Below are 57,671 nucleotides of genomic sequence, written 5' to 3'. Positions count from 1 at the left end.
GTATGATGCAAGCCGTGGATAAAACATAAATCCGCGGCTTGTTTTTGTGCTCGCTCCGAGCTTGGCGGCTACATCCGCTCAGGCGCCGATACTCCTACGAGCCGAAGCACGTTGGCAATCGTGAGGCGTACGGCCGCCAGCAGGGCCAGACGGGCCTGCGACTGCTCCGTATCCTCCGTTATGACACGCTCGGCCCGGTAGTAGCTGTGGAATTGAGCCGCGAGCTCGTAGACGTAGCGGATGAGGCGGTGCGGCGCGTAGCCGGAAGCAGCCTCGGAAACCTCCTGCGGAAGCTCGCCGATCTTGCGAAGCAGATCGAATTCGTGCTCGCTTGTCAGCTTGCTCAGATCGAGCTCATCCGAGGATTTCAGCGTCAGCCCCTGCTCCTCCGCCTGTCTGAAAACGCTGCAAATCCGGGCATGCGCGTACTGTACATAGAAAACCGGATTCTCGTTCGAAGTAGAAATCGCAAGGTCCATATCAAAGTCCAGATGCGAGTCCATGCTGCGCATCGAGAAGAAATAACGGATGGCGTCCACGCCAACCTCGTCCATCAAATCCTCCATCGTGACCGCTTTGCCGGTCCGCTTGGACATCTTCATCTTTTCGCCGTTCTGGAACAGGCTGACCATCTGTGCGATCAATACCGTCAGCTTCTTCGGATCGTTGCCCAGCGCCTCCATGGCCGCCTTTACCCGGGGAATGTAGCCGTGGTGGTCGGCGCCCCAAATATTGATCATTTGATCGAAGCCGCGGTTGTACTTGTCGCGGTGATAGGCGATATCCGGCGTCAAATAGGTGTACGAGCCGTCGTTTTTCACAAGCACGCGGTTTTTGTCGTCGCCGAACGGCATCGTCGAAAGCCAGGTAGCTCCTTCTTCCTCATAAACGTGACCCGACTGCTTCAGCGCCGCAAGCCCTTCCTCTACCTGGCCGCTTTCGTAGAGAGACGTTTCACTGTACCAGACGTCAAAGCCGACGCGGAACCGGGCAAGGTCGCGCTTGATCTTGTCCAGCTCGCGCTCCAGGCCGTACTGGCGGAAAAACGCGAACCGTTCCTTATCGGGAAGCTCCAGCAGCTTATCGCCTTCCTGCTCGACCAGAAGCTTGGCGAATCCGACGATATCCTCACCGTAGTAGCCATCCTCCGGCATTTCCGCATTCTGGCCGAGCTGCTGGCGGTACCGGGCTTCGATCGATACGGCAAGGTTCTCGACCTGCTTGCCGGCATCGTTGATATAATATTCGCGCGTAACGTTATAGCCTGCAAAATCCAGCACATTGCACAGCGCGTCGCCGACGGCGGCGCCGCGCGCGTGTCCCAGGTGAAGGCTGCCCGTCGGGTTCGCGCTCACGAATTCCACCTGCACCCGCTTGCCGCCGCCTTCAGCCGTGCGGCCGTAGTCGCTGCCAAGCTTCAGCGCTTCGCCAATGACAGGGTATAAGAAGCTTTTATCCATCCGGAAGTTAATAAATCCGGGTCCGGCGATTTCGGCCGACTGGATGGAAGCCTGCTTCGTATCCAGATGAGCGACGATCGCCTCTGCGATCTGGCGCGGATTCCGCTTCGCCAGCTTCGTCAGCTGCATGGCGGCATTCGTCGCCAAGTCGCCGTGCGACTTGTCCTTCGGCACTTCAAGCACGAAAGCCGGAAGCTCCTCGCGCGCCGCGAGGCCCGCCGCATCGGCCGCATCGGCGATGGCCGCCTTGACCTGTTCGTACATCTTCTCTAATACATTTGCGTTCATGACAATTGTTCCTCCTGTAGATGGAGCCGTATATGGAAGCGGCCCGACATTTGATCGCTTACATGCATCTCGTATTCCCACTCTAATGTAAAAGGCAGCTGAGACGACAGGCCATCGTCCGCAAAATCTGCGTGCAGCTCAAGCCGTATCGTGTCCGTTTCCAACGTAAATTCCGTCATCGGCGTGCGGTAAAAGCCTGTCCGCCGTAACCCCGGCGTGAAAAGCTGCTCCGATTCAATGACGCCGCGCCGCACGATCGACAGCTCTCCGGGCCTGTACCTCAGCAGCGTGCGAACGTCGCCCGATTTCGGATGTTCCGCGTCCGCAGGCTCGTTGTACCGGATAAACACCGATTTCGCCTTGCGGAACCATTCGCCTTCATAGGTATGCGAGTAAGAGCTTCCGTCCTGGACGCTCTCCAGCGTAATTCTCACTTTGTTGCTTTCACCCATTGCGGTTCTCCTGTCAATCAGTCTAATCTCATTTAACTACTATATACAGGAAGCCTTTTAATTTCAACGCCGGAATGCCGTTAATTCTCCGTATAAGGCACAATGGCGCTCCAAGCCTCCACACGGTCCTCAAGCGTTCGCATATGCTTCGTCGGAATGGGACTGGAAGAGGGCAGCTTCAGCAGCGCCAAATGGCGAAAGCTTTCGTAGTCCCCGTAAAACTTCCGGAACGTGTCGAACGACTTGCTTCCATTAAAGGCAAAGCAGCGGAGCCCGGGATAATCGGCAATCAGCTTCGGGAGATTTTGCGGGATCACGTCCCGGATGTTCACATCAAGGCTGCCTTCCCGCTCGCAGGATTCAATAACATCCCATAACGCCAGCCGGTTCTCCTTCAAAAACGCGAGCCTGGCCTTATAGGACGGGTCCGGATCGGAGGAGGCGAACAGACGGTAGACGATCCGCCACATATAATTTTGGGGATTCCCGTAAAATTGCCCCTGCTCCAAAGATTTGACGCTCGGCGCAGTCCCCAGAATGAGCACGCGCGATCTTTCGTCGATCACCGGCGGGAAGGAATGAATTCTGGTCATGTCGTTCTCCTTTGCCTGCGGCCCGCGGGACGCAAAGCTTTTCCTATCATTAGTATCCATTATAACTGAAATGGTGGGATTCTTAACCAAAAAGGCGCTATCCGCAGCGGCTGCCCGGATAACGCCTTTTTATATAGGCCTACTTAGCGGGGATTTTAATCTTTTGCCCCGGGTAAATCCGATGCGGATTGCTCAGCTTGTTGTAGCTCGCGAGCTTCTGCCAGGTCGTACCGTGCTTCCGTGCGATGCCGTACAGCGTATCGCCGGCTTTGACCGTGTATACGGTATCCTTCGGCGCCTGCGGCGAAGCAGATGCAGGCTTCTCAGGCTGCTGCGGAGTGTCCGCCTCCGGGCTCAGATCCAGCCTGAACTCTGCATAACCGTCCGCCGTTTTGCCCGTAAAAGAAACCAAGTCATTCTCATCATCGGCCGAGACGGCGTCAGGCGACGTCTTAAACGCTATATTCACGGTGCTGTTAACAGCCGCCAGAGACCAATTTCCGTCGGCGGCCGGGTCGATCGTCCGGAAAGACCGGATATAATCGATCACAACCTGCCGGTTCTCGTCGGGAGCAGCCAGTACAATCCGTTTGCCGTCGGGATTGGCGAATTTGCTGGAGGATGCCCGGTAGTTGTTGGTAGCGACGACGAATTTCTGGTCGGCCTTAACCGGCTTGCCGCCGAACCTCAGATTGACGATCCGCTTGGCGTTTTGATTCATGAGCGTCCCGTCCGGCTTGTATTTCGGAGGCTGCGTCACGTCGATCTGATACGTTACGCCGTCAATGACGTCAAAATTGTACGTAGGAAAATCATAGTTGACCAGCTCCTGCTTCGATTGGCCCGCCGGATCGATTCGATTGAACTGGCCCGCCGACCATTCGAGCCACTCCGCCAGCTCAGCGCCCGTAACAAGCACCGCATTGACGGTGTTGGAGTATAAATACAAATCGGCAACGTTTTTGATCGCGATATCGCCGGCCTTGATATTCGTGTAATAACCCGCTCCCTGCCGGCCTCCCGCCTTGAACGGCGCTCCCGCCGACAGCACGGGAACCCCCTCGTATTCGGTTCCCTTCAGATTTTTCTCGACGTACCATTTTTGCGCGTTAGTCACGATTTGAATCGAAGAATCGTCCTGGATCAGGGCGAACCAGCTGTTAATCGGAGCCGTCGTCAGGCCGACCGGCCCCCGAACGTACTCAAGCGTACGCTCATGATCCTCCTTCACCGCATCGATGACCGATTGATCGGCCTCCGCCAGCGGCACCTTGTTCACTGTGTCATAGATCGGCTTGACCGTAGCCGCCGAGTCGGTAACCTTCCATTCTCCGTCCTGCTTCTGAAGCGTCAAGTCGATAATTCCGAGCTGATTGCCCCAAAAGCCGGGCTCAACGGATGGAACCCCGTTAATCGTACCTTTCTCCAGATCGACTCCCGTTTTCCCCTCGAAGGAAGGATCCGGAAACGTTTTATGGGCATGTCCGAACATAATCGCGTCGATTCCTTCTACTTTGCTCAAGTAGAGGACGGAGTTTTCCATAAGCGGAGTTTGCGGAATATCCTCAAAGCCCGAATGCGGGATCGCAACGATCAAGTCCGCTCCCTGCTCCTTCATTTCAGGAATGAATTTGCGGGCCGTCTCCACCATGTCCTTCACCGTGACCTTCCCTTCCAGATGAGCCTTGTCCCACTGCATGATCTGCGGCGGCACGAAGCCGATCACGCCCACCTTAAGAGAATGCTTGGCGCCCGATTCGTCTGTCATTTCCTTGTCCAGGATAAGATACGGGGTGAACAAGTTCTCGTCGTTCGTCTCGTCCGCGTCGCCGTCTGCTTTGTAGATATTTGCATTCACATAAGGAAAATCGGAGCCCTCCAGCGCAGTCTCGAGAAACGGCAGTCCGTAATTAAATTCATGATTGCCGAGATTGCCCGCGTCATAACCGAGCAAATTCATCGCCTTATAGACAGGATGGGTTTCGCCCTGCTTCAGCGGATCGACCGTTGCGACGTAATCGCCGAGCGGATTGCCCTGGATCAGATCGCCGTTATCGAACAGCAGGCTGTTGGCCGCTTCGTCCCGCGCTTTTTTGATCAAAGTGGCCGTCTTAGCGAATCCATACTCGTCAGTGGGTTTGTCCGCAAAATAATCGTAATTGACCATATTGACGTGCAAGTCGGACGTTCCATTATGCGCAGCTGTACGATACCGCTTCCTTCCGTTTCACCCGTTCCGGCCGCCGCCGCAAGCGGCACAACGGACAGGCTGACAGTCAAAGACAAAGCTGCGGCTCCCATCCGCATCCATCTGTTCGTTCTCACCTACCATCACTCCTCCATCCAGACTCTCTAATAGTAATGATGCTCATTTGACGGCACTTGATGAATCTCGCATTTCTCCCCCATATTAGTCAAAATTTTCCGAATTGTCATGCAATGATTTTGTCATTTCCCGGGTCATAATGTCGAATTAAGCAGCGATTTGTGTAAAAAACCCGCTAAACTACCGCCTTCGGTTTTTATCTGCTCTCAGAGATGATAAGCAATAAGAACTACCCCATCGCAAAAAAAAAAAAGGGAGCCGCCCCCTTCGGGACAGCCCCTCAACTATTACACCCGTTCGATGACAAACTCAAATGACATCTCCTGATCGGCTCTGATCGTATACTCCTCATGGACCGGAGCGCCCCAGCTGTCGTCACCGCCGACACCCATCTGACGCCCCGCTACCGTAATGACGGTGTAGTGCACTTCAGGGAGCTCGTAAACATGCTGCGCGTTCTCGAGCTCAAACGCCGTGTACGGGGAAATGCCGCATTCCACCGGCTCCTCCGCAGCGCTAACCCGAATGCCCCGTCCTTCGCCGTCCAGCACGCTTACGCGTCTTACGCCGGTACGATTGCCCGATTCCTGCGGCATAACGTAGCCGGATACGTTGCCGGCTGCTGTCCCGCTGAACAAACCGAGCCTTGCGCCGTTTGCGCGGTCCGCATAGTTCTCCTCCGGCCCCATCGCGTACCACTCCAGCCGATCGTAATCCGCCGGAACCTTGAAGGACACGGCGAAGATCGGCATGCGCGGCAGCCCTTCGGCGCCGTTATACTCCGCCTTCACATGCACGCTGCCGTCCTTGCGAACCGTATAGGCGATGCCCGATTCCAGCTTGTCGCTGATCGAATAGCGATATCGGTACGCAACGGTCACGCCGCTCCCGTCTTCCGCCTCGGTCACTTCGATGCCGCTGCATTTGCGGGTAAGGCTAGCCGCGAACCAGGCGCCGGCATCGAAGCCTTGGTGATAGCCCCGGTCATTGTCGGTTGTCGCCCGCCAGAAAAGCGGTGCAGGAGGAGCCGCGATCATTTCTCTGCCTGCGTAATTAAGCGATATGAGGCTCATCGCCTGCTTGGAGAACAGGATGCTGAAATCCGGTCCCTTCACGCCGATGTTGACGTCGCCGTGCACGACCTTCAACTTGCGTCCGTCCTCAGCTTTTGCTTCCCCAGGAGTCGCCGCAACCCGGAACACGTGCTGACCAAACGCAACTTCATGACCTGACTCCGCCCAAAGCGTGCTCTCCTTCAACTTAAAAGCGGCATGAAGCGCATATTCACCCGGTGCCTGAATCGTCTCCTCCGCAAGCTCGACCGGTACGACTCCCTCGCTTTGCGGAGCGACGGATACGTCTGCCGTTCCGCGTGCAACTTCAATGCCTTCACGGAAGAGGACATATTCCAGAGCTAGGCCGGACGTATCCGCGAACAAATTTTCGTTGCGCACCGTAATGCCGCTAAGGTCCGGGAGCAGCTTGATGTTCTGGTAAAGGAACTTCACTTCCTGCATCTTCGGCGACAGCGTGCGGTCGGCGTAAACGATACCGTTCGTGCAGAAGCCATAATCGGTAGGCCGGTCGCCAAAATCGCCGCCGTAGGCGAGAAACTCCTTGCCGTAGCGGTCCTTTTTCACGATTGCCTGATCGATGTAATCCCAAATAAAGCCGCCCTGATACATCGGATATTTGCGTTCCAGGTCGGTATATTTGCTCATGCCGCCAAGCGAGTTGCCCATCGCATGCATATATTCGCAGCTAATATAAGGCTTGTCCGGATTGTTGTCCAAATACTGCTCGATATCCGCAGGCTTAGCGTACATGCGGCTTTCCATGTCGCTCGCCTCGGTATAGTCGCGGTCGTAGAAGACGCCTTCGTAATGAACCAGTCTTCCGCTGTCCACGCTCCGGAAATATCGCGCTACGTTCACAAGCACATCGCCGACATAAGATTCGTTCCCGAGCGACCAGATGAGGATGGACGGATGGTTTTTGTCACGCTCGTACATCGACACGGCACGATCCATGACGATCGACTGCCACTCCGGCTTGCTGCGCGGGATGTTCCAGGACGGCTCGACTGCGCCCATCTTTTGCCATGAGCCGTGCGTTTCCAGATTCATTTCGTCGATGACATAGACGCCGTATTCGTCGCACAGCTCGTACCAGTAGCTTTGGTTCGGATAATGGGACGTGCGGACGGCATTCAAATTGTTTTGCTTCAAGGTTTTAATATCCCAAAGCATATCTTCCTTCGTAATGGCGCGGCCTTTGCGGCAGTTGAATTCATGGCGGTTAACGCCCTTGAAGACGATGCGCTCGCCGTTGATAAGCATCATTTTATCTTTCATTTCAAAGCGCCTGAAGCCCGCCCGGTGCGGAATCGCCTCCACGAGACGTCCGGCGCCGTCGAGCAGCTCGATCGTCAGCCGGTACAAGTAAGGCTTCTCGGCGCTCCACAGTTTCGGCCCTTCTACTTCAGCCTGAAGCTTAACCGTCCCGCTTCCGCCAATATCCGCCGTTGCAGCGGCCACCTTGCTGCCTTCGGTGTCATACAGCGTCATGACCGCCTTCGCGCCTGCCTCGGGAGCCTCGCGGAATGTCAGACCCGCTTGCAGCGTCCCTTGCGTAAACGAATCGTCCAATTCCGCACGCACATCCAGGTCATAGACATGGATAGACGGCACCGTGTACAAATAAACCTCGCGGAAAATGCCCGAAAACCGCCAGAAATCCTGATCCTCCAGCCAGCTTCCCGTGCTGCGCTGGAACACCTCGACCGCCAGCCGGTTCTCTCCTTCACGCAAATACGGCGTCAGCTCAAATTCGGACGGGGTAAAGCTATCCTCCCCATAACCGACAAATTCGCCGTTCAGCCATACGTAAAAGGCCGACTCGACTCCCTGAAAGGAGATGAACACCGGTTCGTTCTTCATCGTCTCCGGCACATAAAAGCTTTTCACATAGCTCCCGACCGGATTATGGTCCTGCGAAACTTCCGGCGGCCGCAGCTCCTCGTGCCCGTCCCAAGGATACATCGTATTGACGTATTGAGGCTGACCGTATCCCTGCAGCTGAATATGACCGGGCACCATAATGTCGTTCCACCCTGCGCAGCTGTAATCTTCTTTGTAAAAATCAGCCAGACGGCTGGCCGGGTTGACCGCGTAATTAAATTTCCATGCACCGTTCAGCGTATGACGCATAGCCATCGGGGCCCGGCGCTCCGCCTCCTCCAACGTGCCGTAATAGGCATGGTCGGAATGGGCCTTCAGCCGGTTCACCTCGAATACGCCGACGTCGCTAAGCCAGTCCAGGCTGGGCTTTGTCGCTTTCATTGCTTTCTCTCCCAACATCTAGTAGTCCACCGTCAAAGAAAATGTGGCGGCTTATATCACCCGCTGAAGTTCCTGTCTCGCAGGCGCAGTCTTGAAGTACCTGGATTTACTCCATGTATTTTGTCAGAGGGGATATCCTTTAATTCATTAACGGGATTTGATGTATCTATTTCGACACTTTTTTCGGACAAAGCCCGTTTTCCGTAGATTAGACGTAAAAATTCCATTTATTTTGCTACAAATCACATCTATGCCGGAATTAGATACAACAAATCCAGTTATTCTCACAAACTCTGTAAGCTACTTCACCGATCCCGTCATTCCCGCTACGAAATGCTTCTGCATCAGGAAGAAAACGATCGCCGTCGGCAAAGTCGCGATCAGGATCACCGTCATAATGACGCCGTAATCGGGCGAGTAGCTGGAGCCAAGATTCGAAATCAGGAGCGGAATCGTCCGCTTCTCCGGCGACTGCAGCACGACGAGCGGCCACAGATAGTTGTTCCAGCTGGACATGAACGTAATGATCGCCGCAGCCGCATAGGTCGTTTTCATCGTCGGCACGTAGATCCGGAAGAAGACGCCAAGCTCGCTCAGCCCGTCCATCCGGCCCGCCTCGAGCATATCCTTCGGAAACATCTTCGTGCTTTGGCGGAAGAAGAAAATCAAGAACGCCGTCGTCACCGTCGGCAAAATAACCGATGAAATCGTGTCGATACCGATAAAAGGCATCGTCTGCGAGATGCTGCCGAACATCCGGTAGAGCGGCACCATCAGCGCAGCAAAAGGTATCATCATCGACAGCAGCAGAATGCTGAAGATTCTATCCTTGACCCTGCTTCTGAAAATTTCAAAGCCGTAGCCGGCGAGCGACGCGATCAGCATCGCGAGCAGCGTTGTCGTGATCGATATTTTCGCGGAATTCAGCAAAGCCGGAATCAGATCGACCGTATCGAGCACCTTGCTCAAATTTTCCCCGAGATAAGGGCCGGGAAGCAGCTTGCCCTGCGTAACGTCTACCGAGCGGTTCGTCGAGCTGACGATCATCCACAGAAACGGAAATATCGAGATGACTGCCGCCGCACTAAGAAACACATAAATGAACACCCGTTTGAGGCTAGCCATTTTTATCACCTGCCAATTTGAACTGTAGGATCGAGAAGATGACGATCAGGATCACGATGGCGTACGACACGGTCGCAGCATAACCGAAGTCCGGCGTATATTTAAACGACAAGTTATAAATATATTGGGACAAAGTCATCGTCGAGTTGCCCGGGCCGCCTTTCGTAATGTTCATGACCTCGTCGAACAGCTGCAGGGTGCCGATCGTCGATGTGATGGACGTGAACAAAATGATCGGCTTCAGCAAAGGCACCGTAATTTTGAAAAATTGAGTAAAGGAATTGGCGCCGTCGATGCGGGCCGCTTCGTAAATCGAGTCATCGATGTTCTGCAATGCAGACAAATAGAAAATCATGTTATATCCGGTCCAACGCCAGGTAATGGCGATAATGATCGTAATTTTAGCCCAGAACGGATCCGTGATCCATTGGATCGGAGCCGCAATAAGGGAAAGCTTCATGAGCATCGTGTTAATCAGCCCGTCCGTGCCGAACAGGTATTTGAAGATAACCGAGTAAGCGACAAGCGACGTAACGGCGGGAAGGAAAATCGCCGTACGGAAAAAGCCTTTCAGCTTTAAATTTTTATCGTTCAGCAGTACCGAAATAAATAAGGCAAGCACGATCATCAGAGGAACTTGTATGACCAAGTAAAGAAAGGTATTCGACAAAGTCGTTTTAAACGTGGTGTCCGTAAACAAGCGGGTATAATTGTCGATACCGACAAAGGAGAGGTTCGTCCCCGTACCCGATTGGAATGACATAATAAGCGCCTGAATCATCGGATAGAAATAGAAGGCGCAAATCATAATGACTGCGATGGCAATAAAAGACCAGCTTATCGCGTTCGTTCTTGCTTTCATGTTCATCTCTGTCAGCTCCTTCCATTCCTACTCAAGCGTAAACGGCTATGGCCGTCCTTTGGCGGTAATAGCTCGTTTCGCGATGAAATGTAAGTCATGTATATCAATCTTATACATTCTTATATTTTCAAAAATAAACCTTGGGACAAGCCGCCTGTCGCCGGATTGCGATGCAGGCAGGCGGCCCGTCCAAGGTCCGTCTCTGTCTATTTAAGCTTATTTAATTTGCGCATCAGCTTGCTTCTGAGCATCGGCCAGCACTTGGTCGATGGATTTGCCGTTCAAGAAATTTTGCATTTCAACAACGATAATATCCTCGATAGCGTAAGTGTGCATGCCATAGTTCACGTTAGGAATTTCAGCCGTCCATTTCGCAAAGTCTTCTACAATTTTTTGTCCGCCGAAAAATTCGTTCGCAGCTTTGTAGGCTTCTCCTGCCGCAGCAGGCTTATACGTTCCGATCGCGCCGACTTCGGTAACCAGCTTCTGGTACAGATCAACGTCGGAGCCAAACGTAGCGCCAAGGAATTCAGCCGCTTTTTCTTTGCCCGGCACGTTCAGCACATACCAGGAGCTTCCGCCAAGGTTCGAAGCGTGTACGGATTTCTCGTTATTGGTCAGCTTTGGCAGCGGAGCAACCGCCCATTTGCCCGATTGGTCGGCCGCAGCCGTAATGGAAGGAGTGAACCAGTTTCCTGTAGGAACCGATGCAACATCACCGCTGTTGTAATTCGCTACATATTGGCTCCAGTCGGCATGGATTCTGACGATGTTGGCGTCCATCATTTTTTTGTATGTTTCAAAAGCTTCCTTCAGAGCAACATTTCCTTCCAGGTCGGCCGATTTGCCGTCAGGCTTCAAATACCACGAGCCTGCCGATTGAGCCATGACGCGGAGAATGCCCATATCGTTCGGATCAAGGGAAATCCAGTCCTTGCCCGTTTTTTCTTTTACCGCTTTGCCGATCTCAATGTATTGGTCCCAAGTAATGTCCTGCATATCTTCAATGCTGTAACCCGCTTGCTCCAGGTAATCCGTTCTTACATACAGACCGGTTACGCCCGAGTCGAATGGAAGGCCGTAGTTTTTGCCGTCTACGCTGGTAGGTCCGATTTTGTAATCGGCGAATTCGGAAGCCTTGATGACGTCCGTCAGCGGATAGAAAGCGTCCGGATAAGCCTGCAGGAAGCTTTGCGCACGGTAGTCCTCGATCAGCACGATGTTTGGAAGACCTTTTGTCGTTCCCGAGCTGAGGCCCGTGTTCAGCTTTTGAACGATATCGTTCTGGGCGTTCTCGATAATTTCAACCGTCAGGTCCGGATTTTTCGCCGCATAAGCGTCCTTCGCAAGATTCATTGCTTTAATGTTGAAATTCGGATCCCAAGCCCAAATCGTAATTTTGCTCGTTTCCGCTGCCCCTTCACCGGCGCCCGCGTTGCCGTTGTCTGTTTTGGTTCCGCAAGCCGACAAAATCAGGATGCTTGCAAGCAGCAAGACAATAATTTTTTTCATGTCAAGACCTCCATTTATTTATCTGTCCTGTAAGCGTTTCCCCGCTTCCTGCATTAATCTTAGCATTCTGAAGATTCAGGACGTTAGAATTATCTTTGCCTTGACTTGTCAAATTATTATCGATTTTCTGATGCTTGCGGCGCATACTTGGACGATTTTTGGATTTTGGTACGATTTTTACCCTCTTAGCAGAGGAATTCGGATTTTCACCTTCGTTCCTTCTCCAAACTCGCTGCTGATCGTGACGCCGTAGTGCTCCCCGTACAGCAGCTTGATCCGGTCGTGAACGTTTTTGACGCCGATTCCCGTGAACAGCTGGCGCTTGCTCTTCGGCCTTGGCAGATGGCTGCCGGCAGGCGCCTCCGCCTCTACATTCATGCCGTCGCCGTTGTCGACGACTTCAATGTTGAGCGCATCCGCCTCCTGCGCGGCCATGATGTAAATATGCCCGTCGGCTTTGCGGTTAAACGCATGGAAAAAGGCATTTTCGATAAAAGGCTGGATGATCAGCTTCGGCACGTGATACCCCATACAATCCGGGGCGATAAAATAATTCACTTTTATCCGCTCGCCGTACCTTACGTGATTGATGAAAACGTAGTTTTTCATATTCACCAGCTCCTGGCTCAGGGGAATCGTCTCGCTGACGTTGCCGATTGCGTTCTGCAGAAGAGAGATCAGCGCATTGATCGTTTCCGCGGCTTTGTCCTTGCTTCCCTGCTGGACCATGAATTTCACCGAAGCGAGTGTATTGTACAGGAAATGCGGATTAATCTGCTGCTGAAGCGCCTCCAGCTCCGCGTTGCGCTGCTGCTTCTGGGTATGGACCAGCTCCTTCACATACTCCTGGAGCTCGTCCAGCATATCGTTGAAAGCCTGGCCGAGCTGACGGGTCTCGTAGCTGCCCCCGACCGTAACATAATGATCGAATTCATATTTGGATATTGTAGAAATTTGCTTGACCAGTCTTGTCAAAGATTTGGTCAGGCGCCGGGATATGATGAACACGATAATAACCGCAGCCGCAACGATCGCCATGACGATCAGTACGGTCGTCTTCGTATCACGCAGCTGCCCGATGGCGGTTTCCTTGTCAATCAGGTTCACGAGGTATAAATCGAAGGAAGCCAAATATTCCGACAGGACGATCTGGTTTTTGTCCATAATATCGACGTTTTTGTACGGCAGCGATTGCTCCTCGATTTCCTTGGCATACTGAAGAAGCTCGGCTGCAGGCATGCCGATCCAATCCTCCCGGTTGGCCGACACGATCGTTCCGTCGCTGTCGAGCACCGCCACGTCGTTGCCGAGGCTGGTGAAGCTCTCGTAGAACCGCCGGAAGTCCCGCTCCAGCATCGAGAAATACACGGTACCGTAGACGTATTCAGAAGTCCGGTTTATCAGCGCCTTGGAGGCGATGATCGCGGGCTCCCCCTCCGGTTTTCCGGAGCTCCCGGCGTCGTCGAACTGATAGATCAGCCGGCGGGGCTCCTTGAGCGTCTTGACCGTAATCGGATGCCCGCGCAGCTCATCGACCGTCAATGGCCAATAGGAGCGGTCGGACGCATAGCTTCTGCCGTTAACACCCGTCACGGTGACGCCGACCTCATAGGCGGCAACTCCTGTATTGATCCGCTTCATTTGCTGGCTCATGCTGTAATAATCTTTGAAGACGGATACGGAGCTGCTCCCGTCCGTCTCCGTCAGGAAACCCCGGATCGACCCGCTCTGGGAAATATTGTTGGCAGCGGTCACGATCGAATAATTAAAAGAATCGAGGCTGCTCTTGATTTGCTCGATGACCTTCGAATTGGTAATGCTGAACGTCTCCATGAAGACACGCTCCGACATATTAATCGTCGTCCAGGTGGTCGTCACCGACACGGCGATGATGCTGGCGACCATGACGATGAACATTTTGACAAACAGCCCGTTATATTTGAATCGGTCCAATAGTCGTCTCATAACCATCTCTTCTCTTATTTCATATATTGTCTGCGGTACCTGCTCGGCGACATGCCCGTCAGCTTCTTGAATACCTTGGTGAAGTAGCTGTGGTCCGAATAGCCGACCAGTCCGCTGATTTCCGAAATCGTCGCCTCTCCTTTGCGCAGCAGTTCCGCCGCTTTGTCTGTGCGGACCCGGTGCAAGTATTCGATAAACCCCTCACTGTGATGGGATGAGAAGTAGCTGGACAAATACGAGGGGTTAAAATGAAAATGCTTCGCCATCTCCGTCAGGCTTAAAGGCTCCGCGTAGTGCTCGTCGATATAGTCCAGCAGCTTCTTCATGTTCGCGTTGCCGGACTGGGCGGCTTTCTCCGCAATACAATTTTCCGCCTCCGCAATAAACTCGTTCAGCCGTGCAATCGCCTCATCCGCATAACGGGCCTCCTCGATCGCTTTGAAATAGGCGTATTTATTTTTCTCCAGCTCCTTTACGCCATACTCCATATTACTTAGTAATACCGTGATGTTGAAAATCAGATTGCCAAGCACCGATTTAAACTCGAACACATCCGTCTCGTAGCTGCCCGCCATCGCCTGAACATGCTCCCGCAAATAACCGAAGGCGGACTCGAACCGCCCGCGCTTGAATTCCTCGGTGAACCGGTTCAGATTAAAGCTTTCCGCAGCAGGCTTCGATGCAGGCAGCTCATTGTAGAACAGCAGGCTTTTCTCCGGAAAATAAAATGAATAATCCATCAGCTTGAGCAGGGAGCTCCGGTAGACGGAACCGAGCCGGTTCAGCTCGGCGAACGGCTCGCTGACCGCCAAGGCAAGACCCGGGGCTGCGCCTGCAAGCAGGCCGGCTGCTCCTCTTGCCCACGCAGGCAGTGCCGCGAGTCCTTTGTCGTCTACATTCAGCAGCAGTACGGCTATGCTTTCGTCCGTCGGGAGCAGCCGGCAGACAGCTCCCTCCAGCAAGCTGCCGCCTTCCGACTCCAGCCGCTGCTTCAGGCTGCCCGGTCCGGACTGGACCTGCTCCCGGATACTCCGCAAATTCATTCCGGCCAGGCAAAAATGCCGGTTCGGAAATACGGCCGCTACCTCCGCCTGTTCATATCCCGCCTCGTAGCCCGACAGCAGCCGTTCGAGAAGCCTGTCCACCGACAGGCCGTTGCCGCCCGCCTGCTCTTTCGGGCGAAGAGACGGGATTTTGGCCGCGGTCAGCTTAAGAACGGCCAGCAAATGCTGCATATCCAGCTTCGGCTTCAAAATATAGTCCGCTACCCCGCTTTGGAAGGTCGACCTGACGTAATCGAATTCGCCGAAACTGCTTAATACGATCACTTCAATGTCCGGATAATGCTGCTTGATAAGCTTGGTCAGCTCCTCTCCGTCCATGACGGGCATAACGATATCCGTAATGACGATATGCGGCCGAAGCTCGGCGATCCGCTCCAGCGCTTCCTTTCCGTTGGACGCTTCCCCGACAATGTGAAAGCCTTCCTGCTCCCAGTTCATGAAATGCTTGATCCCCTGCCTGATCAGCACTTCATCATCCACGATCAGTACCTTGCAATAGTCTAACGCCGACAAGACGACCCCTCCTAAGCGTAATTTGTAGCTTTAGTATATACTTTCCAGAAAAAAAGAGCCTGACCCCGGCAAACCGGCCGGAATCAAGCTCTTTCATTATTGGCGACTTATTTCAAAAAGCCGAGCAGCATTTCGCGGATTACTTTCGCAGCCACGATTTGCGTTTGCTCCGTCGGATCGTAAGCCGGCGCCACCTCTACGAGATCGCAGCCTACGACGTTCACGCCGGAACGAGCGATCGCATGAACCGCATCGATCAGCTCCTTCGACGTAATGCCTCCCGCCTCGGCTGTACCTGTGCCAGGCGCCGCGGACGGATCCAGCACGTCGATATCGATCGTCAGGTATACCGGACGGCCTTCCAGCTCCGGAAGCACCTTCTTCAGCGGCTCGAGCACCTCGAACGGATGGAAGTTGATGTTCTCGCGCGCATACTGCCACTCCTCGCGGGAGCCCGAACGGATACCGAACTGGTAAATGTTCTTGCCGCCCATCAGGCCGGCCGCCTTGCGAAGCGGCGTCGAGTGGGAAAGCGGCTCTCCTTCGTACTGCTCGCGCAGATCCGCGTGAGCATCGAAGTGGATGATAGCCAGATCCGGGTATTTCTTATATACCTCCTGGAAAATCGGCCAGGATACCAGATGCTCGCCGCCGAGTCCGAGCGGAAGCTTGCCGTCGTCCAGCACGCCGCGTACGAATTCGCCGATGATCTCGAGGCTGCGGGCCGCGTTGCCGAACGGCAGAAGCAGATCTCCCGCATCGAAGTATTCGATGTCCTCCAGGCTGCGGTCCAGATACGGGCTGTATTCCTCAAGCCCGATCGACACCTCGCGGATGCGCGGAGGGCCGAAGCGCGAGCCGGGACGGAAGCTGACGGTGAAGTCCATCGGCATACCGTAAATAACCGCTTTGGAAGCTTCATAGTTATCCGAGCTCAGGATAAAGACGTTGCCGGAATATTTTTGATCCAATTTCATGAGGATTGTCCTCTCTTTCTACAGCTGCATAGCCGCCTGATTACTTAATGAGGTCTTCAACAAACTTAGGCAGCACGAAAGCTGCTTTGTGAAGGCGCGGCGTGTAGTATTTCGTGTCCAGCTCCGGAATCGCCGTTTCGTCGACCGCAACCGGATCGTATTTCTTGCTGCCCATCGTAAACGTCCAGAGGCCGCTCGGATAGGTCGGGATGTTCGCGCCGTAAACGCGTACGATCGGGAATACTTCCTTCACGTCCTTGTTCACGCTTTGGATCAGGTCCGCTTTGAACCAGGGGTTGTCCGTCTGCGCGACGAAGATGCCGTCTTCCTTCAATGCTTCGTAGATGCCTTGGTAGAAGCCGCGCGTGAACAGATTAGCCGCAGGGCCAACCGGCTCTGTAGAATCGACCATAATGACGTCGTATGTGTTTTTGTGATCGTGAATATGCATGAAGCCGTCGTTCACCAGCACTTCGACACGCGGGTTGTCGAGCTCTCCGGCGATTGTAGGCAAATATTTTTTGGAGTATTCAATAACTTTTCCGTCGATATCGACAAGAACGGCTTTCTTCACCTTAGGGTGCTTCATGACTTCGCGGATTACGCCGCCGTCGCCGCCGCCTACTACGAGCACATGCTCAGGGTTGGGATGCGTGAACAGAACCGGATGAGCAACCATCTCATGGTAGACAAACTCGTCCTTCACTGTCGTCATAACCATGCCGTCGAGTACCAGCATCGTTCCGAATTCTTCCGTCTCGATCATATCGAGCTGTTGAAAATCCGTTTGTTCGTTCACATAAGTTTTCGTAATCTTCGCCGTAATGCCGAAGCTCTCGGTCTGTTTCTCCGTATACCACAATTCCATGTCGATATATCCCTTCTTTCCTTCAATGGTTCAACCTGTATTATAGTATTTCAGGCCAAAAAAGCAACCTTTTCCAAGCTCTGCCGCAAAAAATTAATGCTTCGCGCGTTCCCCGTGAATAGCGGCTTCCCGCTTTTTCCATACTAAGGAAAAGCGAAGCTTTGCTAATGAAGGGAGCCTTCTCCATGAACAAGCCTTCCAAACGGCAGGGAAAGCCCCGTCGGCGGCCGGCCTTTCCTATTATAACCGAGAGATTTCCGCGTCATGTTCTGAAGCTCAAAAAAGGGCTGAGATGGGCGGCGGCCGCCGGCATCCTGCTGGTGCTCGCCGTGCTGGGCACGCTTGTTTATTTGGGCTCAAAATCGCTGCCCGCGGCCTCCATCAGCCAGACGTCGCAAATGCTGGATTTGCACGGCAACGTCATCGATACGTTTCATGCGGGCGAAAACCGGCGCTCCGTCCAGCTTTCCGACATTTCCCACTACGTGGTCGATGCGACGCTGGCCATTGAGGACCGGCGCTTCTATGAGCACCGCGGCTTCGATATGAAAGGGATGGCCCGGGCCGTCATGGTCAACGTCCAGAGCATGTCGACCAAGCAGGGAGCGAGCACGCTGACGCAGCAGCTGGCCCGGAATTTATATTTGACGCACGAGCGCACCTGGCAGCGGAAGCTCAAGGAAGCGATGTACACCGTGCAGCTGGAGATGAGCTACTCCAAGGACGAAATTCTCGGCATGTATTTGAACCAGATTTATTACGGCCACGGCTCTTACGGAATCGAGGCGGCCGCAATGATGTATTTCGGCAAGCACGCCTCCGAGCTTACGCTGGCCGAAAGCGCGCTGCTGGCCGGCATTCCGAAGGGTCCGAAATATTATTCGCCCTATCTGAACATGAAAAACGCGAAGGACCGGCAGCTCACCATCCTTCAGGCAATGGTCGAGGGCGGCTCGATCACCTCCGAGCAGGCGGACGCCGCTTATGCGGAACTGCTGAACTTCCAGACGCTCGGCACCGGAGAGCAAGAGGGCTTTGCCCCGTACTTCCGCGACTATATCCGTTCCGTTGCGGTCGATAAGCTGGGCATTGACGAACGTTTGCTCAACGAGGGCGGCATCACGATTTATACGACGCTGGACTCCGACATGCAGGCTGCGGCCGAAGAGGTGATTAAAGAAGGCATGCCCGAAAGCTCCGGGCAGCAAGCCTCGCTGATCGCCATCGATCCGCGCAGCGGATATATCAAGGCGATGGTCGGCGGCCGCGACTATAAGACTAACCAGTTCAACCGCGTGTTCGCAAACACGCGACAGCCCGGCTCTTCGTTCAAGCCGTTCCTTTACCTGACCGCGCTGCAAAGCGGCTTCATGTCGCCCGCCACCCGCTTCAAGAGCGAGCCGACGGTGTTCACCTACGATGAAGGGCGCAAAACGTACGAGCCCCGCAACTACGGCGACAAATATGTGAACGACTTCATCGATATGCGGAAGGCGCTGTCGAGCTCGGACAACATTTATGCGGTTAACACGATCATGACCGTCGGCGCCGACAAGGTGATCGAGACGGCCCGCTCGCTCGGCATTAACAGCCCGATGAAGCCTATGCCTTCCCTGGCGCTCGGCACCTATCCGGTCAGCCCGTTCGAGATGGCCTCCGCGTTCGGTACGCTTGCCAACGGCGGCCTGCGTGTCGATCCGGTTGCCATCATCAAGATCGAGGACCGGAAGGGCAACGTTTTATATGAAGCGAGCCGTCACACCAAGCAGGCTGTAACACCGGCGGCGGCGTACGTGATGACAAGCTTGATGGAAAGCGTCTTTGACGAAGGAGGCACGGCGCATCGCGTCGCTTCTATTTTAAAGCGCCCAGTGGCAGGCAAAACCGGAACGACCGCGACCGACGCCTGGCTGGTCGGCTATACGCCCGAGCTGGCGACTGCCGTCTGGGTCGGCTACGACAAGGACCGGAAGCTGACCGTTCCCGAGGCGTACCGGGCCGCTCCGATTTTCGCCAAGTTTACGGAGCAGGCGCTCGCTTCCGTGCCGCCGAAAATGTTCCCGGTGCCGGAAGGGGTCGTACAGGTCTACATCGATCCGGTCAGCGGCAAGCTGGCGGAGGACACCTGCCCGAACCGGCGGATGGAAACGTTCCTGAGCGGCACGGAGCCGACCGAGGTATGCGGCAAGCCGGCTTCGGCGCAGGAGGAGGACGGCGCAGGCAAGGAAGACGCGGGCCAACACCGTTCCTGGTGGGCCGATTTCAAACGCTGGTGGACCGAATAAGCTACTTCGGGCGGCGGCCTCCACCCATTTTTGTCCGATTTATGAGCAAAAAGTGAATTTTCTTTGAACAAAAGCATAAAGTTGTGGTATAGTTAACAGTAAGAAAACACTTACAATGATTCGGGAGTGTTCATGATGACAACGAAAACCGCAACAATAAGCCAGGTGCATACAGGCAAATCCGATGTCACACGACTCGTTAAAGCAATGACCGCAATCGCATGGGCCGTACTCGGCATCGGCGTTCTTCTCTGCTTGATTAATATCAGCCACTTCAGCGACAAAAATGTCGGCCTGATGGTCGGACTCGGCTTCCTCGTCGGAAGCGTTCATATTTATGTGATCGGAACGGCGATCGGCCTCGTCCACGCGCGTCTCCATCAGGACGGTCCGCAAGCACCGGAAGACGATTCAAATTCAACGACATAAGCTTAACACGGCTGCCGCTATCATAATGATGGCGGCAGCGTTCGTTTTGCCGCTGCTCAATAAGGAAAGACGCCTAAGCCGGGCATCGGCTTAGGCGTCTTTTTTACGAGCGTGTTGCGGGCTTTAACCCATCAAAGTATGAATCCGTTCCATCAGGTCCTTCGCCGAATACTTCCCGTCCACATTGATCCGCGGAAGCTTATGAGGGTCAGAGCCCTTGCGGATAATTCCTTCTTTGATCGTATACATGAGGGAATGGCCCGCGTCGGCCGCTTTGCGGATAACGGTATCGTTGTAGCTTCCATAAGGAAAGGAGAGCGCGATAACCGGATTGCCTACATGCTCCTCGATTAATGACTTTGCTGTCTTCAAATCGTTGTAGATGCGTTTTTCGTAAGCGAGCTTGCTCTCCTGCTTATCGTTCACGAGAATGCGGTAGCTAAGCGCAGGTTTGCCTCCGCTCGGAGTCGTACCATAATAATGCAAGGAATGCGTATGGCTCTGAATGTCCACGAAGCCCGACTCGTACATCTCCTTGGCCTGCTCCCATGTAAAATGCCGAAACCGGGACGGCGTCTGTCCGCGGAAGGAGGTGACGGCGAATATGCTCGCATGAACCTTCTCCCTCTTCAATAACGGGTAGGCCAGCTTATAGTTGCTCTCGTAGCCGTCATCAATCGTGATGATCACCGATTTCCGGGGCAGCTTGGCCTGCTTGCCCCCCTTCATGAACGCTGCCAGCTGCTGCTGCGTGATGGAGACGAAGCCGTCCGCCTTCAGCGCTTTAAGCTGGCTCCCGAACGTATCCTTCAGGACGGTCACGCTGTTTCGTTCCGACTTGTTTACGGTGAAATGATGGTACATAAGGGCGACGATGACCGGATCCGCGCTTAAGGCGGGCACCGGCTCTCTCAAGCTTGCCCGCTCGGCACGGGCCTTCTCCGGAAGAGGCATCACGCCAAATAAAAACAGGCCTGCCAAAAAAGCTGAAATGAATCGACGACTGCGCATAAAGACCCCCGCTGCAATAATGACCGTACCGTTTTGAACCTTTAGCCTTACAAATTTTGCGACTTTCGGCTTATGTATAACCTTGATAGTATAGGACAGGAATCTAACTTTTGTCTCTAGTTTTTTTGGTATCGGGGAGGCAAAATCGGCGTCCGGCGAGGGAGATTTTTGCTTATGGCAAAGCGGTGAACTTTCTATTACAGAATAAAGACGAATTATTGACGTAATTGTTAACCCCGCTGTTATTCGCTAAAGGAACTGTTATTGTAGGCGTAAGCAGTAATTTCGAGGAGTTGAACCGATACATGAGACCGTTTATTCGTATGCTGACCCCCGTCCTTTTTGTGTTAATGGCCCTTACGCTATCCGGCTGCGGCGAGCAATTTATCGTGCTCGACCCGAAAGGGCCGATCGGCGAGTCTCAAAAAGATTTAATCTATATTTCGACCATCCTGTGCGCAATCGTCATCGTGCCGGTGCTGATTCTGACGGCCGTCATCGTATGGCGCTACCGCGACAAGCCCGGCAGCAAAGCTTCCTATAAGCCAAACTGGGAGCACAGCACGAAGCTGGAGATTACCTGGTGGGGCATTCCGATCGTCATTATCCTCATCCTGGCGATCGTCACGGTCCGCTACACCCATATGCTCGAACCGTCCAAGGCGCTCGCTTCCGATAAGAAGCCGATAACGATTCAAGTGACGTCGATGGATTGGAAATGGCTGTTCAAATATCCGGAAGAGGGTATTGCGACCGTCAACTATATAAAAATACCGGAGGACGTGCCGGTGAAGTTCCAGCTTACGTCCGATACCGCGATGAACTCCTTCTGGATTCCGCAGCTCGGCGGCCAACTTTACTCGATGTCCGGCATGGCCATGACGCTTCATCTCCAGGCTGATGAGCAAGGCAGCTATTTCGGCTCCGGAGCTAACTTTAACGGCAGAGATTTCGCTCAAATGACATTTACCGTAGATGCGACAAGCGAAGAGGAATACAAGTCGTGGATCGAAGAAGTGAAGAGCACTTCGCCGGCGCTGACGATGGAAGGCTACGAGAAGCTGACCGAGCCCGGCTCATCCGAGGTCATGCTGTTCTCCAGCTTCCCGGTAGGCTTGTTCGAGAAAATCGTAACGCAATATATCAACGGAGACGGCGGCGCCCATCAGCAGCACGGAAGCGAACCGGCGTCTGAGGATGCAGACACGGCGGATTCGGCCGCCGCGAATGACGAGTCCGGCACAGATAACAACGCTCACCATCACGGGGGGCACTAACCTAAGCTTGAATGGCTGTTCCAAGTGAGTTTTGCTTCACAAACCGTTAGGAGGTCCCCCTATGTTGGACAAAATAAAAGAATTCGCGTCCGAGTTTTTCGTGACAGGCGACCCGCTTATTCTAGGGGCCCAGGTATCCATCGCTCTGTCCCTCGTCGCGATTATATTCACACTTACCTTCTTCAAAAAGTGGAAGTGGCTGTGGACCGAATGGCTCACCAGCGTCGACCACAAAAAAATCGGGATCATGTATATCATCGCATCGATTCTGATGCTGTTCCGCGGCGGCGTCGATGCGCTCCTCATGCGCGTGCAGCTTGCGGCTCCGGAGCTCGAGTTTTTGCATCCCGAGCACTATAACCAAATTTTCACGACGCACGGCGTCATCATGATCCTGTTTATGGCGATGCCGCTTATGTTCGGCTTGTTCAACATCGTCGTGCCGCTGCAGATCGGCGCACGCGACGTCGCCTTCCCGTTCCTGAACTCGCTGAGCTTCTGGATGTTCTTCTTCGGGGCGATGCTGTTCAACGTCTCGTTCATTATCGGCGGCTCCCCGGATGCCGGCTGGCTGGCCTATCCGCCGCTTTCAGAGCTGTCGGGCAGCCCGGGCCTCGGCCAGGATTTCTATATTTGGGGCATTCAAATTTCCGGCATCGGCTCCCTGGCGACGGGCATTAACTTTGTCGTTACGATTCTGAAAATGCGCGCTCCAGGCATGAAGCTGATGCAGATGCCGATGTTCGTCTGGTCGGTGCTGTCTTCCTGTATAACGATTATGTTCGCTTTTCCGATTTTGACCGTTACGCTGTTCCTGCTCTTCCTCGACCGTTATCTGGGCGCGCATTTCTTCACGCTCGACGGCGGCGGAAATCCGATGATGTACATCAACCTCATCTGGATGTGGGGACACCCTGAGGTATATATCGTCATCCTGCCGGCATTCGGCATTTTCTCCGAGGTCGTGTCGGCATTCTCGAAGAAAAAATTGTTCGGCTACAAATCGATGGTATTCGCTCTGATGTCGATCAGCTTCTTCTCGTTCTTCACCTGGGCGCATCACTTCTTCACGATGGGCTCCGGCGCGAACGTCAATGCGTTCTTCGCGTTAACGACGATGCTGATCGCTATCCCGACAGGGGTAAAAGTTTTCAACTGGCTGTTTACGATGTACCGCGGCCGCATTAAGTTCACGACACCTATGATGTGGACCGTCGCTTTCATTCCGTGCTTTGTCGTCGGGGGCATGACGGGCGTTCTGCTATCCGTTGCGCCGGCCGACTTCCAGTTCCACAACAGCTACTTCCTGATCGCGCATTTCCACCAGGTGCTGATCGGCGGCGTCGTATTCGGTTATTTTGCGGGCCTTTACTACTGGTGGCCGAAAATGTTCGGCTTCCGCCTGCATGAAGGGCTCGGCAAATGGGCATTCTGGTTCTGGAACATCGGCTTCTATGTCTGCTTCATGCCGCAATACGCGCTTGGCCTTATGGGCATGACGCGCCGCGTGAACGAATACGACTTCGATATGGGCTGGCAGCCGCTAAACGTTATTTCGACGGTCGGCGCCTTCCTGATGGGCCTGGCGTTTATTTTCCAAGTGTGGCAAATCGCCCATAGCATCAAGTTTTACAAGAAAGAGAAGGATGGAGACGCTTGGGACGGACGGACGCTCGAATGGTCGATTCCATCTCCGGCTCCGCTTTACAACTTTGCGCGCTTGCCGCAGGTAACGCATCAGGACGACTGGTGGGAGGAGAAACAGCGGATCGCCGCCGGCGGCGCACCTAAGCCTCTCGCGCCGCTCGAACCGATTCATATGCCGAAAAACTCCGGCATTCCGTTCATCATGTCGGTATGCTGGTTCACCGCCGGCTTCGGCTTTGTATGGGACTGGAAGTGGATGATCGTGACAGGCCTCGCCGGCGTTGCCGTATGTATGCTGGCCCGCTCGTTCTCCTACGACACCGACTACTACATTCCGGTCGATGAGATCGAGCGCACGGAAGCCGCATTAAGGGGGACAAAATAATGGCACATGCTGTTACCGCCCATACAGGGGCGCATGGAGGTCACGGGGCCGGCCACGGCGGCGGCCACCATGACGACCACCACGATCAAGAATCGATGAAGCAATTCGGCTTCTGGCTGTTTCTCATAACCGACGTTATCTTGTTCGGCACGCTGTTCGCCACCTTCGTCGTCCTTCGCCTGAACACGGACGGAGGCCCGACGGGCGCGGAGCTGATCGAGCTGAACGGCATCATTATTTCGACGTTTCTTTTGTTAACGAGCAGCTTCACGAGCGGCGTTGCCGTTCTGGAGATGCACAAGGGCAACAAACGCGGCCTGATCCTGTGGCTTGCGATTACCGCGCTGCTCGGCGCCTCGTTTATTTACCTGGAAGTGACCGAGTTTATTCATCTGGTGCACGAGGGCGCGAATATCGGAACAAGCGCCTACTGGTCCGCCTTCTTCACTTTGGTCGGCACGCACGGCTTGCACGTATCGGTCGGCCTGGTATGGATGGTCGCTCTGATGCTGCAGATCAGCCGCCGCGGCATTACGCCGGTGACAAAGCGCAAGGTGAACATCATCAGCTTGTACTGGCACTTCCTGGACGTCGTCTGGATTTTCGTCTTCACAATCGTTTATCTGATGGGGGTGATGTAGGATGGAACAGCATAACGCGCATGGGCACGAATCGCACGAATCCCATGGCTCGATGAAGTCCTACGTCATCGGCTTCCTGCTCTCGATCGTCTTGACGATCATTCCGCTCGTCCTCGTCATGAACGACATGCTAAGCAAAAAAGCTACGACGGCGATCATTCTCGTCATGGCCGTGCTGCAATTCGCGGTACAGCTGATCTTCTTCATGCATCTGCGCGAGGAACAGAAGCCGCGCTACAACCTGATGGCTCTCATCTTCGGCCTCGTCATCCTGCTGACGATCGTGGCCGGATCGATTTGGATAATGACTTATAACGCAATTGGGTAAGCCTTCGGGCATGCCAAAAAAAAGCTGCACCGGGGCTGACGAAGCCCTGATGCAGCTCTTTTATTTTGCGTCTTTTTACTTTAGTCCTTTTACTGCACAACCTCTACACCCTTCGGCACAACCAGAGTAAGCTGAGTATCGACCATGTCGCTTACCAAGCCGCCGTCCTTCCGCTCTACCGTGCCGATCATCACATACATATCCGTTCCGACGATCTTCGTCTTCATCATTTTGTCGTCCAGCCTGGCCAGCTGGTCGGCCGACCAATACCGCACCTGGCCGAACAGATGCACTTCGCGCGTTTCCGATTCTTCGACCGTCACGCCGCTTAAGGATTGGACAACGATTTTCTTCACATTTGCCGGAACCTCGACCGTTTGCGCATCGACGAACGCAGACCGCTGAGTCATGCTCAGCTCGCGCTGCAGCTCGTTGAACAGGCCGGTCGACATCAGCAAAGCAAGCGCCAAGCTCGCCATGCCGACCGCCCCGACGAAAAACACACTCATCCAGTCATACCGGACGATCGCCCGGTCGCTCCCTGAAAATTTCAAATAAAGCAGCAGCTCGGCGCCCAGCATCATGAATACGACCGGCGCGACCCACAGCAGCATTTCATAGGCTTCAATATTCTGCCAGATCGATACCGCCAAAGCCGTTCCGAGCAGAATAAGCGTAACGCCCATAGACAGCGAGCCGACCCTCCAGGTCCGTATGCCGCCCGGCACGGCCGCTGCGCTTCTTGCCTCGTTCACTGCGTTCATCGGATCTCCTCCTCACGCTTATCGTCGTATGCTGCCGCAGGCAGCGCCGCCGGCGGAACGGAAGGCTTCGCCATTTTCGTACCAAAAGCCAGCCGCATTCCGATTATGATCATAATAAACGCAATGACCGCTGTCGGCAGCATGTACTTGATTTGCATATATTGCGAATAGATTTCGTTAGAGATGCGGGACGTCACCTCAGCCGCTATACGGTCGAGCAAGTAATACAGCCCGAAGCCGAGCAGGCCGAGCCCGAACCAGCGCTGATAAGGCACAAGCTGCGGCAGCAGCGGATCGTCCGACAGCGCTTGCCGCTCGTAACGGGAAGTTTGCTGCAGAGCATCAAAAAACGCGTAACACCAGAACAGAGGCAGAAGGAAGAAGAACAGGGACAAACGTAAATTGTCCATAATGTAAATGCTCAAAAGAAATCCCCCCATGAGCTGAAGGCCCCTTTTCTGCAAGCCCAGATACAGATGCCCGGCCCCCGGAAAAATCGACAGCGCGATAGCGAGCACTTTATTTTTTCGTCCGGATGCGATATTCGATTCCAAGTCCTCGAACAAGCTACGATCTACGAGCGGAAGACCGTTCTGCTTTGCATGCAAATGCTGAATCGCGTCAAACATGCAGTGAATCCAAATCACTGGAAGCACCAGCAAAAAGATAAGCAGCGAGCCCGAGTTCATAATAATGCTGAGAAAGGTAATGATCGCAAACAAACCTGCAAATGAAATTAAGTAAGTGATCCCCCGCTGCATTAGCCCAAGGCTCATATGACCGAGTCCGGGAATAAAAGACAGCAAAATCGTGCGGGACTTTTCCTGCTGGCGTTCAAGCGTAACCGAAGCAGACATCGGATCACTTCCAGAAAAATCGCCATAGGCCGGCGGCACGGCAGCCCCTGTTCTTTGAACTTTGCCCGATACCAGTATCAAAATCATATCCATCATATTGATGAACCAAGCTGCTCCAGCTATAAACAGCAAGAAATAGATAAACGATTCGTCGAGAAAGTTAACCGTAATCTCCAGAAAAAACAACAAGCCGATGGCTCCAAAAAATGTTCCGCCGTAAAAGATCGTTCTAAACGGCCTTCCCAAATAAGCATGCCCCGCTCCTGGGATAAATGAAAGAAAAAACGCCGCTAACGGGCTTTTATTCATCTCGTTTCCTTCCTTTCGTTATTACAATGCCTACTATTATTTAAAACGGAGAGCCTGAAGCCCATCCAGCCAAGTTCCGGTCTGATTGACCATTTTGTCCGACCAGGATACTGTGCGCGATTCTACGTTAGCCGGTGCAGCCGGCGGCTGGTGCGGAGGCTGACTGCGTTCCTCGCTCGCCATCAATTGAATATCGTGCTCCGCCAGCTTCTGGGAGAACGAAGCGAAGGTCCCCGAGCCGAGCAGCAGCAGCGTAACCGATGCCGCAATCGTATAATGCGTGACCGGATGCTGAAGCCAGGAGCGGCGCCGGTAAGGCTTCTCCTGTACGGAGACTGCTGCGGACGATTTCCGCCCGGACTGCATTTCCGGCCCAACTGGCGGTTGCGATGAACGGACTTCCAGCCGGGCTTCTACCGCCAGCTGCTCTATCACTCGAGTTTCAAGATCATTCATAACAGGCTGCATGAATATGGAATCCGCTCCGTCCTCTTCGGCAGACGCATCCAGCGCCGCCATGAACAGCTGCAGGCAGTGTCCGCAGCGTTCAAGCCTGAGCTCTATCCGCTCCCGCTCCTGCGCGGCTAATTGGCCCTGTACATACCGGCTCATCTCCTCAGCAGGAACATGTCCTGTCCCCAAGCTGCAGCCAAGCTCCGTTCCTTCCTTAACCTCGCTCATTCGAAGTCCTCCTTCCGCCAGTGGCGCTTCATCCAGTTGCGTGCCCGGTACAGCCGGGACTCGACGCTTTTGAGCTCCAAGCCCGTCTCTGCCGCGATTTGTTCATACGACTTGTCCTGCATATAGTAAGAGGTGACGACCTCCCGGTAATTGTCCGGAAGCCTTGCGACCTGCTCGCGCAGCTGCCGCTTCTCTTCCAGCTCAAGCGCCGATTGCTCGGCCGCGGGAGCCGCATCCGTATTCTCCGTCAGCCCGTCTGACAGCAAGCCGCTCTCCACCGGCTCCTCCGGCCTGCGCGCCCGGCTCCGTTTGTAGTCGATGGCCTTGTTTACCGCAATCCGGGTAATCCAGGTCTTCAAGCCGTCCATCCGGCATTCCGGAAGGGAGCGATAAATTTGCAGCAGCACTTCCTGAGTGACGTCCTCCGCATCATGCGGCGATTGAAGCACGGCAAACACCGTTTTGTAGATATACGAACCATAAGCCTGCACGAACGGTCGATAATGCTCGGGCCCTCCGTTCTGTGCCGCCTTGATCCAATTCTCGTCCAGAATATCGCTCCCCTCCTTCCCAATCTAATAGACGACGGCTCTTCCTTCTACCCCTGCACTTTTTGAAAAAAATTTTTGCTGAATAAGATACTCCGCGTAAGAACGGCGGTTTTTTATTGAAGTTAAGTCTGTTAACGGTCATAATCGCTGCTTAGAGTGTTCTAATAACAAGCGTAGTCGGCTAACGGACAGGAGAGAAACTTAGGTCGCTTTGAAGCAGCATTCTCTTTAAATGATGTGCCATAAAGTTCTATGATGGCCGTTAGAATGGACAAAAGGCTTAATTTGCCGACTAAGTGTCATTTTTGTCCATAAGGCGCAAATGTCTGGCGATACGCACGAATCGTTAGCTGCATTTTGCGCAGCTCGATTCTGTGTCGTCCTCTGGCGGCAAAAGCCCGTTTCGCATAAAGAAAAAAACCTCACCCTTCGCAAAGCGGACTTCGCGAACGATGAGGTTTTCCTGTCATTTCGATTAACTTGCCTGGCGTTACACGCTCAAAGCCTGCTTCAGCTCGTCAGGCGAGCGTTCCCACCATTCCTGATTGTGCTCCACGAGCAGCTTATGAAGCGCCGCCTTCTCAACCTCGCCAAGCTCGCCCAAAATATAACGGCGCTTAATCGCATAATCCAGCTTGTTGACGTGGTCGGCGAGAATTTTCCAGCCGCGGCGCGCTTCCGTGTCGATCAGCATCTCGCATGCCGTCGCTCCCGCGTAATAGGAGCCTTCCTCCGAGCGCTCGACCGCCACCCAGACGATCCAGCACTGGCGCCCGTTCGGCGTATCTTCTTTGTTCGGCGTAAACTTGATGCCGCGCTCCACCTTGCTCTTTGCGTGCATGGCCCCTACGTCGATATAAGCGACTCCCTCGTCGATAATGACGCAGGCCACATCGCTTAAATCGATCGAGCCCGCTCCGAAGCCTTTATGTTTTTTGCTGCTCACTACGTTGAGCGACAGTGATTTTTTCTCCTTCTTCTCCGGCTGTGCCGCTTGTCCTTGCTCCTCTGTCACGCGCTTCACACCTTCCCGATACAATAATTCCATTTTAGCTAATAATCATCGAAAAGCAAACATATACATGCTGTAGATGCTTGTCAACGGGAGGGAAACGTTCAATGACTCCACGCTATTCCAAACGAATTTTACTCGTAATACTCGCAGCCGTCCTGCTCGGCCTGTCCGTGCAGCATGGCTTCGGGAATGCTTGGCAATCCCAATATACGTACGCATTTGCCCCCGCCATCGCCAAGCAAGCGCCTGCTCCTGCCCAGAATTCGGCCAAGCCGCCGGCTGTCCAGGAGCCCAATACCGTCATGAAGCCGAAGCCCGAATCGCTCAGCAAGCGTGTCGTTGAATACCATATCGACGTTACCTTGCGGCAGGACGTTCAGCATCTTGACGGCGAACAAGCCGTAACCTGGACCAATCCCGGCAAAAACGCGGTGTCCGAGCTCTACTTCCACCTATATCCGAACGCCTTCCAGTCGGACAAAACGACCTTCATGAAAGAGTCCGGCGGCCAGCTGCGCCAGGACAAAGCAACGGCCGGCAGTCTCGGCTACATGAAGCTGCTCACTCTGGAGACGCTGAACGGCGAAAGCCTCCTTCCGCGCCTTCATTACGTGCAGCCCGATGACGGCAATACGTTCGATTCCACGCTGGCCAAAATCCGCCTGCCCGAGCCGGTCATGCCGGGAAAATCCGTCACGCTGCGCATGAGCTTCGAGGTGAAGCTGCCGGAGGTATTTGCCCGGATGGGCTATTCCAACGATTTCGTGATGGCCGGCCAATGGTTCCCGAAGGTAGCCGCCTACGAAACCGTCGGAACGCGCGGCCGCACGGCCGAAGGCTGGAACGTGCACCAGTACCACGGCAACTCGGAATTTTACAGCGATTTCGGCATTTACAGCGTTCAGATCAACGTTCCGGAGGCCTATACGGTTGCGGCAACCGGCTTCCAGACCAAAGCCATCCAAATGAAGGATCAACAGAAGGTGTACCAGTTTTATGCCGACGACGTACATGATTTTGCCTGGGCTGCATCGCCGCATTTCGTCTATGAAGAGGACGCCTACTCGGACAAAGGCATACCGGGCGTACGCATCAAGCTGTATTTGGACCCGGCGCATGAGCCGCTAAAAGACCGTTACATGCATGCCGCCAAATCCGCGTTATCCAATTACGCCAAATGGTACGGCGAATATCCTTACAGTACGCTGTCGATCGTCGTTCCGCCGAAAGGAGCGAACGGCGCAGGTGGCATGGAGTATCCGACGCTGGTCACCGCTTTTGCTGCAGAAAAAGAAAATCCCGGCTACGACCTGGAGCGCACCGTCGTGCACGAGATCGGCCACCAATACTGGTACGGCATGGTCGCCTCCAACGAATTCGAGGAAGCCTGGCTCGACGAAGGCTTTACTTCTTACGCCGAGGACAAGGTGATGGAGCTTGCTTACGGGCTTGAGCCCGATCTGCGAGTGGAGGCCAGCTATATGACCGATCCGGCGCCGCTTAAGATGCAGTCCTGGTCCTACGTCAGCCACAATCAATACGCGGAAAATGTATATATGAGGGCGAAGCTCGTGCTGATCGGCATCGAAAATCAAGTCGGCGCCCGGACGATGCAGAAGATTTTGCGGACCTATTTTCAAAAATATAAATTCAAGCATCCGAACACAGCCGATTTCCAGCGGGTCGTCGAGCAGGTGACCAAGACGAAATGGACCGATTACTTCAGCCAGTACGTGTACGGCAATCAAATGGCCGACTATGCCGTAGAAGCCATCCAGGTGAAGCCGGTCACAGAGAACGGGAAGCAGCTGTACGAATCAAGCGTGCTTATCAAGAGGCATGGCGGATTTAACGGCGATATTCCGATTTTGATGCAGTATACGGACGGCACAAGGGTATCGAAGATATGGAACTCCCAGGAGTCGCATATTCAATACAACCTCGTTCACTCCGCGCCGCTGGAATGGGCCATCGTCGACCCTAACCATTCGAACGTGCTCGACAATAAGCTGATCAACAACTTTATGCAGGCTCAGCTGGCGGAGAAGACGCGGACGAGATGGAGCCTCGGCGTCGCCAAGCTGATCGAAGGGCTGATCGGTTCGCTGGGCTGGTAAGTATTAGCGTTCAAGGAGCGATTATCGATGAAAATACACATGAAGCAAGGCTGGCAGCTGGCGGTGAAGCATTTCAATGTCGTCATTCTGTTCTTTCTCTATAAGCTGCTGTGGGGGTTCTTCCTCTACCGTTTTATCGACTCCGTCGTCGCTCCCCTGCTACGCCGGTTCCCTATCGATCATCCCTCGGAGGCCGCAGTCCGGCTGTTCCTGACGGAGGTGCAGTTCCAGCTGCTGAAAACGGACATTACCCACCCGTATATGTGGATGCTCGGAGGTCTGCTGGGAACGCGTATGCTTGTTACCCCTTTATTTAATGCCGGCTTGTTCCATTCACTCCGGCAGACGAGGGATTCGGGCAGCGGCACCAGCTTCCTTGCAGGCATCCGAAAAGGCTGGAAATCGGTCCTGCTCTTGTATTGGATCGAAACCGTGCTTGCTTTGGCCCCGGGCTGCTGGCTGCTGCCCCGGGCTCTCGACTCGCTGCTCGGCAGCCATTCCGTGCCCCAGCTGCTGCAGGAGGTGCTGCCCGGTGCCGGCTTATGGCTGCTATGGGCAACGATACTGCATTTGCTGTCGGTAGCCATGCAGTTCGGAGCCGTGAACGGCGACGGCATCTTCCGCTCGCTGTGGCGGGCGGTCAGAAACTTCCTCACTTATGCCGCGCTGTCGATTGTATTATGGGCCGTCGGGGCCGCCTTCGGACTTGCCGTCTCCAGCCTTTCCATGCTTTGGGCCGGCTTGATCGCGCTCATCATGCATCAGGGCTATCATCTGATCAAGACGCTGCTCAAGGTATGGACGCTCGCCTCGCAATTCGACTACCTTCAATCGAAGCAGCTTTAGACCCGTTTCTGCACCAGCATATGAAAGGAGGCCGTTATATGCAACGGCCTCTTTTTTATTATTTTTTTAGACATTTCGACTTTTATCTTGTTTTATTCCTACACAAAAGTCGTTAAAACGTTGCAAACTGCCAAAAGGTTACATGAGAATTATTAGAATTTGCCAATTTAAGAAGGAGATCTTGGAAAGAAATCGAATATTTCTCGTCAAGCAAGCGAGAACGGCAGCTGCTGCCGGTTGACGGCAACGGCTCGTTTCGCGGCAATAACTGCCTAATTTCCTTACGGAATACGGGGGAACCATTCTGGGTGAATTGATTTTGACGTCTGGCTCTGCCAGCGCCTGTGAAATCATAGGGGACCTTCAACCGAACCCCACAGCTAACCTCGGCGGCATTGGAAGGAGTTTCACAATTGAAAAAGGTTACCGCATTGCTTTTGGGTCTGGTGCTCATGCTTGCTTTCCAAGCGGGAAGCGCATTCGCTGACTCCAAACTGAACGGATATATCGATGGCGTAATCGGTACTCCGTACAAAAGCGGTGGGACGACAGCGAGAGGCTTTGATTGCTCCGGTTTTACGACTTACGTGTTCGATAAAATGGGCATTGATCTTCCGCGCACTTCCTCATCGCAAGCAAAATCAGGCATCAAGGTTGCCAAGAGTGATCTGCAACCGGGAGATCTCGTGTTTTTCGACACGGTCGGCGGAAACAACGGCTCCGTATCCCACGTTGGCATCTATATCGGAGGCGGCAAGTTCGCCCACGCGTCCTTGAGCAGAGGCGTCGTAACGGACAAGCTTGGCTCTTCCTACTATGAAAGCCGTTTCGTGACCGCACGCCGCGTGCTCGACTCCGAAGCTTTCGACAAATTCGCCAGCGCACAATAAAGCAGCTTCACTCGCCCCGAGCAGGGCGCCCAGGTACGCTTATTCAGCCAAGCCGCAGGTGTTTGTCATCAGACGACAAACCTCATGCGGCTTTGCTGTTTCCGATCGAATCCGATAGAGACGTTTCCTTCTCGGGAACCGAAGACGCAATCCAGAAAGGAGCAGGACACCATGTATTTGTTCATCCACCGCAAGGATTTGCGCACCAATGATTTGCGAGCATTCGATTATTTAAGGAGCAAGGATACGCCAGGCATCCATTTGCTTATTATAGATCCCGCTTTAACGAAACACGAGAGGCTGAACAGCCACAGCGGCCGCAATTTCTCCCGGCAGGCCGCCTCCCTCCTTCATGCTTATGCGCTTGCAGGCAAGGAGCTGCATGTCCTGTACGGCGATCCTGCCGTCATTACGGAAGAGCTTCTGCAGGCCCATCCGGTCGACGAGGTCGTCGTTCACTCGGATTATTCGCCTTACTCGCGCAGCCGGGACGAGCGGCTTCAGAAGACGGTCCGTCTGTTAGGCCGCCGCTGGACGTCACTTTTGGACGCTCCGCTTGCCGATTTGGGGGCGCTTCAAGACTATGCCCGTCGTTCGGAGCCTTATAAAGTTTTCACCCCGTTCTACCGGATGTGGTCCGGTTTTATGAACGAGTGCTACAGTCCCATGGGCGAAGCTTCCATCAGAGATTTGACGACCGTTCGCGAGCTAAGCGCCAAGCTTGCCGCCCGGTTCGCCCTGCCTGAGTCCGTTGCCGACAGCCTTGGAGGGACAACCGAGCTGAGCGGCGCCGATCAATCCGCGGACAAAACGCTCGAGCGGTTTGTCCGCGAACGGCTGGACGCTTACAAGCATAGCCGCGACTCTTTTTCGGAAGACCATACGAGCGGCTTGGCCCGCTTCCTGAATACAGGCGCCCTATCGGTACGTCAGGCTTATGAGATGACGCAAGGCCTGCCCGGCGCAGAGGCTTGGCACAGGCAGCTGGCTTGGCGCGACTTCTACCTGTACCAGTCGATATATAATAATGACTTCTTCCGTTACGAAGAGCTGACCGATTTGTCGCCATTGTCCGATGCCCATTTCGAGGCTTGGGCGGCAGGCGCGACCGGCATTCCGATCATCGATGCCGCCATGACCCAGCTGAACCGGACCGGAAGGCTTCCGAACCGCCTTCGGATGGTTACCGCCATGTTCCTGACGAAAAATCTGCTCTGCCCGTTCACGCTGGGCGAGCAGCATTTCCGTCTGCATCTCAGCGACTACCACAATGTGCTGAACCGCGGCGGCTGGCTGTGGTGCTCGTCTCTCGGTTTTGACGCCGCACCCTACTTCCGCATCATGAATCCTGTCACCCAGTCGCTGACCCATGATCCGAGCGGAGATTATATCCGGCGCTGGCTGCCGCATCTGGCACATCTGTCCGACCGGGAGATTCACCAGCCGCTCGGCAACGCCATCGTCGATCTGAAGGCGTCCCGCGCCCGCGCGATCGACGTTTACAAGGGCATTTTATACCCGCCTCACATCAGCGCCAGCATTGGCTGCCTTCCACCGGCACCCAAGCTCCTTACACGTTAGTCGGGCTCGAAATTTCTATTTAACAATAAATAAACCTCCGCTATCGCCGTGAAACAGCGAAGCGGAGGTTTTTGGTTTTATTCTAACGTCTTTGCGCGCATTCTGCCAAGCAGCAGCATAACCGCCAGCAGCAGCAGCATGAAAAGAACAAGAAAGCCGATATACCAAAGCGTGGATTCGGCATCGTACTGGTCCATGAACCAGCCGGTTACCCGCGGGAACACCGCTCCTCCAAGGCCGCCGCACGCCACGAGCAGGCTCGTAGTCCTCTCGGTCATGCCCGGAATCAAGACGTTCGCATAGACGAGCGCGATCCCGAATATGCCGGAGAAGAACAAACCGCTCAAGCCTACGAGCGCAAGCATCCAGCTGAGCTCGCCGAGCAGCGCCATCATGACGAATACAATAGCGGCTCCTACGGTTGCGATCAGCAAGTAACGGGAATAGCCCATCCGTTCCGCGAGCACGCCTGCAAATATGCGGCCGAACACCATCGTGCCCCAGAACAGGCTGAGCGCGGCCGCCGCAATCGCCTCTCCGACCCCCGACCTCTCGATAAGAATCGACGGCAGGTAATTGGAAAAGCTCATTTCCATCCCGACGTAAATCATGAAAAACAAAGCCGCAAGCGTTAAGAACGGCAGCGCCTTTCGCGGATACCCGAAGAAGGCCGATGTGCCCGGCGCGCCTTTGACCGAAAGCTTCTCCTGCACCGCCTCGTCTGCGCGCCCTTTATTCTCATTCGGCATATACGCAATCTGATCGTCCGCCTCGCCGAAGGACAACGTCAGCCACATGACGAACGTAATGCCCGACAAGGCCGCCAGAATAGGAAACGAAATCTGCCATACATGGTGCTGGATCAGATAGGCGGCAGCTGCAGGAATAAGAAGAGCGCCCACCCCGAAAAAGGTTTCCAGGCGGCTCATTGCCGACGCTTTGCCGTCCTTGGCCAGATCAATAATCATCGCGCCGACAACCGCCTCGGTCATGCCGAAGCCGATGCCCGCAATCGGAGCGATCGCAAGCATCCAGCCCCACGGCAGCAGCAGGCTGTAAGCCGCTTCGCTAAGCGTCAGCAGGCCGACCGCGAGCAGCACGGCGCCCCTCTTGCCGATCCGGGCCGTAATGGAAGGCGCGAACAGAACGCCTGCCAGAAAGCCCAGAAACTGATTCATAATCCATTGGCCGCCGTCCTTGTAGGTCAAACCGTAATAGGCCATCAGCTGCTCCAGAATCGATCCGCCGACGACATGCGCCACGCCGATCACCAAGTACGATAAGCAGCCAAGCCACAATAACTTCCTCATGTCAAAAATTCCCCTTATGTATGCACGTTGATTTCAACGAGTCTGTTATAATGATTGCATGACTAACACAAATAAGCAAAGCTCCCATCATTATAAACGACATCCCGCCGTCATGACCATACACCCGCTTGAAATCCGGCATGCCCGGGAAATATGCGGCTGGGCGTACGAAGCCCCTTTCGACATTTATAACTGGCCCGATTGGGAAAGCATGCAAAAGGACGGAATCGAGTTTGGCGATCCCGTCCTGCGTGAAACCCAATATGCCGCTGTGCAGGGCTCCGGGCTTGAGCTGATCGGCTTCGCCCAGTTTTTCCCGATCGCCGGCGTAACGAGGCTGGGCCTCGGCCTGCGTCCGGACTTGTGCAGCCAAGGGCTGGGCGCGGCCTTCATCAGGCTCATTGCACAAGAGGCTCTCCTGCGCTCGCCCGGCAATGAAATCGATTTGGAGGTGCTGACCTGGAATACGCGCGCCATCCGCGCCTATGAACAGGCGGGCTTCCGCATCACGGATACGTACGCGCGCAGGACTGCTGCCGGCTTTGCGGACTGCCACTGCATGGTTTATATGCCATGCGATAGCTGACGCTCGCCGTTTCCGCCATGCTCCACATCCTTTAATCCATGAACAGAAATCATATTCTAATAGAATCGACAATCCTTTTAAAGATCCGACAGTTTGTCCTCCTGCGCTGGTGGAATATTAGATAAGCCGGATGATTTGCGTCACCTTATCGTCCTGCGATACCTCGATAATATGGTGCTTGCTGTTATGGCTGATCGTGCCTTTTCCCACTTCGATGACGGGATTTTGCCCCAAACCGAAGAATACGTCGTCCGCAAGAGCCTCCATAACTTCTCTGCGTTCCTCCGGCTGCAGCGCATCCCATTCCTCCCGCTCCATTTCAAAAAACGTATAGCTCTCCTCGATTTCCCCGACCGCCGAGGTCAAATCCTTCAATATATCCGCATATTCCCTGCCATGACGCACGCCCATCTTCTCGATTCCACCTTTTCATTGTCTATTTTAAAAGCGTCTTTCTACTATTCTACCGCATTTCACCAATTTTTAACGCTTTCATCTTCAAATCGTTCTATTTACTCTAACTTCGGATAGCCCAACTGTCGATAATAGAAGAAGTAGAGAATTGTCGAATAAGGATTAGACGGGGTGTATGATGAAAAATTCAACGATTATCGGTCTTGTGCTAGGTCTTGTCGCCGTATTGGGCGGAATGGTATTAAAGGGAGCCTCACTGGCCTCTCTTTTGAATCCCGCTGCTTATATGATTATTCTGCTCGGTACGGTCGCTTCCGTCATGATGGCCTTTCCCATGTCCGAGCTGTCCAAGGTCGGCAAGCTGCTCAAGATGGTGTTCACCGAGCAGAAGCTGCCGCAGCGCGACGAGCTGATCGAGCGCTTTATGGAATGGGCGTCCATCACGCGCCGCGAAGGGCTGCTCGCCCTGGAAGCGAAGGTGGACGAGATCGAGGATGATTTTCTGCGCAACGGGATGCGCATGATCATTGACGGCAACGATCAGGATTTCGTTCGCGACGTGCTGCTGGAGGACATCGGCGCTACCGAAGAGCGCCACAAGGCCGGAGCGCTGATCTTTACTCAGGCCGGCACATATGCGCCTACGCTGGGCGTGCTCGGAGCGGTCGTCGGCCTCGTGGCCGCACTGGCGGACATGAGCGACATGACCAAGCTCGCCCATGCGATTGCCGGGGCTTTCATCGCCACCCTGCTTGGTATATTTACAGGTTATGTATTGTGGCATCCGATTGCCAATAAGCTGAAGCGCATGTCGAAGAAGGAAATCCAGATTCGCCTCATGATGGTCGAAGGGCTGCTGTCCATTCAGTCCGGCGTTTCGACGATTGCGATCAACCAAAAGCTGTCTGTATTCCTGACGCCGACGGAAAGAGCGAAGATGAGGGAGAAGGAGGAAGGCGCCGTTGAGCAAAAAGTATAGACACGAGGAGCACGAAGAGCATGTAGACGAATCCTGGCTTATTCCTTATGCCGATCTGCTCACCCTGCTGCTTGCGCTGTTCATCGTGCTGTACTCCATGAACTCGCTCGACATTAAGAAATTTGAGGAAATGTCCCAAGCCTTTAATATTGCCCTGAACAACGGACAAGGTGTTCTTGAAAGTTCGACGATTGTGAAGATCGGCGACGACGAAGGCAAGAAGAGGGAAGAGGAAGGCAGCAAGGATGACAGCCAGAAGCAGAACCAGGATGAGCAGGCGCTCGAGGCGCTCAAGAAGAAGGAGCAGGAGGACCTCGAAAATCTGAAAAAGCAGATCGATGCCTATATCGAGAAAAACGGTTTAACCTCCGATCTGGAAACGAAGCTGAACTTCTCCCAGCTGATGATCACGATCAGCGACAACGCCTTGTTCGCGCCAGCCCAGGCGAGCGTAAAGCCCGAATCGCGTGAGCTCGCCGTCGCCATCGGCAAGATGCTGCAGAAGTATCCCGATTACGAGGTTATCGTATCCGGGCACACCGACAATGTGCCGATTAATACATCCGCCTTTAAGTCCAACTGGGATTTGAGCTCTACGCGGGCGATCCGTTTCATGGACATCCTGCTGGAGAACAAGAAGCTCGATCCGGTCCGCTTCAGCGCGATCGGCTACGGCGAATATCGGCCGGTGGCCGATAACAAGACGGCGGCCGGCCGCTCCAAAAACCGCCGCGTCGAGGTATCGATCCTCCATTCGTATACCGATGCCAATCAGGCGCAGAAACTGTCGGTCCAGAACGAATAGGCAAGCAGCTCTAAGTTCCGCTCAATATAGAAAAGCACCTTAAGCTCCATGTTTTCAAGTGGAGCATAAGGTGCTTCTTCGCTTACTCTAGACCGGCTCGTACTGCAGATTTTCGAACAGCTCCGCCTTCTCCGCATCCGTCAGGTCCCTCCATTTGCCGGACGGAAGCCCGCCGAGATGGATATTCATAATCCGCTGTCGCTGCAGCCTTCTAACGTGATAACCGAAAGCCTCGCACATTCTGCGGATTTGCCGGTTGCGTCCCTCCGTGAGAATGATCCGGAATACCCGATCGGTCACTCTCGTCACGACACAAGGCAGCGTCATGCTTCCGAGGATGCGGACTCCGCTCGACATGCCCGATAGAAACTCGGCCGTAACCGGGCGGTCGACCGTAACCAAATATTCCTTCTCGTGTTTGCCCTCCGAACGCAGGATCGGATTGACGATATCTCCGTCATTCGTGAGCAGGATCAACCCCTCCGAATCCTTGTCCAGCCTGCCTATAGGGAAAATACGCTCGGAATGGCCGACAAAATCGACAATATTCCCTTTGACATGCAGCTCGGTCGTGCTCGTAATGCCGACCGGCTTGTTCAGCGCGATATAAACGTGACGTTTCTGCTCCCCGATTCTCTTGCCGTCGATCCGGACGTCATCCCCCAGCTCCGCCTGGCTGCCCAGCTGGGCTACCGCGCCGTTAATCGTCACGCGCCCGCTGTCCACCAGCTTGTCCGCTTCCCGCCTGGAGCAAAAGCCCGTTTCGCTAATAAACTTGTTGATTCTCAAGTCTGTTTCACCCCGTCTAATGGAATGCCGATGCAGCTGTCCGCTCCTAAATCATCATGAAGCTCCGGCAATGGCTGCCCGCACATTTATGCTTCTAGTATAACCCTCTCGCTTTCTTCTTTCAAAGCGGGCAGCATGACGCCTACCGTCGTTCCGACGCCAACCTTGCTCTTAATTTCAATCGTCCCTTTATGGCTGCTGATAATGCGCTGGCTGACCATAATGCCAAGCCCCGTTCCCGTTTCCTTGCCCGTAAAAAACGGATCCCCGATCTTCGCTATCATCTCCTCCGGTATGCCTTCCCCTTCATCGGTAATAGAAATGCATACATTATCCCGTTTGCCCGTTATCTGTATATGGATCAAGCCGCCACCCGGCATCGCTTCGATCGCATTTTTCAGCAAGTTGATAAATACCTGCTTAAGCTGGTTCTCCTCGCAAGAAATCCGGCAATCCTCCTCCGTGAAGGAGCTGCGGAACTCGATGTTGTGAAGCAGCGCTTCGCTGTTCATCAGAGCGATGACATCCTGCAGGACGTTCCTGACATCCTTCACAATAAACCTGGTCGCCTGCGGCTTGGCCAAAATCAGAAACTCGCCCACGATTAAATTGATCCGGTCAAGCTCGGAAAGCATCAGACTGACATGCGATAACGCCAGCTTCTTGCTCTCCTTCTGAAGCTGCAGGAAACCCCGCAGCGTCGTAAGCGGGTTTCGGATTTCATGGGCGACGCCCGCGGCGAGCTGGCCGACCGTCGTCAGCTTCTCCGACCTCCGCAGCAGCTCGTCCATCTTGTTCCGGCTGCGCATATCTCTTGAGATGCTTGCGAAAGCGCGGATCGTACCGTCCGAATCGCGAATCGGCGATATCGTAACGCTCACGGGAATCATTTCTTCCGATTTGGTCATCCGCATCGTTTCCTGTGCCTGAACCGCCTTGCCCGCCAGCAGCTGTTCGAGCATCTGCTTCTTCTCGGCCCGGTGACTGGACGGAATGATCGGTTCGGTCAAGCCGATCGCCTCGTCCTCCTCGTAACCGAAGAGCAGATTAAAGGCACGGTTGACTTGAATGATTTTCCCGTCCAGGTCGAACAGGTGAATCGCGTCGCTCGTATGGTTGATAAACGACTCCAGATGCTCCTTCATCCGGCGGTTCTCCTCAAAAGCTCTGCGCAGCTTGTTCATGTAAATGCTTAAATTTTGCGACATGGCGTTGATCTTCAGCGCGAGCAAACCAAACTCGTCCTTGCGCCTAATCTGAATCGGCTGCTGGAACCTGGCGGAAGACACCTCGTTCACCTTCCACAATATATCCTTGAGCGGGCGGATCATCACACCGACCAGCCAATAGCTGAACAACAAAACGAGCAGCACTGTAACGCCCATAAAGATAAGCGTATCGTTCCGCTTGCTGCTGACCAGCTTGTTCATGCCTTCCTGGTCATAAACGAAGCTGATAATATAATTACCGGCGCCTTCCATCGCATAATAGCTGCGGGAGTATGGCTTGCCGTCGATGAACATATTTCGCCATACAAAGCCCTCGGTTCTGGCGGACGCGGCATAACCGGCGTCGCTTTCCGAGTCGAGAAACGAATAAGTGCCGTAAGGCACCGTAAGGGTGTCTTGATCGAATACGGTAATTTCCTTTATATTGGGGTTTAATGACTTGACGATATCGAAAATCTGTCCGGGTCCCGACTGAGGATTCGCCGTCGGGCTCTGATCAGGCTGATTCTCGAACTCCGCAAATGAGCCGGCAACGTGCACAGACGTATCCCGCATCATGCCGCGCACCTGCTCGCGCATATTCCGGATCAACGAGTATTCGCTTAAAAAGTGGTGTAAAATGAAAAGCGTCAATACGATCACGGTGATCAAAAATGAAAATTTCATCTTAATGGACAATAAACGACACATCCTTTAAACATAAGCAGTTTATAAACAGGTTGTTAACATTACCAACAAAACTTATGCACAGCCCTTGATAAGTTGTGTGTAAACTTGTGTGTATTACAAAAGTTATCCACAAATTTATCCACTACATGTTAACAACAGAATATTTGTTCGTTGTATAATGGCGATATTGGAAAGGGGTTAGGGCACATGCTTAGAGAACAGGAAGATCAGAGATGGATGCTGGAAGCTATTGCAGAAGCCAACAAAGCCGAGCAAATCGGGGAGGTTCCCATTGGGGCCGTAATCGTAAGAAATAATGAAATTATCGGTCGGGGCTACAATTTGCGTGAGACGCGGTTCGATCCGACTGCGCATGCCGAAATGGTAGCCATACGAGACGCCTGCGATCGCATTGGCGCGTGGAGATTATTGGACTGTACCTTATATGTCACGCTGGAGCCTTGTCCCATGTGTGCGGGCGCCATCGTACAAGCGCGCGTGAAGCGCGTTGTTTATGGAACGACGGATCCGAAGGCCGGTTGTGCGGGTACGCTCATGAACTTGCTGCAAGAGCCCCGTTTCAACCATGAAACGGAGCTCACTAGCGGTATTCTTCAGCCTGAATGCGCAACGTTGCTGACCCAATTCTTCCGCCGGCTGAGAGAACGTTAGAAGCCGCGCTACATGTCTTCGCGGCGTATGGAGACATTCATTAGCTCATTTCGTTGTATATGCTGTAACGCAACAATTAATTGATCGGCCTCTTCGCTTACTGCCAGAACATCCGGATCTGTCAAACTGCCGCGTGCATCGGCTATTTCATGAAGCTTTAGCCGCAGCGACTGTAACTGTATTAGCAGGTGTTTTTTGTCCATAGCTCGCTTCGGGGCACGCTCCTTATCTGACACTCGTGTGGTAATAGTTCTATTATACTCCCGGCTTTATAAGGAGTTTGTAAAATCTTGTCGATGAACGCCTATAATTTTCAGGCATTTTTCGACAAACGCTCATTTTTTCTTACGTTTCGTGGTTCTTTTTGACTAAATACTTATTCCAGTAGAGTACAATTGTCGATTTACCGAAAATAATGCATTCGAATTGCATAATGATTCCCAATTTTTCGATCCCTTCCTCTTTTCCACGTTCCATGTCGTTTTCATGGCCGTCCGACGGCGGAGCAGATGCCCTTTCATGCGTTTGCCCCTGCTGTCATTTCCGTCTAAATCGCGGACCTGACGCCCCTTCCGGCGTGCAAAAATGAGGATAAATCCATTTGTATTATAAGTAGGTATGAAGTAAAATAATTTGAAACATGACACCGTTCGGACAAGCATGCCTATGGTGCCGTTTCAAAACATTTTCGGCGGGAAGATCGCCAACAAGCTCTTCGGGAGATAGTCCTCCTTCCTTGCATAAGTCACTAGATTGGAGCTGATCGCATGTTATTGACAGCCGTAGTCCGAGATTTGTCTTACGAGCTGGTGAAAGGTGATTTACATATAGAAGTAAGCTCCATCGCTTACGATTCGAGAGAAGCCGCGCCTCACGGCGTATTTGTGGCGATTACGGGTTTTTCCGTCGACGGGCATCGGTATATCGGTAAAGCTGTCGAGCAGGGCGCATCCGTCATTATCGTCGAGAAGGACGTCGAGATTGAGGCGGATGTAACCGTTTTGAAGGTGAAGGATACGCGCGATGCACTCGCGAGGGTATCGTCAAACTTCTACGGCCGTCCGACGGAGAAGATGAATCTGATCGGAATAACGGGTACAAACGGGAAAACGTCCATCACTTATTTTCTCCAATCTATCTTTGAGCATTCGGGAACTTCGCTTGGCATCATCGGTACGATCGGAACGGTCATCGGCGACAGAGTGCTCAAAAATAAAAATACAACGCCGGAGTCCTTGAATCTCCAGCAAATTTTTGCCGAAATGACTGCGGAGGATATCAAGCATTGCGTTATGGAGGTGTCCTCCCACGCACTGAACTTGAACCGCGTTGCCTATACAAGCTACAATACCGGCGTATTTACCAACTTAACGCCCGACCATCTGGAGCTGCACAACACGATGGACGAATATTTTGAAGCGAAGGCCAAGCTGTTCGAGATGACGTCGGATTACAATATCATTAATGCCGACGACGAATATGGACGGAAGCTGATCAGCCGGCTGGCAGACCGTTCGGCCAAGCTTCTGACCTACGGCATCGAGCAGCCTGCGGATATTTATCCGACAGACATCCGCTATGAAGCCGACCATACGGTGTATACCGTCAATACGCCGAAAGGCAGCGCCCTGATCAGGGTGAATCTGCCCGGCGCTATCTACGTGTACAACAGCCTGGCCGCCATCGCAGCGGCTTATTGCAATCAATTCAGCATGCAGCAAATTGCTGACGGCATCGAAGCCGTGGAAGGGATTAAAGGCCGGCTGGAGGTCGTCTATCAGGATGAGGATACGAAGATTATCGTCGATTTCGCCCATACCGAGGACAGCCTCGAGAAGGCGTTGAAGACGATCCGGCCTTTTACAAAAGGCAGAATCATTCTCGTATTCGGCGTTTATGCCGCCGATGGGGAACCGGGCAGGGATAAGCGGAGGGGAATGGCCAAGGTAGCTGCCGCCCACGCCGATTTTTCCGTCGTTACCTCCGACAATCCGAAGGAGCAGGACAACAACATGATCATCCGGGAAATCGTCGAAGGCATTGAAGCCCATAACGGCGCTTACGAGGCGATCGTCGACCGTAAGGCTGCGATTGCGTTTGCGATCGAAATCAGCAAAGCAGGCGACGTCATTCTCATCGCCGGAAAAGGCCACGAAACGTCGCAAATTATCGGCAAGACGGAAATTCCTTTTAATGAAGCGGAGATCGTTAAGGAGATCAAGAACAACGAAAGACTAACGTCGCACTAAAGCACATGGAGGCTGACAGCTCTCTTTTATTACTATATCTTTTAAAGTAGGTTGAAACTCATGATGGAACATAAAAGCTTAGGCGTCATCGGCGGGATGGGACCGAAGGCCACGTCCGTTTTTTTCGACCAGGTCATTGAGAATACGGTTGCGGAGCGCGATCAGGACCATATTAATATGGTCATTCTTAATCACGCAGCGCTTCCTGATCGGACAAGCGTCATCTTGGGCAAACAGGAAGAACGGTTTCTTGAAGCGGTCGCCAAAGATATCAAGCTGCTGGAAGCCGCCGGCGTAGCCCATATAGCCATACCTTGTAATACTTCGCATTACTTTTATAACGATATGCAGCGGATGACGAGCGTTCCGATTATTAATATGGTCGACGAGACCCTGAAAACGATCTTCGAGCGGTTCGGCGATCATTGCAAGGTCGGCATTCTGGCGACGAACGGCACCGTAAGCAGCGGCGTCTATCGCAACGGCTGCGAGAAATACGGTATGGAGCTTCACGAACCGAACGCGGCTATTCAGGAGCATGTCATGGACATCATCTATAATAAGGTGAAGCGCAACCTGCCCGTAGAGCCGTCCGAGTTCGAAGGCATTATCGGGGAGCTGTTGGATCGCGACAACTGCCAATGCGTAATCATCGCCTGCACGGAGCTGTCCTGCATTCCAATACGGCCGGAGGTTGCGGAACACTGCGTGGACGCAATGAACGTTCTGGTGGAGCGCTCTATTGAGCTTTCGGGAAAAACATCGATCCGTAGTCAAACGAAGACGGATGAAGCCGTTCTTTGACGGATATTTCATAATGAAAAAGCATGCTCCGCAATCGGACAATCGTTCGTTCGCGGGGCATGCTTTTTTTTCGATACTTTCGCTTCAGAGAGACAAAAAATCCCCAGCGTGTGATAGTCACGCGGGGATTGTACGTTTATTATCGATGTTTCGTTTGGAAAACTGGCGGCCCCGAGACGACTCGAACGTCCGACACACGGTTTAGGAAACCGATGCTCTATCCACTGAGCTACGGGGCCACAGCAATAATCATTATATCACAAATTTTGACGTCAGCCAAAAAGAATTATGGATACTATGCTAAAATATGAATTCGTGTGCAACCCTCGAACCTTTTCCCTTTTTACACGTATCAGTAAGACATACAGTCGCTGACAATGAATTTCAAATAGGAAGGAGGACACCCAACCATGAAAGCAGCAAAAAACCTGATGTTGATTACGGGCATATTCGAGGCGGTTTTAGGCATACCGGTGCTCGGCGGAGCCTTTGTCATGTTATCCGGCTACACGCTCTTGTTCGCCACGCTGGCGCTTCATATCGTAACGCTAGTGCTCTGCTCGCAGCATAACCGTCCTGTCGCAGGCAGCATTCTCGGCATCGTAACGTCCGTTCTGGCGTGGATCCCGGTTTTGGGCATGCTGATGCATATCGCCACGGCCATCGTTCTTCTCATCACCGCTGCCAAAAGAGAAGTCCCGCCGATGCCGCCGATCCCTCCCGCTCCGGGCAGCTTTTAAATTAACGTCCTGATAATCGTTGCGACGATCGAGGCGATCTATCCTACATCAAACGTTGATTAGCTGTATTTCTTGTATTTATTTATCAAGATAAGGCTGGTTTCCGCAAAATAACTGTATCCGATGTATATAAATCGCAGGAAAGCTCCAAACGGATCGATTTCCCTGGATTTAGATACAAGGAATACAGTTATTTTTTGGTAATAAGGCTTTTCGCCAGAAAGAAATACGTGAAATCCAGTTATTATTCCAATAGACTCATTTCAACTTTGCTGCTGCTCCGCCCTAACATGTTTTTACGGCGACGAGCGCTCAGAATAAAGCCAATAGCAGCCAGCTCCAAAATCGAGCTTGCATTTAGCCACAAGCCCGCTCCCGACTAGTACTCCCACTAATCCGAGCAAACCCCAATCCATGATCGGCTTGTGGAAGGTATTCAGCTGCTTTCCGACAACATGCGGCTCTCCCATTTGTTTAATCGTTTCTCGTGCCGCCTCCGTCTCAGAAAGCCCCTGACTCAGCTTCTCATCCATCACTTCTTCCAAATGACTGAGCAGCTCCGCATTAACATCAGAATGAATATCCTTTACCTTGATATGACGACATACCTGTGTGAGGTAATCGTCAAATAACCGATTTTCATTCGGGAACCGGCTGCTCATGCTTGTCCCTCCCCAATAACCTGGTCGACAGTTGTGCGGAACAACGTCCATTCCTTCTTTTTCTTCGCCAATTGAAGTCTGCCCTCATCCGTTAAGCGATAATATTTCCTCTTCCGGCCTCCTTCTTCATGCCAGAACGCCTCTACCAGCCGTTCCACCTCAAGCGTATGTAAAATAGGATATAACGTTCCTTCTTTAAAGGTGAATAAGCCGCTGGAGCGGCGCTCGATTTCTTTTGCCATTTCATAGCCGTACATTTCCTTCTGGTTAAGCAAAGTCAAAATCAAGATCACCGTGCTTCCCTTCATCAGTTCTTTGTTTATTTTCATAGCTCCTCCTACTTCGATACATCGTTATAACATACATCGAATATCTATGTATAATATAACGAAAACACTTGCCAGATGCAAACAAATTCCATATGATTAAGCGTGACCGCTTTCGCACACATATTTATGCATATCTGTCGGCCGCTCTAACGTATAAGTACATATGTGAGCGAAGTCGGCTTACATTATACGAAAGGGAGGCCATTTATAATGGACTATCAACCATATGGATTGCACAAAGAGGAGAAAACTTACGGAATGCTTTGCCACCTGCTGTCTCTAAGCGGATTAATCGTTCCGTTCGGCAGCATTATCGGGCCGCTTGTCATCTGGCTTATCAAAAAAGATCAGTCGCATTTCGTGGATATGCACGGCAAGGAGTCGCTGAATTTCCAAATCAGCGTAGCCATCTACAGCATCGTATCCGCACTCTTGATGCTCGTCCTGATAGGTTTCGCACTCGCCATCGCCGTCTTTATTTTCTGGATCGTCTATACGATCATCGCATCGATCCGAGCATCCGAGGGCAAAGACTACCGTTATCCGCTCACCATCCGTTTTCTCAAATAAGACAACGCCAGGCGGCGGGATCTCCGGTTCCTGCCGTTTTTGTATTCCTCGCACAAAAAAAACAGTCCCCCGAAAGGGACTGTTTCTCTTATAGAGCTGCCGGGAGTTCGAACATTTTTGTCAGCTCGTCAAGCGTCATCGCATCGGCCGGAAGCTCCTCGAACGTAACTTCTTTATCAATATCCGTTAAATTAGCATTAAAATGAAGACCAAGCTTTACCTGCTGTCCGGTCGCTTTATCTTTAGCCTCGATATTTACCTGGCCAGCCTGATAAACCAAATAGCCGTCTTTAATTGCGCCTGTCAGCTTAAGCTGATTTACTTTTACGTCGTTCTTCAGAACGTTGAGTACTTCGGCTTTGTTTGCTTCCAGCTCGCTCTTAAACTTCTCGATATCGGCTTTCTGAAGCTGCAGGGACTTTAAGTACGCTTCATTGTTAAGCAGAATATCGATGATTTCCGGCAGTACCTTATCGACTACCGTGTCCACTGTCTGGGCGTAGTTGCTTTCATTTACCTCAACCGCTACGATTTGATCGGCTTTCAGGTCCTCAGGCAATCCAGCATCCTTCGCTTTAGGCTCACTGAAGTAAGTTTTTTCGTCAAAATGCTTCAGCAGCGCCTCTCCTAGCTCCTTGCCCAGCTTCTGCTGCTCGGCCATATCGATTTCCAAGCCGCCTTGTTGAGCCGCGAGCTCCTTCAAATCGATTTTTATATATTTGCCTGTCGCGGTTTCCGGAAGAGCAAGCATAGGAATTTGCGGAATTTTGACGTACAGCAAATCCTGTGTCATGATCATCGGCACCGTCAGCTTCATTTCCATATCGCCGGGCACCACAACCTCGACGTTCATATCCGTTCTCATCGGATCCTTCTTGTAGACGGCATCGATCTTGACCGAAGCGCCCTTCAGCATACCTGCCATCGCTGCGGCAGCGGCGGCTTCCGCCTGTACTGCAGCGTTCTGGGGAATAACCAGCTCATCAAGGCTGAGTGTCATTTGCATCTTATAAGAGTCCGCTTCCGCGTTTTTCGCCATGGCTGCCGTCAAAGCTTCCTTTGGCGGTTTACCGGAGCTGCAGCCGGCAATGACGATCAAAATAACGGCTAAAAGCAATACCGTTATTTTCTTAACTTTTTTCATGTACGATGTTCCTCCCCTGAACTTGTATAAACACCTCCATTCTATAATATAAAAGGGTCTTTTAGAAGCAGTAACCAAAAAATCCCGTTCCATAAATCTGAAACGGGACGTTTGATCTATTCACGATAAGACCATCGGCTTGCTTTACGTTACATTTAACCCTCCGGATTCAAGTGGCTCACGTGATTGTTCTGCTTCGTTTTCTTGGATCCGGATAAAGGAGCCTGCGGGCGATTGTCGTTATTTTGCCTTCTCTTCACGTTGCTCGGATTGCTGTCCGGTACCGGATAGCTGTCTGGTTTCGTCATTCAAGCCACACCTTCCGCTATGTTCTTGATCTTACATTACCTTAGAGGCATCAATACCGGTGACCCGTTAGCTTCTTGGATGCCCCAAATCGGACGGCTGATCGAAATTCAACGAGTCTTGATGGCGGCGGTCGTTTTTATCCTGCTGAAGCTGTTGGGCATGGTGGCTGTTCACCGGTGTCGTTTCCAGCGCCTCTACAACATTCGTTAAATTTTTATCCGCTGTCCCTTTTGCCTTAGACATGTACACTCTTCCCTTCTATGCGTGAGTCAGCTGTTGAAGCGATTGTGCGCATTCATGAAGATGTCTCGTATAATCCTGGATAAGCTGCTGAATGATTTCACCGCGTTCATCGATGTTAATATTGCCCTTTTCCACATCGATCAGCTCGACCCGCACTTCGCGGCTATCCACGTAGGTGACTTTAAAATCAAAAGAATACTGTTGATGACCCGCTGTATCAATCGTTACCCGAAGGGCATTCGTATCGGCTTCGTCCGGCAGCACCGTGCTTCGGTCGGCTTTGTTCATAACCACCGGCAGCGTTCTGCTCCATGCTTCCGCCAATTGTCCTTGATCCACTTTTAGCTCATCTGATTTGCCCATGTTAGAAGCACCTCCACAAGCTTTAACATGCGAAGGCGGCGTTGTTTTTATACGATCGTGCAGGTACAAAAAAAGCCCAAACGCATGCGTCTGGACTTGATCTTATGTAGTTGAGATTGCTGGCGGAGAGGGTGGGACTCGAACCCACGTGAGCTTGCGCTCTAACGGTTTTCAAGACCGCCCCGTTATGACCGCTTCGGTACCTCTCCATATTGAAATCGTAACAAATCGTATTGTACCACAAGCCAAAATACAGAAGCAAGTCAATTTTGGCTTGTGGTAAAAATTAAGCTTTAGCGTAGCTCGATGGAGCTGATGCCGCCCATGTATGGACGCAGCACTTCGGGAATCGTGACCGATCCGTCCGCTTGCTGATAGTTCTCGATAATGGCGGCAAACGTTCTTCCGACCGCAAGCCCCGAGCCGTTCAGCGTATGCACGAATTCCGGTTTGCTCTTCGCGTCTCTGCGGAAGCGAATGCCTGCACGGCGAGCTTGGAAATCCTCTACGTTCGAGCAGGATGAAATTTCGCGGTACGTCGCCGCGCTTGGCAGCCATACCTCAAGATCGTATGTCTTGGCGGCCGTAAAGCCCATATCGCCCGTACAAAGCGCCAGAACGCGGTATGGCAGCCCTAGAAGCTGCAGAACCTTCTCCGCATTCGCCGTCATCTTCTCAAGCTCGTCGTACGACTCCTCAGGCTTCGTAAGCTTGATCAGCTCCACTTTGTTGAACTGATGCTGGCGGATCAATCCGCGCGTATCCCGGCCTGCCGAGCCCGCCTCCGAACGGAAGCAGGAGCTGTATGCGACAAAATATTTAGGCAGCTCTTCAGCCGTCAAGATTTCCTCGCGATGCAGATTCGTAACCGGTACCTCTGCCGTAGGAATAAGGTAGTACTCCGAATCCGTCAGCTTGAACAGATCCTCCTCAAACTTCGGAAGCTGTCCGGTGCCGAAAAGGCTGTCGCGGTTCACGATATACGGCGGCAGCACTTCCTCGTAACCATGCCGGTCGCTGTGAAGATCCATCATAAAGCTGATTAGGGCGCGTTCCAGACGTGCGCCTAACCCGCGGTAAAACGTGAACCTGGAGCCCGTTACCTTGCCCGCCCGTTCAAAATCCAGAATGCCTAACGCTTGAGCGATTTCCCAATGAGGCTTAGGCTCAAAGTCAAAAGCAGGAATATCGCCGTTGCGCCGCAGTTCTACGTTATCTTCCTCGGATTTGCCAACCGGGACGCTGTCGCTTGGAATATTCGGAATCGCCTGAGTCAGCTCATCCACCTGAACCTCCAGTGCGCGCAGCTCCTCGTCCAGCTCCTTGATGCGATCGCCGACTTCTCTCATTTCGACAATAAGCGCATCGGCATCTCCGCCCGATTTTTTAAGCTTGGCTACTTCTTGAGAAACCGTATTTCTGCGGTTTTTCAAATTTTCCGTTTCCTGAATCAAATCGCGGCGCTTCGTGTCCAGCACCGGGAAATCGGCAATCAAATCGAGCGATGCACCGCGGTTGCGCAGCGCCTGCTCGACCTTCTCAAAGTCATTTCTAAGCAATTTAACATCCAACACGGTAAGTAAAGCCCCTCTCTGAAGGGAGTAGTGTGTGCACTTGTATTGAACCGATCAAGCCTTGCTTGCTGCCGCTTCTTTCACCATATCCACAAAATAGGAATGCAGACTGTAATCGTCCGTCAGCTCCGGATGATAGGATACGGCAAGCAAGTGCCCTTGTCTGGCCGTGACAATCTCATCATTATAGGTCGATAGAACGTCAACTTCCGGTCCAACTTTTTTAATTAACGGCGCACGTATGAATACGGCCCGAACCGGCTCCTCGATGCCCTTCACCTGCAGGTCCGTCTCGAAGCTTTCGCGCTGACGCCCGAAAGCGTTGCGCGCAACCGTCATATCCATTACACGGAGATGCGCTTCTTCCTGGCCTTCGATGTGATCCGCCAGTACAATCAATCCCGCACAGGTGCCGAACAACGGTTTTCCTTGCTCCGAGAAATCGCGCAGTGCGTCCATAAATCCGTATTTCCGCATGAGCTTGCCAATCGTGGTGCTTTCGCCGCCCGGGATAACAAGACCTTGCAGCTCATCCAGCTGCTCAACCCGTTTCACCGCAACGGCTTCCGCGCCTGCAGATTCCAAGCTCCTAATATGCTCCGCTACAGCGCCTTGAAGCGCCAAAACGCCTATCTTCATCGAATTATTCGCCTTCCTTTACGGGCAAGAGCCGGCGGCGCTATTCGCGCTGAGCCGGCACCTGCTTGTCACCTCTATTAAATTCCGCGGTCCTGCATACGCTGAGCCGCTTCCAGCTTGGAAATTTCGATGCCCTTCATCGGAGTGCCGAGGTTTTTGGATACTTCGGCAATCAGCTTGTAGTCCTGGTAATGAGTAGTCGCTTCAACGATGGCGCGAGCGAACTTCTCAGGGCTGTCCGATTTGAAAATGCCGGAGCCCACGAACACGCCGTCCGCTCCCAAATGCATCATAAGCGCCGCGTCGGATGGTGTTGCTACACCGCCTGCAGCAAAGTTAACGACCGGAAGCTTGCCAGTCTCGTGAACATTCAGCAGCAGCTCGTAAGGAACGCCCAGCAGCTTGGCTTCATGATAAAGCTCGTCCTTCGACAAGCCTTGTACCTTACGGATTTGACCGTTGATCAAACGCAGGTGGCGTACCGCTTCGACGATGTTGCCCGTTCCAGGCTCGCCCTTTGTACGAAGCATTGCAGCACCTTCTTGAATACGACGCAAAGCTTCGCCGAGATCCTTCGCACCGCATACGAAAGGAATCGTAAATTCATTTTTGCTAATATGGAATACTTCATCCGCAGGCGTCAGAACTTCGCTTTCGTCAATATAATCAACGCCCATCGATTCAAGCACTTTCGCTTCCACGTAATGACCGATACGCGCTTTCGCCATAACCGGAATGGAAACTACCTTCATTACCTCTTCCACGATCGTCGGATCAGCCATACGAGCCACGCCGCCGGCAGCGCGAATATCGGAAGGCACGCGCTCAAGCGCCATTACCGCCGTCGCTCCCGCCGCTTCCGCGACCTTCGCTTGCTCGGCGTTCATAACGTCCATGATTACGCCGCCTTTTTGCATTTCCGCCATACCGCGTTTAACGCGCGATGTACCTGTTTCCATCCTACATTTCCTCCTATTATCCATACATCAAATTGTATATTACCGTAGTTGTTCTAACCATTGATTTTACAGGAAGCGTGAATAATCGACAACCCTTGTTTTCAGTATTTCCTTGTTTTTCACTCGGATTAGAACAAATTGACGATTCCGTTAAACAAACCCGCGAAAAAATCGCCGATCGCGCGGAACATCAGACGGAACCAGCCCGCTTTTTCGGCCTCTTCCGTCGTGATCAGGTTGACCGTATGCTCAAGCTTCTGATTTGTTTCCGGATCTGTGTAATTATAGGTAACCGTACCGACAACCGTGCCGACAGCAATCGGAGCCACCAGCTCGTCTTCGGATTTCACCTGGCTCTTCACCAGCTCGATTTTAGGCTCCGTGCCTTTCTTCACCATAAAGGTAATGTCCTTTTCGGTTACGACAGGAACGGTTTTCTTTTTCCCCTTCTTAATCTTAACCGTTTTGACCGATTCTACCACGGTTTTTGGAGCCATTACCGTCTTTTTCTCAAATGTATTATAGCCGTAATCATAAAGTTTCGCCGTCTCGATGAAACGGGCTGACATCGTAGCCGTATCCATGACGACGCTGATAAATCGGAGATCGCCTTTCTTCACCGTACCTGTAAAGTTGTAGCCAGCCGAATTGATGAATCCGGTCTTCATTCCGTCAACGCCCTCATAAGCCAAGTGCTTAAGTCCCGATTTATTCACATTGGAGCCGAGCATCCAGTTAAAGTTAACCATCGGTTCGGCATCCCGCTCGCGGAATTTATAGTCCTGCATGCTCGAGTATTCCAGAAACTCCGGATATTGCGTCAAAATAAGCCGGGCAAGCTTTGCCAGATCGGCTGCGGAAATAACTGTCGTATCTTCAAAGCCCGTTGCGCTTGCAAATACAGCTGTGGTTAGACCAAGCTCGTCTGCCATTTCGTTCATCTTGTCGACAAATGCTTGTTCCGTTCCCGCAATATGGGTCGCAAGCGCCCTCGTTGCGTCATTCGCCGAGCCTACCGCCATCGCTATATATAAATCCTTTACCGTATGCGTATCGCCTGCAGCCAGGAAGATTTGCGATTCTTCCGGCAGCGTGTCGGCCGCTTCAGCTGTTACGGAAATGGTTTGATCCCATTTCAACCGTCCCTCATTGATTTCCTTGAGCACGATATATTCCGTCATCAGCTTCGTCATGCTTGCCGGTGGAAGAGGCTCGTCCGAATTTACATCAAACAATATTTGCCCCGACTCTGCTTCCATTAGTATTGCCGATTTAACCTGCAAACCGAGGGCATTCTCCGTGCTAGGCCGATTAGCGTATCCTACCGCAAGTGCCGTAGTTGAGCCAAGGGACAGCACAACCATCCATATCGCCAAGCATGCGGCGATGACCGTCATCAACCGTACCGGTCTTACCATAACCTTCAACGTCTTCTCCCCTTTTCCCACATAAATTGTCCGTTGATAATTGTAACATATCGTCCCCTTACAATTAAACCTCTTAGTAGGTTACAAGTGTATGAGTATTCATTCATATAAAAAACAGACAGGAAAAGCGTCGTCCGCTTGTTCCTGTCTGTCTATTTGCCCATTAAGCGGGTCGAGCTTACAAAGAGTAGTTCGGCGCTTCCTTCGTAATTTGCACGTCATGCGGATGGCTCTCGCGGAGACCGGATCCGGTAATGCGTACAAACTGGGTGTCGTTCTTCAATTCGTTAAGCGAAGCCGTTCCGCAGTAACCCATACCGGAACGCAAGCCGCCAAGCAGCTGATGAACCGTATCTGCAAGAGGCCCTTTGTAAGGAACGCGGCCTTCGATACCTTCCGGAACAAGCTTGTTCTCGTTCTCCTGGAAGTAACGGTCCTTGCTTCCTTCCTTCATCGCGCCAAGCGAGCCCATACCACGGTATACTTTGAAGCTGCGGCCTTGGAAAATTTCGGTCTCGCCAGGGCTTTCAGCCGTACCTGCAAACAAGCTTCCGATCATAATCGCGCTCGCTCCGGATGCGATTGCCTTCGTAATATCGCCAGAGTATTTAATCCCGCCGTCGGCAATGACCGGAATGTTGTATTCACGGGCTACCGATGCGCAATCGTAAATTGCCGTAATTTGCGGTACGCCGATACCTGCGATTACACGGGTTGTACAAATCGAGCCCGGCCCGATGCCCACCTTAACAACAGAAGCGCCGGCTTCGATCAAATCGCGTGTAGCCTCGCCTGTAGCAACGTTGCCGGCGATGATCGTCAGATCCGGATAAGCCGCGCGCAGCTTGCGAACCGCTTCGAGAATGTTGATGTGATGGCCGTGCGCCGAATCGACTACCAGTACGTCAATGCCGGCTTGCACAAGTGCATCGGCACGATCCATCGTATCTTTGGAAATACCGACAGCCGCTCCGCAAAGCAAACGTCCGTGCTCGTCCTTTGCCGCATTCGGGAACTGAATCGCTTTCTCGATATCTTTAATAGTAATAAGGCCTTTAAGCGTGTTAGTCTCGTCAACGAGCGGCAGCTTTTCGATCTTGTGTTTCTGAAGCAAAATTTCCGCTTCCTGCAGCGTCGTGCCTACCGGAGCCGTAACCAGCTCTTCGCGAGTCATAACTTCGTGTATTTTAATCGAGTAATCGTGAACGAAACGCAAGTCGCGGTTTGTCAAAATGCCGACCAGCTTCTTATCCTGGTCAACGATCGGTACGCCGGAGATGCGGTATTTGCCCATCAATTCCTCTGCGTCATAAACATGATGATCCGGCGTAAGCGAAAACGGATTGGTGATAACGCCGCTCTCCGAACGCTTAACGCGATCTACTTCCTCCGCTTGCTGTGCAACCGACATATTCTTGTGAATAATGCCGATACCACCCTCACGCGCTATTGCAATCGCCAAAGCGGATTCGGTAACGGTGTCCATGCCTGCACTAATAAGCGGAATATTCAGCTTGATCTTCTCGCTCAATCGGGTCGAGATGTCAACTTCCCTAGGCAGCACTTCTGATTTGCGCGGAATAAGCAGGACGTCGTCAAACGTTAGCCCTTCTTTGGCGAATTTCGTTTCCCACACGAGTATGTTCCTCCCTTATTTTCAGTACGTCTCACGTATATTATTGCAATATTAGCAGAGGGGGTATAGGCTGTCAAGGCTCAAGCACAGCTTGTATTTCCCGTATGTTTACGGACTTCAATGAAGCTGCAGCGATCATTTCCTCAGAAAAAGTCGGGCAAATACGTCGTTCGTTCGGGAATACGCGCTTGTAAGCGTTTAATAGCTTCGCTCTCGCCGGTAATGCGTGTCAATTGGGCCAAACGGGCTGGTTTCTGGTAGCCTAACAGCATACAGGTAAAGGTACCGATATCCGTTGTTATCGTCATCGAATGGTTTATTTTTTCTTTAATGCGTACCATTTCCGCCTTCCCTTCAGGAGATATCCGAAGCAAAAAGCAGCCTTCGTTCCATTCGGCATGAATGTCCGTAAGCTCAACCAGTAACTGATCCTCCCGATCGGAAGCCTCAAACGGATACTGCCTGACAAAGGCTTCGGCATCGACGATGCGAGCCATAAAGTACGGTATAATTTCCTGCTTGATTCTCGGATTCGACAAAGTAAAGGGTAACAAATCGTCGGATGGTACCGTTACGGTCAACTCTCCGATCATCGAATCATGTTGAGCGATAAAAGACCACAAGCCCGAGCTGGCCTCTTGGCTCAAGCTTACAAGCTCATGAACGCGAAGCTTCATTTCCTTCACTTCGTAAATCAGATAACCTTCCGGCTGTTCCTGCTCATTGTAATAAACGGCGATTTGCCCCGGCTTTCGTTTGGCGATGCGGTACTTCCACCATTGCTCCGTACGCATAAGAGATCCGTTATATTTCGAAGCATAACCCTCATATATCGGATACAGCAAATCATAAGAGCCGGAATGTCTTGCGACTCGACCGGCAACAGCCGTACGCAGCGGCAGCTGGTCTGCCTTAATCGTGTAAGATTTATGTTCGGTATAAGTCTCCCAGCCAAACCTTCGATAAAATCCGAATGCAAACGGATGTAGAAAAGAAATTGTAAGTCCCTTTTCCTTCATCGTTTGAAGCGAATGAACGAGCAGCTTTGCGACTAAGCCCTGCCTTCTATATTCCGGCCACGTCGCCACGCCTGCCAGCCCACCCATCGCGAATGGCCTGCCGTTAATGTAGGTTTGCAGCTCCAGTACGGTTGCTTGCGCCGCCATCTGTCCATTAATAAAGGATCCCCAGCGATCGGCCGGCTCGTCTTGAAGCTGATCCTTCGTTTGCTCAAGCTCCTGCTCCGTCCTTTCGTACTGAAAAGCAAACTGCGAAAGTGCCATACTTTCATTAAAATGCTCCAAAGTAACGGGTTTTATTTCTACGTTTAGCGGTTTCATTGACATATGCCTCCCTGCTTACACTTTTTCTCAAGCCACCATAATCATACAGCCAAAAAGCAGATAAAGGAAACACAAAAAACCGCGCCACTCATCAAGCACAACAAAAAACCTGCCGCATAACTGCGACAGGCTTCCCGTGCTTGGCGACGTCCATTCCGCACCGGATGATTCTGCTTCTTAGATTCACTTCAAGGTCGGCATCTGAACATTCCGCTTAAGCCGGGCCTGCTTCACGAGTGACTTCGATCATGGTTCAGTTACTCTCCC

At 52.8% G+C, this 57,671-nt stretch carries 53 protein-coding genes, 2 tRNA genes, 1 pseudogene and 1 riboswitch (1 of these 57 running past the window's edge); of the genes and pseudogenes, 19 read left to right on the top strand and 37 right to left on the bottom strand.

What is annotated here, in order from left to right; translation table 11 throughout:
* Nucleotides 1–29, top strand: partial view of a S8 family peptidase gene (locus tag KP806_RS25005; RefSeq protein WP_224726480.1) — the 3' end only. The gene continues 1,111 nt to the left of window position 1, outside the view; the window shows 29 of its 1,140 coding nt (coding positions 1,112–1,140); its start codon lies off the left edge, out of view; its stop codon occupies nt 27–29.
* A gap of 39 nt (nt 30–68) precedes the next feature.
* Here KP806_RS25005 and argS read toward each other — a convergent pair whose 3' ends face one another.
* The 12 genes and pseudogenes from argS to speE form a co-directional block, all read right to left on the bottom strand.
* Nucleotides 69–1,748: an arginine--tRNA ligase gene (gene argS, locus KP806_RS25000; RefSeq protein ID WP_318153799.1), complete on the bottom strand. Its 1,680-nt coding sequence runs from the start codon at nt 1,746–1,748 to the stop codon at nt 69–71.
* Entirely contained in the window at nt 1,745–2,200 is a 456-nt protein-coding gene (locus KP806_RS24995; protein ID WP_224726479.1) for a DUF1934 domain-containing protein, read from the bottom strand. The genes argS and KP806_RS24995 overlap by 4 nt, the downstream gene beginning before the upstream one ends.
* Before the next feature lie 80 nt (nt 2,201–2,280).
* Nucleotides 2,281–2,793: a DNA-deoxyinosine glycosylase gene (locus KP806_RS24990; protein ID WP_224726478.1), complete on the bottom strand. Its 513-nt coding sequence runs from the start codon at nt 2,791–2,793 to the stop codon at nt 2,281–2,283.
* A 139-nt stretch (nt 2,794–2,932) separates the two neighbouring features.
* Nucleotides 2,933–5,100, bottom strand: a pseudogene (locus KP806_RS24985) (bifunctional 2',3'-cyclic-nucleotide 2'-phosphodiesterase/3'-nucleotidase).
* Between the two features lie 306 nt (nt 5,101–5,406).
* On the bottom strand, nt 5,407–8,460 hold the full coding sequence (locus tag KP806_RS24980) for a glycoside hydrolase family 2 TIM barrel-domain containing protein (protein WP_224726477.1): 3,054 nt from the start codon (nt 8,458–8,460) through the stop codon (nt 5,407–5,409).
* 300 nt (nt 8,461–8,760) lie between these two features.
* On the bottom strand, nt 8,761–9,585 hold the full coding sequence (locus tag KP806_RS24975) for a carbohydrate ABC transporter permease (protein WP_224726476.1): 825 nt from the start codon (nt 9,583–9,585) through the stop codon (nt 8,761–8,763).
* The gene (locus KP806_RS24970) at nt 9,578–10,453 is read right to left on the bottom strand and encodes a carbohydrate ABC transporter permease (RefSeq protein ID WP_224726475.1); all 876 of its coding nucleotides are present in this window, start codon (nt 10,451–10,453) and stop codon (nt 9,578–9,580) included. Before KP806_RS24970 ends, KP806_RS24975 begins: the two co-directional genes overlap by 8 nt.
* 210 nt (nt 10,454–10,663) lie before the next feature.
* On the bottom strand, nt 10,664–11,959 hold the full coding sequence (locus KP806_RS24965; protein ID WP_224726474.1) for an ABC transporter substrate-binding protein: 1,296 nt from the start codon (nt 11,957–11,959) through the stop codon (nt 10,664–10,666).
* 177 nt (nt 11,960–12,136) lie between these two features.
* On the bottom strand, nt 12,137–13,924 hold the full coding sequence (locus KP806_RS24960) for a cache domain-containing sensor histidine kinase (RefSeq protein WP_224726473.1): 1,788 nt from the start codon (nt 13,922–13,924) through the stop codon (nt 12,137–12,139).
* Between the two features lie 14 nt (nt 13,925–13,938).
* Nucleotides 13,939–15,501 (bottom strand): response regulator transcription factor, encoded by a 1,563-nt coding sequence (locus KP806_RS24955; RefSeq protein WP_224726472.1) that lies wholly within the window; start codon nt 15,499–15,501, stop codon nt 13,939–13,941.
* A 107-nt stretch (nt 15,502–15,608) separates the two neighbouring features.
* Nucleotides 15,609–16,478: an agmatinase gene (gene speB, locus KP806_RS24950; protein WP_224726471.1), complete on the bottom strand. Its 870-nt coding sequence runs from the start codon at nt 16,476–16,478 to the stop codon at nt 15,609–15,611.
* A gap of 40 nt (nt 16,479–16,518) precedes the next feature.
* Nucleotides 16,519–17,346 (bottom strand): polyamine aminopropyltransferase, encoded by an 828-nt coding sequence (gene speE, locus KP806_RS24945; RefSeq protein WP_224726470.1) that lies wholly within the window; start codon nt 17,344–17,346, stop codon nt 16,519–16,521.
* Nucleotides 17,347–17,531: 185 nt separating this feature from the next.
* On the opposite strand from speE, the gene KP806_RS24940 reads away from it, so the two are divergent.
* Both KP806_RS24940 and KP806_RS24935 read left to right on the top strand, forming a co-directional pair.
* Complete coding sequence (locus tag KP806_RS24940) at nt 17,532–19,631, top strand: transglycosylase domain-containing protein (protein ID WP_224726469.1); 2,100 nt, start codon at nt 17,532–17,534, stop codon at nt 19,629–19,631.
* Between the two features lie 135 nt (nt 19,632–19,766).
* A complete protein-coding gene (locus KP806_RS24935; RefSeq protein WP_224726468.1) occupies nt 19,767–20,060 on the top strand; it encodes a hypothetical protein in 294 nt (97 codons plus the stop codon).
* A gap of 123 nt (nt 20,061–20,183) precedes the next feature.
* On the opposite strand, the gene KP806_RS24930 is transcribed toward KP806_RS24935, so the two are convergent.
* A complete protein-coding gene (locus KP806_RS24930; RefSeq protein ID WP_224726467.1) occupies nt 20,184–21,071 on the bottom strand; it encodes a polysaccharide deacetylase family protein in 888 nt (295 codons plus the stop codon).
* 305 nt (nt 21,072–21,376) lie between these two features.
* Between KP806_RS24930 and cyoA the strand changes: the two genes are divergently transcribed.
* The 4 genes from cyoA to cyoD all read left to right on the top strand — a co-directional run bounded on the left by cyoA (nt 21,377) and on the right by cyoD (nt 25,349).
* Entirely contained in the window at nt 21,377–22,348 is a 972-nt protein-coding gene (cyoA, locus tag KP806_RS24925) for a ubiquinol oxidase subunit II (RefSeq protein WP_224726466.1), read from the top strand.
* A gap of 61 nt (nt 22,349–22,409) precedes the next feature.
* Nucleotides 22,410–24,380: a cbb3-type cytochrome c oxidase subunit I gene (locus tag KP806_RS24920; RefSeq protein ID WP_224726465.1), complete on the top strand. Its 1,971-nt coding sequence runs from the start codon at nt 22,410–22,412 to the stop codon at nt 24,378–24,380.
* Nucleotides 24,380–25,021, top strand: a complete 642-nt coding sequence (cyoC, locus tag KP806_RS24915) for a cytochrome o ubiquinol oxidase subunit III (RefSeq protein ID WP_224726464.1) — start codon at nt 24,380–24,382, stop codon at nt 25,019–25,021. Before KP806_RS24920 ends, cyoC begins: the two co-directional genes overlap by 1 nt.
* A 1-nt stretch (nt 25,022) precedes the next feature.
* A complete protein-coding gene (cyoD, locus tag KP806_RS24910; protein WP_224726463.1) occupies nt 25,023–25,349 on the top strand; it encodes a cytochrome o ubiquinol oxidase subunit IV in 327 nt (108 codons plus the stop codon).
* An 89-nt stretch (nt 25,350–25,438) separates the two neighbouring features.
* On the opposite strand, the gene KP806_RS24905 is transcribed toward cyoD, so the two are convergent.
* From KP806_RS24905 to KP806_RS24885, 5 genes are all read right to left on the bottom strand, one after another.
* Nucleotides 25,439–26,113 (bottom strand): hypothetical protein, encoded by a 675-nt coding sequence (locus KP806_RS24905; protein ID WP_224726462.1) that lies wholly within the window; start codon nt 26,111–26,113, stop codon nt 25,439–25,441.
* Nucleotides 26,110–27,279: a hypothetical protein gene (locus KP806_RS24900; RefSeq protein WP_224726461.1), complete on the bottom strand. Its 1,170-nt coding sequence runs from the start codon at nt 27,277–27,279 to the stop codon at nt 26,110–26,112. The genes KP806_RS24905 and KP806_RS24900 overlap by 4 nt, the downstream gene beginning before the upstream one ends.
* 36 nt (nt 27,280–27,315) lie before the next feature.
* Entirely contained in the window at nt 27,316–27,960 is a 645-nt protein-coding gene (locus tag KP806_RS24895; protein WP_224726460.1) for an anti-sigma factor, read from the bottom strand.
* Entirely contained in the window at nt 27,957–28,451 is a 495-nt protein-coding gene (locus tag KP806_RS24890) for a sigma-70 family RNA polymerase sigma factor (protein ID WP_224726459.1), read from the bottom strand. The genes KP806_RS24895 and KP806_RS24890 overlap by 4 nt, the downstream gene beginning before the upstream one ends.
* Nucleotides 28,452–29,001: 550 nt before the next feature.
* Nucleotides 29,002–29,526, bottom strand: coding sequence for a YwhD family protein (locus tag KP806_RS24885; RefSeq protein WP_224726458.1), 525 nt, complete (start codon nt 29,524–29,526; stop codon nt 29,002–29,004).
* Between the two features lie 104 nt (nt 29,527–29,630).
* Here KP806_RS24885 and KP806_RS24880 point away from each other — a divergent pair, with 104 nt between their 5' ends.
* The 4 genes from KP806_RS24880 to KP806_RS24865 all read left to right on the top strand — a co-directional run bounded on the left by KP806_RS24880 (nt 29,631) and on the right by KP806_RS24865 (nt 34,960).
* Nucleotides 29,631–31,643, top strand: coding sequence for a M1 family metallopeptidase (locus tag KP806_RS24880; RefSeq protein WP_224726457.1), 2,013 nt, complete (start codon nt 29,631–29,633; stop codon nt 31,641–31,643).
* Nucleotides 31,644–31,670: 27 nt separating this feature from the next.
* Nucleotides 31,671–32,489, top strand: a complete 819-nt coding sequence (locus KP806_RS24875; protein ID WP_224726456.1) for a hypothetical protein — start codon at nt 31,671–31,673, stop codon at nt 32,487–32,489.
* A gap of 259 nt (nt 32,490–32,748) precedes the next feature.
* Nucleotides 32,749–32,899: riboswitch (cyclic di-AMP (ydaO/yuaA leader) on the top strand.
* 3 nt (nt 32,900–32,902) lie between these two features.
* Nucleotides 32,903–33,379 carry a C40 family peptidase gene (locus KP806_RS24870; RefSeq protein ID WP_224726455.1) on the top strand — a complete coding sequence of 159 codons (477 nt, stop codon included), beginning with the start codon at nt 32,903–32,905 and terminating at the stop codon, nt 33,377–33,379.
* A 171-nt stretch (nt 33,380–33,550) separates the two neighbouring features.
* Complete coding sequence (locus KP806_RS24865; protein WP_224726454.1) at nt 33,551–34,960, top strand: cryptochrome/photolyase family protein; 1,410 nt, start codon at nt 33,551–33,553, stop codon at nt 34,958–34,960.
* A 77-nt stretch (nt 34,961–35,037) separates the two neighbouring features.
* On the opposite strand, the gene KP806_RS24860 is transcribed toward KP806_RS24865, so the two are convergent.
* Complete coding sequence (locus KP806_RS24860) at nt 35,038–36,270, bottom strand: MFS transporter (protein WP_224726453.1); 1,233 nt, start codon at nt 36,268–36,270, stop codon at nt 35,038–35,040.
* Nucleotides 36,271–36,328: 58 nt separating this feature from the next.
* Between KP806_RS24860 and KP806_RS24855 the strand changes: the two genes are divergently transcribed.
* Nucleotides 36,329–36,856 (top strand): GNAT family N-acetyltransferase, encoded by a 528-nt coding sequence (locus tag KP806_RS24855; RefSeq protein WP_224726452.1) that lies wholly within the window; start codon nt 36,329–36,331, stop codon nt 36,854–36,856.
* A gap of 117 nt (nt 36,857–36,973) precedes the next feature.
* On the opposite strand, the gene KP806_RS24850 is transcribed toward KP806_RS24855, so the two are convergent.
* On the bottom strand, nt 36,974–37,267 hold the full coding sequence (locus KP806_RS24850) for a hypothetical protein (RefSeq protein WP_224726451.1): 294 nt from the start codon (nt 37,265–37,267) through the stop codon (nt 36,974–36,976).
* A gap of 181 nt (nt 37,268–37,448) precedes the next feature.
* Between KP806_RS24850 and motA the strand changes: the two genes are divergently transcribed.
* Nucleotides 37,449–38,249, top strand: coding sequence for a flagellar motor stator protein MotA (gene motA, locus KP806_RS24845; RefSeq protein ID WP_224726496.1), 801 nt, complete (start codon nt 37,449–37,451; stop codon nt 38,247–38,249).
* Nucleotides 38,233–39,054, top strand: a complete 822-nt coding sequence (gene motB / locus KP806_RS24840) for a flagellar motor protein MotB (RefSeq protein ID WP_224726450.1) — start codon at nt 38,233–38,235, stop codon at nt 39,052–39,054. The genes motA and motB overlap by 17 nt, the downstream gene beginning before the upstream one ends.
* 87 nt (nt 39,055–39,141) lie before the next feature.
* Here the strand turns inward: motB and rluF are convergent, their stop codons facing one another.
* A complete protein-coding gene (rluF, locus tag KP806_RS24835) occupies nt 39,142–39,843 on the bottom strand; it encodes a 23S rRNA pseudouridine(2604) synthase RluF (RefSeq protein WP_224726449.1) in 702 nt (233 codons plus the stop codon).
* A gap of 86 nt (nt 39,844–39,929) precedes the next feature.
* Nucleotides 39,930–41,750: a sensor histidine kinase gene (locus tag KP806_RS24830; RefSeq protein ID WP_224726448.1), complete on the bottom strand. Its 1,821-nt coding sequence runs from the start codon at nt 41,748–41,750 to the stop codon at nt 39,930–39,932.
* Between the two features lie 198 nt (nt 41,751–41,948).
* On the opposite strand from KP806_RS24830, the gene tadA reads away from it, so the two are divergent.
* Nucleotides 41,949–42,413 carry a tRNA adenosine(34) deaminase TadA gene (gene tadA, locus KP806_RS24825; RefSeq protein WP_224726447.1) on the top strand — a complete coding sequence of 155 codons (465 nt, stop codon included), beginning with the start codon at nt 41,949–41,951 and terminating at the stop codon, nt 42,411–42,413.
* An 8-nt stretch (nt 42,414–42,421) separates the two neighbouring features.
* Here tadA and KP806_RS24820 read toward each other — a convergent pair whose 3' ends face one another.
* On the bottom strand, nt 42,422–42,616 hold the full coding sequence (locus KP806_RS24820) for an aspartyl-phosphate phosphatase Spo0E family protein (protein ID WP_224726446.1): 195 nt from the start codon (nt 42,614–42,616) through the stop codon (nt 42,422–42,424).
* A gap of 564 nt (nt 42,617–43,180) precedes the next feature.
* On the opposite strand from KP806_RS24820, the gene KP806_RS24815 reads away from it, so the two are divergent.
* Nucleotides 43,181–44,662 (top strand): UDP-N-acetylmuramoyl-L-alanyl-D-glutamate--2,6-diaminopimelate ligase, encoded by a 1,482-nt coding sequence (locus KP806_RS24815; protein ID WP_224726445.1) that lies wholly within the window; start codon nt 43,181–43,183, stop codon nt 44,660–44,662.
* 60 nt (nt 44,663–44,722) lie between these two features.
* Complete coding sequence (locus KP806_RS24810) at nt 44,723–45,466, top strand: cysteate racemase (protein WP_224726444.1); 744 nt, start codon at nt 44,723–44,725, stop codon at nt 45,464–45,466.
* Between the two features lie 163 nt (nt 45,467–45,629).
* On the opposite strand, the gene KP806_RS24805 is transcribed toward KP806_RS24810, so the two are convergent.
* Nucleotides 45,630–45,705 (bottom strand) — tRNA-Arg (locus KP806_RS24805).
* A gap of 171 nt (nt 45,706–45,876) precedes the next feature.
* Between KP806_RS24805 and KP806_RS24800 the strand changes: the two genes are divergently transcribed.
* Complete coding sequence (locus KP806_RS24800) at nt 45,877–46,206, top strand: hypothetical protein (protein WP_224726443.1); 330 nt, start codon at nt 45,877–45,879, stop codon at nt 46,204–46,206.
* Nucleotides 46,207–46,502: 296 nt separating this feature from the next.
* Here the strand turns inward: KP806_RS24800 and KP806_RS24795 are convergent, their stop codons facing one another.
* Together KP806_RS24795 and KP806_RS24790 are read right to left on the bottom strand one after the other, a co-directional pair.
* On the bottom strand, nt 46,503–46,868 hold the full coding sequence (locus KP806_RS24795; protein ID WP_224726442.1) for a permease prefix domain 1-containing protein: 366 nt from the start codon (nt 46,866–46,868) through the stop codon (nt 46,503–46,505).
* Nucleotides 46,865–47,197 carry a PadR family transcriptional regulator gene (locus KP806_RS24790; protein WP_224726441.1) on the bottom strand — a complete coding sequence of 111 codons (333 nt, stop codon included), beginning with the start codon at nt 47,195–47,197 and terminating at the stop codon, nt 46,865–46,867. The genes KP806_RS24795 and KP806_RS24790 overlap by 4 nt, the downstream gene beginning before the upstream one ends.
* A gap of 210 nt (nt 47,198–47,407) precedes the next feature.
* Here KP806_RS24790 and KP806_RS24785 point away from each other — a divergent pair, with 210 nt between their 5' ends.
* Nucleotides 47,408–47,767, top strand: coding sequence for a DUF4870 domain-containing protein (locus KP806_RS24785; RefSeq protein ID WP_224726440.1), 360 nt, complete (start codon nt 47,408–47,410; stop codon nt 47,765–47,767).
* 88 nt (nt 47,768–47,855) lie between these two features.
* On the opposite strand, the gene KP806_RS24780 is transcribed toward KP806_RS24785, so the two are convergent.
* The 11 genes from KP806_RS24780 to KP806_RS24730 form a co-directional block, all read right to left on the bottom strand.
* Nucleotides 47,856–48,911 carry a hypothetical protein gene (locus tag KP806_RS24780; RefSeq protein ID WP_224726439.1) on the bottom strand — a complete coding sequence of 352 codons (1,056 nt, stop codon included), beginning with the start codon at nt 48,909–48,911 and terminating at the stop codon, nt 47,856–47,858.
* Between the two features lie 155 nt (nt 48,912–49,066).
* Nucleotides 49,067–49,219 (bottom strand): small acid-soluble spore protein P, encoded by a 153-nt coding sequence (locus tag KP806_RS24775; RefSeq protein WP_224726438.1) that lies wholly within the window; start codon nt 49,217–49,219, stop codon nt 49,067–49,069.
* A 67-nt stretch (nt 49,220–49,286) separates the two neighbouring features.
* On the bottom strand, nt 49,287–49,463 hold the full coding sequence (locus KP806_RS24770; protein WP_224726437.1) for a hypothetical protein: 177 nt from the start codon (nt 49,461–49,463) through the stop codon (nt 49,287–49,289).
* Between the two features lie 15 nt (nt 49,464–49,478).
* Nucleotides 49,479–49,826 carry a hypothetical protein gene (locus KP806_RS24765; protein ID WP_224726436.1) on the bottom strand — a complete coding sequence of 116 codons (348 nt, stop codon included), beginning with the start codon at nt 49,824–49,826 and terminating at the stop codon, nt 49,479–49,481.
* A gap of 120 nt (nt 49,827–49,946) precedes the next feature.
* A tRNA-Ser gene (locus KP806_RS24760) sits at nt 49,947–50,035 on the bottom strand.
* A gap of 84 nt (nt 50,036–50,119) precedes the next feature.
* Nucleotides 50,120–51,400: a serine--tRNA ligase gene (serS, locus tag KP806_RS24755; RefSeq protein ID WP_224726435.1), complete on the bottom strand. Its 1,281-nt coding sequence runs from the start codon at nt 51,398–51,400 to the stop codon at nt 50,120–50,122.
* Between the two features lie 54 nt (nt 51,401–51,454).
* On the bottom strand, nt 51,455–52,039 hold the full coding sequence (gene pdxT / locus KP806_RS24750) for a pyridoxal 5'-phosphate synthase glutaminase subunit PdxT (RefSeq protein ID WP_224726434.1): 585 nt from the start codon (nt 52,037–52,039) through the stop codon (nt 51,455–51,457).
* A 77-nt stretch (nt 52,040–52,116) separates the two neighbouring features.
* On the bottom strand, nt 52,117–52,998 hold the full coding sequence (gene pdxS, locus KP806_RS24745; protein WP_137186205.1) for a pyridoxal 5'-phosphate synthase lyase subunit PdxS: 882 nt from the start codon (nt 52,996–52,998) through the stop codon (nt 52,117–52,119).
* Between the two features lie 128 nt (nt 52,999–53,126).
* A complete protein-coding gene (locus KP806_RS24740; RefSeq protein ID WP_224726495.1) occupies nt 53,127–54,416 on the bottom strand; it encodes a D-alanyl-D-alanine carboxypeptidase family protein in 1,290 nt (429 codons plus the stop codon).
* A gap of 187 nt (nt 54,417–54,603) precedes the next feature.
* Entirely contained in the window at nt 54,604–56,061 is a 1,458-nt protein-coding gene (gene guaB, locus KP806_RS24735) for an IMP dehydrogenase (protein ID WP_224726433.1), read from the bottom strand.
* Nucleotides 56,062–56,204: 143 nt separating this feature from the next.
* On the bottom strand, nt 56,205–57,401 hold the full coding sequence (locus KP806_RS24730; RefSeq protein WP_224726432.1) for a GNAT family N-acetyltransferase: 1,197 nt from the start codon (nt 57,399–57,401) through the stop codon (nt 56,205–56,207).
* Nucleotides 57,402–57,671 lie beyond the last annotated feature (270 nt).

This window comes from Paenibacillus vietnamensis (genome assembly GCF_020169515.1).
Classification (GTDB): domain Bacteria; phylum Bacillota; class Bacilli; order Paenibacillales; family Paenibacillaceae; genus Pristimantibacillus; species Pristimantibacillus vietnamensis.
Note: the sequence above shows the minus strand (reverse complement) of the source record. Positions and strands in the feature narration are given on the sequence as shown.

Excerpts from the sequence above, each read along its gene's own strand:
- argS (WP_318153799.1), bottom strand. The coding sequence starts at position 1,748 with ATGAACGCAAATGTATTAGAGAAGATGTACGAACAGGTCAAGGCGGCC.
- KP806_RS24995 (WP_224726479.1), bottom strand. The coding sequence starts at position 2,200 with ATGGGTGAAAGCAACAAAGTGAGAATTACGCTGGAGAGCGTCCAGGAC.
- KP806_RS24990 (WP_224726478.1), bottom strand. The coding sequence starts at position 2,793 with ATGACCAGAATTCATTCCTTCCCGCCGGTGATCGACGAAAGATCGCGC.
- KP806_RS24980 (WP_224726477.1), bottom strand. The coding sequence starts at position 8,460 with ATGAAAGCGACAAAGCCCAGCCTGGACTGGCTTAGCGACGTCGGCGTA.
- KP806_RS24975 (WP_224726476.1), bottom strand. The coding sequence starts at position 9,585 with ATGGCTAGCCTCAAACGGGTGTTCATTTATGTGTTTCTTAGTGCGGCG.
- KP806_RS24970 (WP_224726475.1), bottom strand. The coding sequence starts at position 10,453 with ATGAACATGAAAGCAAGAACGAACGCGATAAGCTGGTCTTTTATTGCC.
- KP806_RS24965 (WP_224726474.1), bottom strand. The coding sequence starts at position 11,959 with ATGAAAAAAATTATTGTCTTGCTGCTTGCAAGCATCCTGATTTTGTCG.
- KP806_RS24960 (WP_224726473.1), bottom strand. The coding sequence starts at position 13,924 with ATGAGACGACTATTGGACCGATTCAAATATAACGGGCTGTTTGTCAAA.
- speB (WP_224726471.1), bottom strand. The coding sequence starts at position 16,478 with ATGAAATTGGATCAAAAATATTCCGGCAACGTCTTTATCCTGAGCTCG.
- speE (WP_224726470.1), bottom strand. The coding sequence starts at position 17,346 with ATGGAATTGTGGTATACGGAGAAACAGACCGAGAGCTTCGGCATTACG.
- KP806_RS24940 (WP_224726469.1), top strand. The coding sequence starts at position 17,532 with ATGAACAAGCCTTCCAAACGGCAGGGAAAGCCCCGTCGGCGGCCGGCC.
- KP806_RS24935 (WP_224726468.1), top strand. The coding sequence starts at position 19,767 with ATGACAACGAAAACCGCAACAATAAGCCAGGTGCATACAGGCAAATCC.
- KP806_RS24930 (WP_224726467.1), bottom strand. The coding sequence starts at position 21,071 with ATGCGCAGTCGTCGATTCATTTCAGCTTTTTTGGCAGGCCTGTTTTTA.
- cyoA (WP_224726466.1), top strand. The coding sequence starts at position 21,377 with ATGAGACCGTTTATTCGTATGCTGACCCCCGTCCTTTTTGTGTTAATG.
- KP806_RS24920 (WP_224726465.1), top strand. The coding sequence starts at position 22,410 with ATGTTGGACAAAATAAAAGAATTCGCGTCCGAGTTTTTCGTGACAGGC.
- cyoC (WP_224726464.1), top strand. The coding sequence starts at position 24,380 with ATGGCACATGCTGTTACCGCCCATACAGGGGCGCATGGAGGTCACGGG.
- cyoD (WP_224726463.1), top strand. The coding sequence starts at position 25,023 with ATGGAACAGCATAACGCGCATGGGCACGAATCGCACGAATCCCATGGC.
- KP806_RS24905 (WP_224726462.1), bottom strand. The coding sequence starts at position 26,113 with ATGAACGCAGTGAACGAGGCAAGAAGCGCAGCGGCCGTGCCGGGCGGC.
- KP806_RS24900 (WP_224726461.1), bottom strand. The coding sequence starts at position 27,279 with ATGAATAAAAGCCCGTTAGCGGCGTTTTTTCTTTCATTTATCCCAGGA.
- KP806_RS24895 (WP_224726460.1), bottom strand. The coding sequence starts at position 27,960 with ATGAGCGAGGTTAAGGAAGGAACGGAGCTTGGCTGCAGCTTGGGGACA.
- KP806_RS24880 (WP_224726457.1), top strand. The coding sequence starts at position 29,631 with ATGACTCCACGCTATTCCAAACGAATTTTACTCGTAATACTCGCAGCC.
- KP806_RS24875 (WP_224726456.1), top strand. The coding sequence starts at position 31,671 with ATGAAAATACACATGAAGCAAGGCTGGCAGCTGGCGGTGAAGCATTTC.
- KP806_RS24865 (WP_224726454.1), top strand. The coding sequence starts at position 33,551 with ATGTATTTGTTCATCCACCGCAAGGATTTGCGCACCAATGATTTGCGA.
- KP806_RS24860 (WP_224726453.1), bottom strand. The coding sequence starts at position 36,270 with ATGAGGAAGTTATTGTGGCTTGGCTGCTTATCGTACTTGGTGATCGGC.
- KP806_RS24855 (WP_224726452.1), top strand. The coding sequence starts at position 36,329 with ATGACTAACACAAATAAGCAAAGCTCCCATCATTATAAACGACATCCC.
- KP806_RS24850 (WP_224726451.1), bottom strand. The coding sequence starts at position 37,267 with ATGGGCGTGCGTCATGGCAGGGAATATGCGGATATATTGAAGGATTTG.
- motA (WP_224726496.1), top strand. The coding sequence starts at position 37,449 with ATGAAAAATTCAACGATTATCGGTCTTGTGCTAGGTCTTGTCGCCGTA.
- tadA (WP_224726447.1), top strand. The coding sequence starts at position 41,949 with ATGCTTAGAGAACAGGAAGATCAGAGATGGATGCTGGAAGCTATTGCA.
- KP806_RS24820 (WP_224726446.1), bottom strand. The coding sequence starts at position 42,616 with ATGGACAAAAAACACCTGCTAATACAGTTACAGTCGCTGCGGCTAAAG.
- KP806_RS24815 (WP_224726445.1), top strand. The coding sequence starts at position 43,181 with ATGTTATTGACAGCCGTAGTCCGAGATTTGTCTTACGAGCTGGTGAAA.
- KP806_RS24810 (WP_224726444.1), top strand. The coding sequence starts at position 44,723 with ATGATGGAACATAAAAGCTTAGGCGTCATCGGCGGGATGGGACCGAAG.
- KP806_RS24800 (WP_224726443.1), top strand. The coding sequence starts at position 45,877 with ATGAAAGCAGCAAAAAACCTGATGTTGATTACGGGCATATTCGAGGCG.
- KP806_RS24795 (WP_224726442.1), bottom strand. The coding sequence starts at position 46,868 with ATGAGCAGCCGGTTCCCGAATGAAAATCGGTTATTTGACGATTACCTC.
- KP806_RS24790 (WP_224726441.1), bottom strand. The coding sequence starts at position 47,197 with ATGAAAATAAACAAAGAACTGATGAAGGGAAGCACGGTGATCTTGATT.
- KP806_RS24785 (WP_224726440.1), top strand. The coding sequence starts at position 47,408 with ATGGACTATCAACCATATGGATTGCACAAAGAGGAGAAAACTTACGGA.
- KP806_RS24780 (WP_224726439.1), bottom strand. The coding sequence starts at position 48,911 with ATGAAAAAAGTTAAGAAAATAACGGTATTGCTTTTAGCCGTTATTTTG.
- KP806_RS24775 (WP_224726438.1), bottom strand. The coding sequence starts at position 49,219 with ATGACGAAACCAGACAGCTATCCGGTACCGGACAGCAATCCGAGCAAC.
- KP806_RS24770 (WP_224726437.1), bottom strand. The coding sequence starts at position 49,463 with ATGTCTAAGGCAAAAGGGACAGCGGATAAAAATTTAACGAATGTTGTA.
- KP806_RS24765 (WP_224726436.1), bottom strand. The coding sequence starts at position 49,826 with ATGGGCAAATCAGATGAGCTAAAAGTGGATCAAGGACAATTGGCGGAA.
- pdxT (WP_224726434.1), bottom strand. The coding sequence starts at position 52,039 with ATGAAGATAGGCGTTTTGGCGCTTCAAGGCGCTGTAGCGGAGCATATT.
- pdxS (WP_137186205.1), bottom strand. The coding sequence starts at position 52,998 with ATGGAAACAGGTACATCGCGCGTTAAACGCGGTATGGCGGAAATGCAA.
- KP806_RS24740 (WP_224726495.1), bottom strand. The coding sequence starts at position 54,416 with ATGGTAAGACCGGTACGGTTGATGACGGTCATCGCCGCATGCTTGGCG.
- KP806_RS24730 (WP_224726432.1), bottom strand. The coding sequence starts at position 57,401 with ATGAAACCGCTAAACGTAGAAATAAAACCCGTTACTTTGGAGCATTTT.